Raw genomic sequence first — 48,009 nt, 5'->3', positions numbered from 1 at the left:
GGCGTCTGCCGGGGGGCGGTCTCGTCGCGGGCCGACGGCCGGTGGGGGCGGGCCGGGGGGGGGTCCCCCCCCCCCCCCCCCCCCCCCCCTCTCTCCCCCCCCCCCCCCCCCCCCCCCCCCCCCCCCCCCCCGAGCCGCGCTGCCCGGCGCTCAGAACCCGTGGCGGTTGCCGCCGTCGACCGGCAGCATGACGCCGGTCAGGTAGGAGGCGGCCGGGGACAGGAAGAACGCGGCGGCCCGGCCGAACTCGGCCGGCGTCCCGTACCGCCGCAACGGGATCTTCGACTCGTTGGCCACCCGGGTCGCCTGCGGATCGGCCGACATCGCGTCCAGCTCGCGCACGCGGTCCGTGTCGATGCGGGCCGGCAGCAGCCCGACGACGCGGATCCCGCGCGGCCCCAGCTCGTCGGCGAGGGACTTGGCGAACCCGGCGAGGCCCGGCCGCAGCCCGTTGGAGATGGTCAGCCCCGGGATCGGCTCGTGCACGGAGCCGGAGAGCACGAACCCGATGACTCCGCCCTCGCCGAGCTCCGCCGCCGCGGCCCGCGCGAGCCGCACCGCACCGAGGAACACCGACTCGAACGCGGACTGCCACTGCTCGTCGGTGTTGTCCGCGACGAAGCCGGGCGCGGGCCCGCCGACGCTGACGAGGATCCCGTCGAAGGCGCCGAACTGCTCCCGCGCGACGGCGATCACCCGCTCCGCGACCCGCGGATCGGCGTTGTCGACGGCGATCCCGAGCGCGTTCGGGCCGAGCTCGGCCGCCGCGTCCTTGGCCTTCTGCTCGTCGCGCCCGGTGATGACGACCTTCGCGCCGTCGGCGACGAGCTCACGCGCGGCGGCGTTGCCGAGGCCGCGGGTCGCCCCGGTGACTACGTAGACACGGTCCTTCAGTCCAAGATCCATGCCCCCTATCCTGCCTCTCCCGCGTCGCAGGTGCCGAACAGGGTCAGCGCGGTGGTCACGAGACCGATGTGGCTGAACGCCTGCGGGAAGTTGCCGAGCTGGTGCCCCGCCCGGGGGTCGTACTCCTCGGCGAGCAGCCCCACGTCGTTGCGGAGCGCCACGAGCCGTTCGAACAGCTCCCGCGCCTCCTTCGTGCGCCCCGTCATGTGCAGCGCGTCCGCCAGCCAGAACGAGCAGACGAGGAAGGCACCCTCGTCGCCCGGCAGGCCGTCGACGGTGCGTTCCGTGCTGTAGCGGCGCACGAAACCGTCCCGCGCCAACTCCTCGCGGACCGCGTCGACCGTGCCGATCACCCGCGGGTCGTCCGGCGGCAGGAAACCCACGCGCGGGATGAGCAGCGTCGCCGCGTCGAGCTCCGTGGAGCCGTAGTGCTGGGTGAAGGTGCCCCGCTCGGCGTCGTAGCCGCGCTCGCACACGTCCTGGTGGATGGTGTCGCGCAGCTTGCGCAGCCGTTCGAGGTCGCCGGGCAGGGACGGATCCTCCTCCATGGCGCGCACGGTGCGGTCGGCGGCGACCCAGGCCATGACCTTGGAGTGCACGAAGTGGCGGCGCGGACCGCGCACCTCCCACAGCCCCTCGTCGGGCTCGCGCCAGGCCTCGTGCAGGAAGTCCAGGAGCGACAGCTGCAACTGCCAGACGTGCGGTTTGTCGTGCAGCCCCGCGTTGCGGGCCAGCGCGAGCGAGTCGACGACCTCGCCGTACACATCGAGCTGCAACTGGTGCACGGCGTCGTTCCCGCTGCGTACGGGCCGGGAGCCACGGAAGCCGTCCAGCCAGGTCAGATCCTGCTCGGGCAGCCGGCGCTCGCCCGCCAGGCCGTACATGATCTGGAGCTTCGCCGGGTCGCCCGCCGCCGCGCGCACCAGCCAGTCGCGCCACGCCTCGGCCTCGTCCAGGTACCCGGCCGAGACCAGCGCGTTCAGAGTGAGCGTGGAGTCGCGCAGCCAGCAGTAGCGGTAGTCCCAGTTCCGTACGCCGCCGATCTCCTCCGGCAGCGAGGTGGTGGGCGCCGCGACCATGCCGCCGGTCGGCGCGAACGTGAGCGCCTTCAGCGTCAGCAGGGAGCGGAGCACGGCCTCCCGGTGCGGGCCGTCGTAGCGGCACCGGTCCGCCCACGCCTGCCAGTCCGCCAGGCTGTGCCGCAGCGACTCGTGCGGGTCGATGAGTTCGGGGCGCGGGTGGTGCGAGGGGTGCCAGGTCAGCACGAAGGCGACCGTCTGGCCCGCCTCCACGGTGAACTCCGAGTGGGTGCCGAAGGACTCGCCCCACGTGTGCACCTCGGGCTCGCTGCGCAGCCAGGCCGCGTCCGGCCCCGCCACGGCGACCCGGTGCCCGTCGCTGCGCCGCACCCACGGCACGACGTTGCCGTAGTCGAAGCGCAGGCGCAGGGTGCCGCGTACGGTGACGCGCCCGCTGAGCCCCTCGACGATCCGGACGAGATCGGGCGCCTCGTCGCGTTGCGGCATGAAGTCGGTGACCCGGACATGCCCCTCGTCGGTCTCCCACTCCGTGTCCAGGATCAGGGAGCCGGGCCGGTACGCGCGGCGCGTACAGTCGCCGGCGCCCTTGGGGGCGAGGCGCCAGTGGCCGTTCTCCTCGTCGCCGAGCAGCGCGGCGAAGCAGGCGGGGGAGTCGAAGCGGGGCAGGCAGAGCCAGTCGACAGAGCCGTCCCGGCCGACCAGGGCCGCGGTCTGTTCGTCGCCGATGAGGGCGTAGTCCTCGATTTGTGGGTGCACGCGGAGCGAGTTCCCGGCGCGCTGCCCCGGCAATCCAGCACGGGACCGGCCGAGTGAGCTAGGGCGTGTTTTGAAAGTCCTGCCTGCCCCGCGACGCCTGGCACGCACGCTCGCCGCGTTGCCGGAACGCCCGCATAGCTCCGCTATGAGGGCGCCCCGGCGCCTTGCGATCGCACGCACCAGACGCCGCGGGGCCCGCCCTTCGGGCGGACGACGGGACTTTCGAAACACGCCCTAGACCGCGGCGGGCGTGGTGTCCTCGGTGGTCCGCTCCGAGGCCGGCTTGTCGCGGCGGTCGCGCAGTTCGCGCCGGACCAGGACCACCCAGCCGACGGGCACGGCGGCGGCGAACAGCCACCACTGGATCGCGTACGCGTAGTTCAGCGCGGAGTCCTCCTTGCCGGGCCTGCCGATCAGCTCGGGGGTGTCGCCCTTCGGCTCGGGGGCGGTCTGCGCGATGTAGCCGCCGAGCACCTGGGCGTCGAGGCGCTTGGCCTGCTGTCCGCTGTTGACCAGCATGATCTGCCGGTCGGGCAGGCCCTTGAGGTTCTTGATGCCGCTCGCCGCGGTCGTCTCGTCGGGCATCAGACGCCCGGTGACGGTGGTCTCGCCGCGGGGCGGGACGGGGATCTTCGGGAAGGCGGACTGGCTCGGTCCGTTCGCCGGGATCCAGCCGCGGTTGACGAGCAGTACCTTGCCGTCCGCCAGCACGAACGGGGTCAGGACGTGATAGCCGACCTCGTCGTCGGAGTTGGTGCGGCGCCGCACGACGACCTCGCGGTCGGTGTCGAAGCGGCCCTTGGCCGACACGGCGTGGTAGCGCTCGCCGCTGGTGACCGTGTGCCCCGGCGAGGTCAGCTTCTCCACGGGCACAGGCTTCGCCGACAGCGCGTCCGTGACCAGCTGGTTGCGGGCGGCGCGCTCCTCGTAGCGGTGCATCTGCCAGATGCCCAGCCGGATCATCGTGGGGATGAGGACGAGGGCGACCAGGGTGAGGATCACCCACTGCCGGGTCAACAGGAAGCGGTACACCCCATGACCGTACAGCTCGGGCATGGGGTGATTTCAGGGGGGTGCGCCCGGTTGGGGCGGGCGGGCCGGGGAGCTGCTCAGACGTTGTCGACGATGCCCACCATCCCCTCCGCGCGGGAGCAGTGCGCCCCGCAGAACCAGTGGCCCTCGACCTCGACGCCCTGCCCGATGATGCGGCACCGGCAGTGCTCGCAGATCGGTGCCATGCGGTGGATGGCGCAGGAGAAACAGTCGAAGACGTGGACCGCTCCCTGGGCATGCACCTCGAAGGACATGCCGTAGTCGTTTCCGCAGACTTCACAACGTGCCATGCGCCACAGGGTGGGCTCCGGAGCGGCGCCGGGCGAGCGGGCGCGGGGCGAGTCGCCCCGTAATCACCCGTCTGTCGCGTCCACCGCCCCGAGCGCCCTACGCACTCTCGACCGTCTGCAACAACTGCCCGAACGCCGCCTCGTCCATGACCGGCGTCCCGAACTGCTTCGCCTTCACGACCTTCGACGTGTACGAGTCCGGGTCGTTGGTCACCAGCAGACTCGTCAGCCGGGACAGGCTCGTCGCGATGTGCAGCCCCGCCTCGACCGCCCGGTCCTCGAGCAGCTCCCGGTCGACCGAGGTGTCCCCGGAGAACGCGACCCGCATGCCCTGCTTGAGCGGTTTGCCCGGTTCGTAACGGCCGGGGTTCGGGTACGGGCACGCCGGCCGCTTCCGGGAGGGGCGCCAACTGGCCGCGCCCCCGCCCCGGTAGGAGGCCTCCGGCTGGCGCGGCACCGCCGGCTCCGACCACTCCGTGAGCGGGCGGCACTCCAGGAGCGGCAGCCGTACGTTCCCCGCGGCGGCGGCCCGCAGGCTCGGCAGGAACGCCTCCGCGAGCACGCGCGCGTCGTCCAGCGCGTGGTGCGCGCGCTCCTGGACCACGCCGAAGTGCGCGGCAAGCGACTCCAGCTTGTGGTTGGGCAGCGGCAGCCCCAGCTCCTTGGAGAGCGCGATGGTGCACAGCCGCTGCCGGACCGGGGCGGTGCGCCGGGCGCGCGCGTACTCACGGGCGATCATCGACCAGTCGAACACCGCGTTGTGCGCGACCAGGACGCGGCCGTCGAGGCGCGCGGCGAACTCCTCGGCGATGTCCGGGAAGAGCGGCGCGCCCGCCAGTACATCGGTCGTCAGACCGTGGATCCACACCGGCCCCGGATCGCGCTCCGGGTTGACCAGCGTGTACCAGTGGTCCTCGACCACGCCCTGCGCGTCGAGCCGGTAGACGGCGGCCGAGATTATCCGGTCGTCCCTGGAGAGACCGGTGGTCTCCACGTCGACGACCGCGTATCCCTCGGGGTACGCGGTCGGCCAGGGGGCTGCGGACGCAACGGTCGGGCGGTCTTCGAGCATGGTCCCTGAGGATACGGGCCCGGACTGACACTCCGGTCGCCGCCCGCCCCGTGCGACCGCACCCGGATCAAGTGCCCGGACCCATGAGGGAGTTCACCAGCGCGCGCACGGAGGTGGTGAACAGCCGCTCCGTGTCCACCGGCGTGGCGAGTGCCCGCGCGAGCGCCCGGTCGTCCTCGGCGGCCTCCTCCCGCGCGCCCCACAGCTCCTCCTCGCCGGGACGCTGCGCGGGGGCCCGCTCCCGGTTCCGCTCGACCAGCACGTGCCCGACGACCTGGAACTGCACCGCGCGCACGGCCTCGGCGGCGCGGGCCCCGCGCAGCCCCGCCGCGTGCACCTCGTGCACCAGAGCCCGTTGCGCGGGCAGGAACATCCGCTCGGTCAGCCCGCGCTCGTGGACCATCGCGACCAGGTGCGGATGGGCCCGCAACTGCCGGCGCAGCGTCCGCGCCACGGAGACGACGCGCTCCCGCGGGGTGGCCCCGCGCGGCCGGATCGCGCCGAGATCGGCGACCGTGCGCTCCACGAGGGCGTCGAGCAGCGACTCCCGGTTGCCGACGTGCCAGTAGATCGAGGTGACGGCCGTGCCCAGTTCGGCCGCGAGCTTACGCATGGTCAGCGCCTGCGGGCCGTGCTGCTTGACCAGGGCCGCGGCGACGGCGAGCACCTCGTCCCGGGTGAGCGGTGCGCGCGCCATGGGTCGCTCCTTCCGCCTGCTTCCCCGGACCGGCCGGTGCACGTGTCTTTACCCTTCATCGCCGTCGGTGTAACTGTGTTACAGACGCCACGCGAACGACCCCCGACACGTCACGGACGAAGGGCGGTACGACATGGCACGCGTACGGTACGGAGCGCGCACCGAGGCGGAGATCGCCGCGGCGCGCACCGCGAGCAGCAAGCTTCCCGACATCTGGTCCACCGGTGTGGTCGCCGTGTGGGAGTCCGACCCGGACACGGTCGCGGCGGTGCTGCCGCCGCCGCTGAAGCCCGCCGCGCGACCGCTGGTGCGGGTCAACATCAGCAGGGTCGAGCTGCCGGGCTACCCGCTGGGCGCCGGCTCGGTCGCGGTCGCCGCCGAGCACGGCGGGGTGGCGGGCTGGTATCCGCTCGTCATGCCGATGACGCACGAGCGGGCCCTGATCGGCGGCCGTGAGGTGTTCGGCGAGCCGAAGAAGCTCGGCGACGTCACGGTGGAGCGCGACGGGCTCGTGGTGCGGGCGGCGCTGGCCCGGCACGGCATCGAGTTCGTGGAGGTGCGGGGCGCCGTCAGCGGGAGCCTGCCCGTGCCGGAGCCGACGCGGAAGACGGACTTCTACTTCAAGTTCCTGCCCGCGGTGGACGGTTCGGGGTTCGACGCGGACCCGGTCCTCGTGCACTGCGTCCGCAACGAGAAGGTCAGGAAGCTGGAGCGGATCACCGGCGACGTGGTGCTGCGGGAGTCCATGTTCGACCCGGTCGCCGACCTTCCCGTCCGCAGGCTCGTGGAGATCACCATCGGCGAGAAGACCACCGACCAGAAGGGCCGGGTCGTCGAACGCGTCAGCGGCCAGGCCCTGCTGCCCTACATCCACCAGCGCTACGACGACCCGCAGCAGATCCTCGACGGCCCGCCCGCGGGGAGCGCCTGATGCGGCTGGAGGCGGGGCAGGTCGCCGTCGTCACGGGCGCGGCGAGCGGCATCGGGCTCGCCCTGGCACGTCGGTTCGCGGCGGACGGCCTGAAGGTCGTCCTCGCCGACGTGGAGAAGGGCGCCCTGGAGAGCGCGGCCGAGGAGCTGCGGGCGGACGGGGCGAGCGTGCACGCGCGCGTGGTCGACGTCGGGGAGCGCGAGCAGGTGGTGGCACTGGCCGAGGAGACGTACGCCACGTTCGGCGCCTGCCACGTGCTCTGCAACAACGCGGGCGTCGGATCGGGCGCGGAGGGCCGCATGTGGGAGCACGAACCCAACGACTGGAAGTGGGCGTTCGCCGTCAACGTGTGGGGCGTCTTCCACGGCATCCAGGCGTTCGTGCCGCGCATGCTCGCGAGCGGTGAGCCCGGGCACGTCGTCAACACGTCCTCCGGGGACGGCGGGATCGCCCCGCTGCCGACCGCGTCCGTGTACGCCGTCACGAAGGCGGCCGTCGTGACGATGACCGAGTCGCTGTACGCGCATCTGAAGGCGGAGCACGCGCGCGTGGGCGCGTCGGTTCTCTTCCCCGGACCCCACATGCTCCGTACGGGCCTGTGGGAATCGCACCGCAACCGGCCCGACCGGTACGCCAAGGAGCGGCCCCGCAAGACGCCCTACCGCAGCCTCGGCCAGTGGGAGGCCGCCATGAAGGAGGCCGGTCACGAGGTCGCCTTCACCCCCGTGGAGGAGGTGGCGGACCTCGTCGCCGAGGGCATCGCGGCGGACCGGTTCTGGCTGCTTCCCGACAGCGAGCACAGCGACCGGCAGATCCGGGCCAGGTCGCGGTCGATGCTGGACCGGACGAACCCGGCGTATCTGGAGAGCTTCATCCTCGACTGACTCCTTTGAGGAGGGACGCACGATGAGCAACCAGGATCCGTACCTGATCATCTCCTCCGACTGCCACGCCGGACTGCCCACCGAGGAGTACCGGCCCTACCTCGACAGCCGTTTCCACCGCGCCTTCGACGACTTCCTCGGCGAGCGGGACGCCCGCCGCGAGGAGGCCACCCGGCTCGGCATCCGCAACGACGCCTTCGCCGCCAAGTGGTTCGCCGACAACGAGGAGGGCCTGCGCGGCGGCTGGGACGCGGCGCAGCGCCTCAAGGAGCTCGACGGCGACGGGGTGGCCGCGGAGGTGGTCTTCCCCGACGCGGACGCCGTCGACAGCCGGACGGCCGCCCCCTTCGGCGTCGGGCTCGGCCTCTCCGGCGACCAGGATCCCGAGCTCGGCATGGCGGGCGCGCAGGCCCACAACCGCTGGCTCGCCGAGTTCGTCTCCCAGAACCCCGGGCGCCACTGCGGCGTCGCCCTGCTGCCCATCACCGCGGACCCCGGCAAGGTCGTCGCCGAGGTGCACCGCGCCAAGGAGTCGGGCCTCGGCGCCCTGATGATCCCGTCCATGTGGGTCGACAAGGACCCCTACCACGCGAGCCGCTACGACCCCGTGTGGGCGGCGGCCGCCGAGTGCGGGATGCCCGTCATGACGCACTCCGGGGCGGCGCCGCGCCACGAGTACGGCGACCATCTCGGCATCTACGTGAGCGAGGTGACCTGGTGGCCCGCGCGTCCCCTCTGGTTCCTGCTGTGGTCCGGTGTCTTCGAGCGGCACCCGGGGCTGCGGTTCGGCGTCGCCGAGTCGGGCTGCTGGTGGCTGCCCAACCTGCTGTGGTTCATGGACCGCCTCTACCTGGGCGCCCACGGCGGCAAGAAGCTCTCCCCGTTCGCCGAGCTGAAGCGCCCGCCGCACGAGTACCTCGACCGGCAGATCTTCGTCTGCGCCACCAACACCAAGCGCCGCGAACTGGCCCAGCGCTACGAGATCGGCGTCGACAACATCCTGTGGGGCAGCGACTTCCCGCACCCCGAGGGGACCTGGCCGGACACGCGCGCGTGGTTGCGCAGGACCTTCCACGACATCCCGGTCGACGAGAGCCGCCGGATGCTGGGCCTGGCCGCCGCCGAGGTCTTCGGCTTCGACACCGCCGCGCTGGCCCCGCTGGCGGCCCGGATCGGCCCGACCCCGGCCGATCTCGGCCAGGACACCGACCAGAGCGCCGTCGAGGCGTCCTGGGCGCGCTCGCGCGACGTGGGCCGGCACTGGCTGACCGACCACGACTTCCCGGCCCTGGGAGTGACCCCGTGACCCGCTCCCCGGACAGGTACACGGTCATCTCGGCGGACTGCCACGCGGGCGCCGACCTCCTCGACTACAGGCCGTACCTGGCGCGCGCGCACCACGACGCCTTCGACGCGTGGGCCGCCACCTACGTGAACCCCTACGCCGACCTGCTCGCCGACACCGCCGACCGCAACTGGAACTCCGGCCGGCGCATCGCCGAACTGGAGCGCGACGGCATCGTCGCCGAGGTCGTCTTCCCGAACACCATCCCGCCGTTCTTCCCGTCGGCGTCCCTGATGGCACCGGCGCCCACGCGCGCGGAGTTCACCCGGCGCTGGGCGGGCCTGCGCGCCCACAACCGGTGGCTCGCGGACTTCTGCGCCGCCGCGCCGGGCCGCAGGGCGGGCGTCTTCCAGATCCTCCTCAACGACGTCGAGGAGGCGGTGAAGGAGATCCACTGGGCGGCCGAAGCGGGCCTGAAAGGTGGCCTGTTGCTGCCCGGCACCCCGCCGGGCTCAGGGCTGCCCGAGCTGTACTCGGCGACGTACGACCCCATCTGGCGGGCCTGTGCCGAGCTCGGTGTGCCGGTCAACCACCACGCGGGCTCGGCATCCCCGCCGCTCGGCGAGGAACCGGCCGCGCGCGCCGTCTTCATGGTGGAGACGACCTGGTTCTCGCACCGCGCCCTGTGGCACCTGGTCTTCGGCGGCGCCTTCCGCAAGCACCCCGACCTGAGGCTCGTCCTCACCGAGCAGGGCTCCGGGTGGATCCCCGGCGTGCTTGACATGCTGGACTACTACCACGGGCGGCTCGTCGCGGCGGCGTCGAAGGCGAGCACGGCGGAGTCCAAGTTCGGTGCGGGGCTCGCCGATTCGATGGGCAAGGGCCCCTCCACCGTATGGCGGGAGAACTGCTACGTAGGCGCCAGTTTCATGCGCCCGCACGAGGTGCCGCTCCGCGACCGCATCGGCCTCGACAAGATCATGTGGGGCAGCGACTACCCGCACGACGAGGGCACGTACCCCTACACCCGCGAGGGCCTGCGCATCGCCTACGCGGGCCTGCCCCGCGAGGAGATCGCCGCGATGGTCGGCGGCAACGCCGCCCGCGTCTACGGCTTCGACCTCGCCCTGCTCGACCCGATCGCGGCCCGGGTGGGTCCCACGGCCGCCGAGATCGACGAGCCGCTCAAGGAGCCGCCGGCCGACGCGACGAGTCCGGTCTTCGCGAGGGGAGGGTCGGTCCGGGTCTGGTGATGCGTGCGGGGGCCCCGGCGGGATCCGGCTGCGTACCGGCGGTAATACTTGTCGGTAACAACCCCTAGCCGGGGCCCGCCACCTGCCCTTACGGTGCACGCATGTCGTCGCCGAACCTGCCCGATGTCGTGCTCTGGTCGATACCCGCCTTCGTGCTGCTCACCCTGGTCGAGATCGTGAGCGTGCGCATCCACCCCGACGAGGACGCCGCCGGGTACGAGACCAGGGACGCGGCGACCAGCATCACCATGGGCCTGGGAAGTCTCGTCCTCGACTTCCTCTGGAAGATCCCCATCGTCGCGATCTACACGGCCGTCCACGAACTGACCCCGCTGCGCGTGCCCGTGCTCTGGTGGACGGTCCCGTTGATGCTCCTCGGCCAGGACTTCTTCTACTACTGGTCGCACCGCGGGCACCACGTCATCCGCATCCTGTGGGCCTGCCACGTCGTGCACCACTCAAGCCGCAGGTTCAATCTGTCGACCGCGCTGCGCCAGCCCTGGACGAGCCTCACCGTATGGCCGTTCTACCTGCCGCTCATCGCGTGCGGCGTACACCCCGCGGCGCTCGCGTTCTGCTCGTCGGCCAACCTCGTCTACCAGTTCTGGATCCACACCGAACGCATCGACAAGATGTGGCGCCCCTTCGAGTACGTCTTCAACACGCCCTCCCACCACCGCGTCCACCACGCCTCCCAAGGCGGCTACCTGGACCGGAACTTCGGCGGCATCCTCATCATCTGGGACCGGCTCTTCGGGTCGTGGGTCGCGGAGGGCGACCGGCCGGTGTTCGGACTCACCAAGAACATCAGCACGTACAACCCGCTGCGCGTCGCCACCCACGAGTACGCGGCGATCGCCCGGGACCTCAGAGCGGCGGCCGACTGGCGCGAACGGGCCGGCCGGGTCTTCGGTGGCCCCGGCTGGCAGCCCCGGCCCGCCGAGGTGCGGGGCGCCCCGCGGAAGGTCCCCGAGGGCGCCGCGTGACCCTGCCCGCAGCGCTGCGCACCGGCTTCCTCGCCGTCTGCGCACTCGATCTCGGCGCACTCCTCGCCGGCTCGGGCGCCGCGCACACCGTCGCCAAACCGCTCCTCATGCCCCTGCTCGTGGCGTACGTCGTCGCGCGCGGCGGCCCCCGCCTGCTCCGCGCCGCCCTGCTGTGCGGATGGGGCGGCGACGTCCTGCTGCTGTTCGACGCGGACGCCGCGTTCCTCGCCGGGATGGGCTGCTTCGCCGCCGGGCACGTCTGCTACCTCGTGCTCTTCAAGCGGTACGGGACGCCACGCGCGCGGGGAGCCCTGCTCGGCGCGGCGTACGGCATCGCCCTCGTCACGACGGTCGCGGCGCTCCGGCCCGATCTGCCCGGGGACATGCGCGGGCCCGTCGCCGCCTACAGCGTGCTGCTCACCGCCATGGCGTACGGCGCCTCCCGGCTCGGCCCCGTCGCCGGCGTCGGCGGCGCGCTCTTCCTGCTGTCCGACTCGCTCATCGCCATGGGCGTCGCCGGCTGGCCCGCCCTGCCGCGCCCCGACTTCTGGATCATGCTCACCTACGTTGCGGCGCAGTACCTCCTGGTGCGGGGGGTGCTCGGGGAGCGGGCGGCGCCCGGTGCGGCGTACCGTGAAAGGAGCCCCGAGATCCGGCGCGCACCGCACTGACCTGCGCGCCGCCGACATCGCGACGACGACCACGAGCAGCACCTTCGCCAGCAGGGTGCGGTCGTAGGCCGTCGTCGTCAGCCGGTCGAGGACCGTGCTCGGCGGCGGCCTCGCGTGCGCCCCTCACCCACGGTCGGTCCATACCGGCTCGTCCGCGCCCCAGCGCCCCGGCGGCCGGGCCCAGTCGGTGGGCCCGCCGGTGAACGCCACGGGCGGCAGCGCGTACCGGAGCCGCCCCAGCGCACTGTCGGTCTCCGCCAGCCACGGGGCGGGCGCGGGCGGATCGCCGAAGGTCTCCGGCTCCCGGGGCACTTCGTTCACCAGCCACCCCGCCGTCCGCGCGAGCGCGAGGCTCAGCACCCGGGAACCGCCTTCCCGCGCCTGGTCGGTGAGCGCGCGCAGGACCCCCGCCGCGAGCAGGTACCCCGTGCCGTGGTCGAGCGCCTGCGCGGGCAGTGCGCCCGGCTCGGCCACCGAGCCCTCGATCGCCGCGATGCCGGTCGCCACCTGGACGAGGCTGTCGAAGCCGCGCCGCCCGCCCCAGGGTCCGTAGGCGCCCCACGCCGACAGCGACGCGACCACGAGCCCCGGACGCCGCTCGACGAGCGCCTCCGGCGTCAGCCCGAACCGGTCGAGCGCGCCCGGCCGGTACCCCGTGACCACCACGTCGGCGCCGGCCAGCAACTCCTCGAAGACCCGCCGGTCCGCGCCGCGCGCCAGGTCCAGCCGCGTCGAGCGCTTCCCGAAACCGGTGTCGGCGTGCGCGTCCGGGTCCTCGGGCAACTGCGGCGCGTCGATCCGCAGCACGTCCGCCCCGAGCAGGGCGAGCGTGCGCGTGGCGACCGGGCCCGCGATGACCCGGGTGAGATCGAGGACGCGCGGCGGGGCGGCGCCCCGCACGGCCCGCGGCGCGGCGTCGTCGAACCGTTCCCGGGTCAGCAGCGGGCGGGCCGCCACCGCGCCGCCCTGCGGATGGGCCGCCCACTGTTCGGGCGTGCGCAGCGCGACGGCCAGGCCCCCGGCCGCGTACACCGTCTCCTCGACCTCGTACGCCGAACGCTCCGCGAGCAGGTCCGCCACCTCCTCCACGGAGGCGTCCGCGCCCACGCCGAGGGCCGCGCGCAGCCGCGCCCGGTGGTGCGGGTAGTTGGCGTGCGTCCGAAGCCAGCCGTCCCGGGTACGCCAGAAACGCGACAGGGGGGCGAAGTTGACGGGCGCCCGGCCGTCGACGAGCAGGTGCCGCTCGCTGGTGAAGGCGGTCGCGAGCGCGCCGTCGTCGACCCGCACCTCGGCCACCGGCCGCCCCGCGCGCGTGGCGGCCAGTTCCGCACCCGCGAGCGCGCACGCGCCCACGCAGGCACGGGCCAGGCCGAGCACGGGAAGGCGCGCGGGCAGCGAGCCCGCGCGCGCGAGGTACGAGATGCGGGACAGCAGGGCGGGGTCGCCGCCGAGTGCGTCCCAGACGGCTGCGGTGCCGGGTTCATGGGTCATGCAGGCACTATGCCGGACGGGCGGCACGACATCGCGGGGAGGGGCCGCCGGCCCCTCCCCGCGATACGGCCGAGCAGCTAGCTACTTGGTGACGGCGTCCAGCGCGTCCGCCGTCCCCGCTCCGTAGAAGCTGTTCTTGTTCTTGCCACCCACACACACCGCGTCGACCGTGCCGTCGCCGTCGATGTCGTACGGGGTGGTGCACGGCGTCGCGTCAACCTCCTGGTAAAGGAGCGCCTTCACCCGCGCCGCCGACGCGTGCGGGTGCGTCGACTTGATGAGGGCGACGACGCCCGCGACGTGCGGCGACGCCATCGACGTACCCGCCTTGTAGCCGTACTTGCCGCCCGGCAGCGTCGACAGGATCAGTCCGCTGGTCGCCGGGGGAGCGGGCGTCTGGTACGCGGTGCTGTCACCGCCGGGGGCCGTGATGTCGACGACGTTCCTGCCCCAGTTCGAGTACGACGCCTTGATGCCCTTGGCGCCCGTGGCCGAGACGGTGACGACGCCGGGCAGCTGCGACGGGATGTCCAGGCAGTCCTTGGTCCTGACCGTCCGCGGCACCGGTGTCGTGTCGTCGGGCGAGGAGTCGTCGACGATCTCGTCCTGCGCGAGGTCCGTCTCCGCGTTGCCGGCCGCCGCGACGTTCACGGCGCCCTTGCGCTCCGCGTACCGCGAGGCCCGGGTGACCGCCGTGACGAGCGCCTTCTGGTCGGCGTCCGTCTTGCAGTTGAACAGCCACGGGTCCGTGTAGTAGCTGGAGTTGGTGACGTCGACGCCGTGATCGGCCGCCCACACGAAGCCGCAGACGACGGCCTCCGTGTAGTACATGCCGGTGGCCGGCTCGGCCACCTTCAGGCTCGCCACCTTCACGCCGGGCGCGACCCCGGTGATGCCGACGCCGTTCTTCGCGGCGGCGATGGTGCCCGCCACGTGCATGCCGTGGTCGGACTCACCGGCCACCGGCCGCCACGCGTTGTCCTTCTGGACCGGCACGCCGCCCAGGCAGCTGGCCGACGCCTTCCGGTCGAAGTTCGGCGCGATGTCCGGGTGGGTGTCGTCCACGCCGGAGTCGAGCACGCCGACCGTCACCCGGGAGCTGCCCAGCGACTTCTCGTGCGCCCGGTCCGCCTTGATGGCGGGCAGGTCCCACTGGAGCGGCTCCAGCGGATCCTGGGCCGAAGTCGCCCGCGCGGCGGCGCTCTTGGCCTCCTGGGCGGTCAGCACCTGCTCGGTGGCGAGGTCGTCGCTTGACTGTGCGGCCAGCGGCGCGGTGCGCGTCGCACCGGCCGACTCGACACCCCGCACGGACCGGACGGTCTTCGCGAAGTCCGGGTTCTTGGAGTGGACGACGAGGACGCCGATCTTGTCGTACGCGATGACGACGCTGCCGCCCGCCTTGCCGATCGCCTGCCGCACCCCGACCGAACCCCCGTGCCCGGAACGGACGTTGACGACGTAGCTGAGCTGGGGTCCGTCCGTGGCGACGGGCGCCCCGGCGGCCGCCGCGTTCGGCACGACGGCGAGCGCGGACGCCACGGCGAGACCCGCGGGCGCGGCCAGGGCGCGGATGAGACGCGTTCTCACGTGTGCGGCCCTCACTTCTTGACGGCCTTGAGGGCATCGGCGATGCCGTAGCCGTAGAAGCCGTTGCGCTGCTTGCCGCCCTCGCAGGTCGCGTCGACGACCCCGTCGCCGTCACCGTCGTACGAGGCCGGGCAGACCTCCTCGTCCGCCTGGGCCTTCATCAGCGCCTGCAACTGCGCCGGGGACGCCTTCGGGTGCGTCGACTTCAGCAGCGCCGCGACACCGGCCGCGTGCGGTGACGCCATCGACGTGCCCTGGAGCCAGCCGTACTCGCCGCCCGGCAGCGTGGAGAGGATGCGGCCGTTCTTCGACGGGGTGTCCGCCGGGATCTGGTACTTGTCACCGCCCGGCGCCGCGATGTCGATCACGCCGTTGCCGTAACTGGAGTAGTACGCCTTGGACTTGGTCACGCCGGTCGAGCTGACCGTGACGACGCCGGGCAGCTGCGTCGGGATGTCGAAGCAGGTGTGCGGGTCGATCGTGCGGTTCACCGGGGTCGAGTCGTCCGGGCTGGTGGTGTCCAGGATCGCGTCGGCGTCCAGGTCGTGGTTGGAGTTGCCCGCGGACGCGAAGCTCAGGGTGCCCTTCTTCTGGGCGTACAGCTGGGCCCGGTTCACCGCGTCGACGATCGCCCGCTGGTCGGGGTCGTCCACGCAGTTGTACATCCACGGGTCCACGTAGTAGCTGTTGTTGGTGACCTCGATGCCGTGGTCGGCGGCGAACACGAAGGCGCACACGACGCTCTCCGGGTAGAACAGCTCGCTGACCGGGTCGGCCACCTTGATGCCCGCGACCTTCACGCCCGGCGCGACGCCCGCGACGCCGATCCCGTTGCGCGCGGCGGCGATCTCACCGGCGACGTGCGTGCCGTGGTAGTGGTCCGGGTTCGCGGGCCGCCAGGCGCCCGGCGAGGTGTCCGCCTTGCCGCCGACACAACTCGCCGACTGGGAGGCGGAGAAGTTCGCGGCGAGATCGGGGTGGGTGTCGTCCACGCCGGTGTCGATGACGCCGACGGTGACCTTCCGGCTGCCCGGGTTGATCTGCGCGGCCTTGTCCGCGCCCATCGCCCGCAGATCCCACTGGTCGGCCTCCAGCGGCTCCTGCGCCGAAGTGGCCTGTGCCGCGGCGGCCTTGGCATCGGCCTTCGACAGCTTCTGCACGGCGCCCTCGTCGGTCGTGCCGGCGAGGCTGAGCGGGGAGGTGCGGGTCGCGCCCGCGGTGGCCACGCCCCGCGCCCTGCGTATCTGCTTGCCGAAGTCGGCGTTCGAGGAGTGGACGACGAAGACGCCGATCTTCCCGTACGTCTCGACTATGGAACCGCCGGCCGCCGATATCGCCTTCCGCACGGAGGCGAGGGTGCGTCCGTCCGTGCCGCGCGTATTCACCACATACGCGAGCGAGTCCGCTGAATCCGCAGCGTCCGCCGAAGTCGCCGTCACCGAGGGCGAGTCGGCGGACACGGCGGCCGCGGACGGCAGGAAGCCGAAGGAGGCCGTGAGCGCCATGCCGATCGGCAGAGCGAGGGCCAAGCGACGTCTGGCAGGCAGATGAGCCATGGGATCTCCACATCATCCGTCGTATTCGCTGAATACGGAAAAGCCCGAACACGGCGGTGCTCGGGCAGGTACATGACGCGTGGTGCGGTGTGAACGTATCTCTAGTCACCGCAGGTCAGCAACGAGTTCCGAAAGAAAGCAGGGGAGTTGAACCACGGCGTGCGTGCCCCCGTGCCGTTGTGCAAGGGGCACGTGCACGATCCGGCCCCCTGTTGGATCACGTCGGGGAGCCCTACGATCGCGACCCGGCTCAGGTGATCCACGTCACTGTGAGACCCCGTCCCCGACAGCACCCGCATCACAAGGAGACTCCGTGGCCACCGACGCACCACCACCCCAGAAGGGCAGCCCCGACCCCGGCCGGATCCTGCCCTCCACCGAGGAGTTCGTCGCGGCGCAGGAGAGCGCGGAGTTCGCCGAACTACGCAAAGCGCACCGCTCGTTCGCCTTCCCGCTCACCGTCGCCTTCATCGCCTGGTACCTGCTCTACGTCCTGCTCTCCAACTACGCGGGCGACTTCATGGGCCACAAGCTCTTCGGCAACATCAACGTCGCCCTGGTCCTCGGCCTCGCCCAGTTCCTCACCACGTTCCTCATCGCCTGGTGGTACTCGCGGTACTCCGCCGCGAAGCTCGACCCGAAGGCCGCAGCCATCAAGTCCCGTATGGAGGGCGGCGCATGAGCCCCGCACTGCACGTACTCGCCGCCGGAGAAGCGGGCGAGCACCGTCCGCTGATCATCAGCCTGTTCGCGGTGTTCGTCGCCGCGACCCTCGTCATCACCGTATGGGCGGGCCGGCAGACCAAGAGCGCCGCCGACTTCTACGCGGGCGGCCGCCAGTTCACCGCCTTCCAGAACGGCCTCGCCGTCTCCGGTGACTACATGTCCGCCGCGTCGTTCCTCGGCATCGCCGGCGCCATCGCCCTCTTCGGCTACGACGGCTTCCTCTACTCCATCGGCTTCCTGGTCGCCTGGCTGGTGGCGCTCCTCCTGGTCGCCGAACCGCTGCGCAACTCCGGCCGGTACACGATGGGCGACGTCCTCGCCTACCGCATGCGCCAGCGCCCCGTGCGCACGGCCGCGGGCACGTCCACGATCGTCGTCTCGATCTTCTACCTGCTCGCGCAGATGGCCGGCGCGGGCGTCCTCGTCTCGCTGCTGCTCGGCATCACCTCGGACGCGGGCAAGGTCGGCATCGTCGCCCTCGTCGGCGTCCTGATGATCGTGTACGTCACCATCGGCGGCATGAAGGGCACCACCTGGGTGCAGATGGTCAAGGCCGTGCTCCTGATCGCGGGCACGATCCTGCTGACCTTCCTGGTGCTGCTGAAGTTCGACTTCAACATCTCGGACCTGCTGGGCACCGCCGCCGACAACAGCGGCAAGGGCTCGGCGTTCCTGGAGCCCGGCCTCAAGTACGGCGCCACGGCCACCTCGAAGATCGACTTCATCTCGCTCGGCATCGCCCTCGTACTCGGCACCGCCGGCCTGCCGCACATCCTGATCCGCTTCTACACGGTGCCGACCGCCAAGGCCGCCCGCAAGTCCGTCAACTGGGCCATCGGCATCATCGGCGCCTTCTACCTGATGACGATCGCGCTCGGCTTCGGCGCCGCCGCCCTCATCAAGCCCGCCGAGATCATCGCCTCCAACCCGGCAGGCAACACGGCGGCCCCCCTGCTCGCCCTCCATCTGGGCGGCGTCGACTCCAACTGGGGCGCGATCCTGCTGGCGTCGATCTCCGCCGTCGCGTTCGCCACGATCCTCGCGGTCGTCGCGGGCCTCACCCTCGCCTCGTCGTCCTCGTTCGCGCACGACATCTACGCGAACGTCATCAAGAGGGGCAAGGCGAGCGAGAAGCAGGAGATGCAGGCCGCCCGCTGGGCCACCGTCTTCATCGGCATCATCTCGATCGGCCTGGGCGCCCTCGCCCGCGACCTCAACGTGGCGGGTCTCGTCGCCCTCGCGTTCGCCGTCGCCGCGTCCGCGAACCTGCCGACGATCCTCTACAGCCTCTTCTGGAAGCGGTTCAACACCAACGGGGCGCTGTGGTCGATCTACGGCGGCCTCTTCACCGCCGTCTTCCTCGTCCTGTTCTCCCCGGTCGTCTCCGGGAACCCGAAGACGTCCATGTTCAAGGGCGTCGACTTCCACTGGTTCCCGCTGGAGAACCCCGGCATCATCTCGATCCCGGTCGGCTTCCTGCTGGGCGTCGTCGGCACCTACGTGGCCAAGGAGAAGGCCGACAAGGGCAAGTACGCCGAACTGGAGGTCCGTTCCCTCACCGGCACCGGAGCCCACTGACCCCGCCCGCCTCGCGCCCCCGTCGTGGACCGCTGGTAGCTCTCTACGACGGGGGCGCGGCATGCTCGTGGGATCGCAGGCCTGCCTCTGTCGGACCCGTCACGTAGGCTCGGAGGCGTCAGGCAGGACACGTCTCAGGGAGGGGGCCCACGTGCTCATCGACACCTATGGCCGAGTCGCCACCGACCTGCGGGTCTCGTTGACCGACCGGTGCAATCTGCGCTGCACGTACTGCATGCCCGAAGAGGGCCTCCAGTGGCTGGCCAAGCCGGACCTGCTCACGGACGACGAGATCGTCCGCCTCGTCCGCATCGCCGTCACGCACCTGGGCATCACCGAGGTCCGCTTCACCGGCGGCGAGCCCCTGCTCCGCCCCGGCCTGGTGGGCATCGTCGAGCGGGTCGCCGCGCTGACCCCCCGCCCCAGGATGTCCCTGACGACCAACGGGATCGGCCTCAAGCGCACCGCGGCGGCCCTGAAGCAGGCGGGCCTGGACCGGGTCAACGTCTCGCTGGACACGCTGCGCGCCGACGTCTTCAAGACGCTGACCCGCCGCGACCGCCACAAGGACGTCATCGAGGGCCTCGCCGCCGCCCATGACGCGGGCCTCACCCCGGTGAAGATCAACTCGGTCCTGATGCCGGGGCTGAACGAGGACGAGGCCCCCGAGATGCTGGCCTGGGCGGTCGAGCACGGCTACGAGCTGCGCTTCATCGAGCAGATGCCGCTCGACGCCCAGCACGGCTGGAAGCGCGACGGCATGATCACCGCGGGCGACATCCTCGCCTCCCTGCGTACGCGCTTCGAGCTCACCGAGGAGGGCTCCGAGGAGCGGGGCTCCGCGCCGGCCGAGCGCTGGGTCGTCGACGGCGGCCCGCACCGGGTCGGCGTCATCGCCTCGGTGACCCGCCCGTTCTGCTCGGCCTGCGACCGCACCCGCCTCACCGCCGACGGCCAGGTCCGCACCTGCCTCTTCGCCACGGAGGAGACGGACCTGCGCGCGGCGCTCAGGGCGCAGGGCCCCGACGAGAAGGGCGACGAGGACATCGCCCGGCTGTGGAAGCTCGCCATGTGGGGCAAGAAGGCGGGCTCGGGCCTCGACGACCCGTCGTTCCTCCAGCCCGACCGCCCGATGTCGGCGATCGGCGGCTGACCCCGCACTCCCAGTGGTCACCGGGGGCGCCTCACTCCGTGCGGGCGTCCCACTCCTCCAGCGTCATGACGTCCTTCAGGAAACCGCGGACGCCGAGGAACTGGGCGAGGTGTTCACGGTGTTCCTCGCAGGCCAGCCACGTCTTGCGCCGCTCCGGCGTGTGGAGCTTCGGGTTGTTCCACGCGAGGACCCACGACGCGTCGGCGCGGCAGCCCTTGGCCGAGCACTGGGGGGTCGTGGGGGACGGTCCGGAGAGGTTCGCGAGGTTCACGCGTTCACCCTAGACGGCCCGGAAAACGCCGCTGGGAACGCCCCGGAAATGGCGACGCCGAGCAGCCACGGGGGGAGCTGCCCGGCGTCGGTCCGTCGCTCCGACGGGGGATGCGGAGCGCGTACGCAGTATGTCACGCGCGACCCGTTGCCCGGCACCTGAACTACATGATTGATCTGAGCTTTTCTTGAGCTTCGGACACCGTCCGGGCGGGGTCGCTCAGGGCGCCGGAGCCGGCGATGTCAGCCGCGCTCCTCCGGGACGGATTCCGCCCCGCCACCGGCCGCTGTCGGCGCGATCATGGGGCGGGTCGGGGCGGGCACGAAGGTCGAGGGCAGCCCCGGCGCGTTCTCCCGGCCCGCGTTGGCGAAGACCACGGCGACGTAGGGGAGCAGGGCTCCGAGCACGAGCGTCACGATGGCGACCGGCCGCTCGACGTTCCACAGGACCGCCGTGAGGATCACCGAGAGTGTGCGGACCGACATCGAGATGACGTACTTGCGCTGACGGCCGCGCACATCGTCCGCGAGCCCCTGCCGGGCCCCGGTGATCCGGAAGACCTGTGCTCCGCCGTTACTGCTGCGTTTCCGCATCACACTCCACCACCCGACCATTCGCCGGACTCTCCCCGGCCCGGACCGGCCTCCACCGTACGCCCGGGGTGCGTCGGCCACGAGACCGGGGGAGGCCCGGGCCGGGCGTGTGGCCTGCGTCGTACCGCGTATGGACCTGCCCGACATGCGCCGTACGGCGTACGGACAGAAACTGATCGAACGGTGCGCAGGCGCGTACTCGCACGCCGCATGAGGAGGCGACGGCATGAGCTGGTTGTGGGCAATCATCGTGGGACTCGTGCTCGGTCTGATCGCGAAGGCGATCCTGCCGGGCAAGCAGCAGATCCCGCTGTGGCTGACGGCGGTCTTCGGAATCCTCGGCAGCGTCCTGGGCAACTGGGCGGCCACGGGCCTCGGCGTCAACGACACCAAAGGCATCGACTGGATCCGGCACCTGCTTCAGCTGATCGGCGCCGTGGTGGTGGTCGGCGTCGGCGAAATGGTCTGGGTCTCCCTGCGCGGCAAGAAGCGCAGGGCATAGCGCAGGTCCAGAGCGCAGGGCGGTACCGAACCCCGAAAGGGGGCCGAATCCTTCGTGGCGAACGAAGGAACCGGCCCCCTTTCGGGCTTCACGCGTGGCCGTGCGGTCAGGCCGTGACCTCGACCGCGGCCAGATTCTTCTTGCCGCGCCGCAGCACCAGCCACCGCCCGTGCAGCAGCTGGTCGGCGCCCGGGACGAAGTCCTCGGCGGCGACCTTGACGTTGTTCACGTACGCGCCGCCCTCCTTCACGGTCCGGCGCGCGGCCGACTTGCTCGCGACGAGACCGACCTGGGCGAACAGGTCGACGACCGGGCCGAGCTCGGCGACCTCGGCCCGCGGCAGCTCGGAGAGCGCGGCGGCCAGCGTCGCCTCGTCGAGGTCCGCCAGGTCCCCGTCACCCTGCCCGAACAGCGCCTTCGACGCGGAGATCACCGCGGCCGTCTGCTCGGCGCCGTGCACCAGCGTCGTCAGCTCCTCGGCGAGCGCGCGCTGGGCGGCGCGGGCCTGCGGGCGCTCCTCGGTGAGCTTCTCCAGCTCCTCGATCTCCTCGCGGGACCTGAAGCTGAAGACGCGCAGGTAGTTGGCGATGTCCCGGTCGTCCGCGTTCAGCCAGAACTGGTAGAAGGCGTACGGCGACAGCATCTCCGGGTCCAGCCAGACGGTGCCGGACTCGGTCTTGCCGAACTTGGTGCCGTCGGCCTTGGTCAGCAGCGGAATGCCGAGGGCGTGCACCACGGCCTCCGGGTGGACCCGGTGGATCAGGTCGGTGCCGGAGGTGAGGTTGCCCCACTGGTCGGTGCCGCCGGTCTGCAGGACACACCCGTACTGCTCGTACAGCTTGAGGAAGTCCATCCCCTGCAGGATCTGGTAGCTGAACTCGGTGTAGCTGATGCCCGCGTCGGAGTTGAGCCGCCGCGAGACGGCCTCCTTCGCGATCATCTTGTTGACCCGGAAGTACTTGCCCATGTCGCGCAGGAACTCGATGGCGGACATCCCGGACGTCCAGTCCAGGTTGTTCACCATCACCGCGGCGTTCGGGCCCTCGAAGTCCAGCAGCGGCGCGATCTGCCCGCGCAGCCGCTCGACCCAGCCCGCGACGACCTCGGGCGAGTTCAGCGTGCGCTCGGAGTTCGGCTTCGGGTCACCGATCAGGCCGGTGGCACCGCCGACCAGGCCCAGCGGACGGTGGCCCGCCTGCTGGATGCGCCGCATCGTGAGGATCTGCACCAGGTTGCCCAGGTGCAGGCTGGGCGCGGTCGGATCGAAGCCGCAATAGAAGGTGACCGGACCGTCCGCGAATGCCTTGCGCAGCGCGTCCTCGTCGGTGGACAGGGCGATCAGCCCGCGCCACTTGAGTTCATCGACGATGTCGGTCACGGTTCTGTGTCTCCTCGAAAAGTGCTGGTGGGTCCCCGCCAGTCTATGGGCGAACCCGGGCGGGTCAGACGCCCTGACTGACCGAGCTCATGTTGAAGTCCGGTACGCGCAGTGCGGGCATTGCGGCCTTGGTGAACCAGTCGCCCCACTCCCTCGGCAGCGTCTTCTCCGTGCGCCCCGCCTCGGTGACCCGGCTCAGTACATCGACCGGTGACTCGTTGAACCGGAAGTTGTTCACCTCGCCCACGACCTCGCCGTTCTCCACGAGGTACACGCCGTCCCTGGTCAGCCCGGTCAGCAGCAGCGTGGCCGGGTCGACCTCGCGGATGTACCAGAGGCAGGTCAGCAGCAGCCCGCGCTCCGTGGCGGCGACCATCTCCTCCAGCGACGTGCCCGAACCGCCGTCGAGGACGAGGTTGTCGATGGCGGGCGCCACCGGCAGCCCGGTGAGCCCCGCGCTGTGCCGGGTCGTCGTCAGATGCCGGAGCTCGCCCCCCGAGATCCACTCGGTGGCGGCCAGCGGCAACCCGTTGTCGAAGACGGACGCGTCGTCCCCGGAGGCGTGGGCCAGCACGAACGGCGCGGACTCGAGCCCCGGCTCGTGCGGGTCGCTGCGCAGCGTCAGCGGCAGCTCGCTGAGCCGCTCGCCCACGCGCGTGCCGCCGCCGGGCCTGGAGAACACGGTCCTGCCCTCGGCCGCGTCCCGCGCCCCCGCCGACCACAGCAGATAGATCAGCAGGTCCGCCACGGCCGTCGGCGGCAGCAGCGTCTCGTACCGTCCCGCCGGCAGGTCGACGCGGCGCTCGGCCCAGCCGAGCCGCGTCGCCAGATCCGCGTCGAGCGCCGCCGGGTCGACGTCCTTGAAGTCCCGCGTGGAGCGGCCCGCCCAGGCCGAACGCCGCCGGTCGGGCGACTTGGCGTTCAGCTCCAGCGTCCCGTCGGGCTGGTCATGGCGGAGCCGCAGCCCCGTCGACGTACCGAGGTAGCTGGACGTCAGCTCATGGCTGGCGAAGCCGTACAGCTCGCGCCCGCCGGCCCTGGCCCGCGCGAAGGCCTCGCCCAGCGCGGGCGCGAACTCCGCGAACACGGCCGACGAGGTCTCGGCGGGCGCCTCCGTGAACCCGGGGGAGGACGCCACGCCCCCGACGAGCGGCTGCGCGTCCTCGGCAGGACCGGCCTTCGCTGCGGCCTCCTCCGCGGCCCGCACCAGCGGTTCGAGGTCGGCGGCGGTGACCGCCGACCGGGAGACGACACCCGTGGCCGTGCCCTCCTGGCCGTCGACCGTCGCTATGACGGTCAGCCGCCGCCCGCGCGTGACCCCGTTCGTCGTCAGCGCGTTGCCCGCCCAGCGCAGATTGGCGGTGGACGTCTCGTCGGCGATGACGACACAGCCGTCGGACCGGGACAGTTCGAGGGCGCGCTCGACGATCTCGTACGGCTTGCTGCTGCGGCCGCTCATCGACCCGCCTCCTGCGTCGTGTTCAGAATGTTGACGCCCTTGAAGAGGGCCGAGGGGCAGCCGTGCGAGACCGCCGCGACCTGGCCCGGCTGGGCCTTGCCGCAGTTGAAGGCGCCGCCGAGGACATAGGTCTGCGGGCCGCCGACCGCCGCCATCGAGCCCCAGAAGTCGGTCGTCGTGGCCTGGTAGGCGAAGTCCCGCACCTGCCCGGCGAGCCGCCCGCCCCGGATCTCGTACGCCCGTTGCGCCGTGAACTGGAAGTTGTACCGCTGCATGTCGATGGACCACGACCGGTCGCCGACCAGGTAGATCCCGCGGTCGACGCCCGCGATCAGGTCCTCCGTCGCCAGGCCGCCCGGATCGGGTTGCAGCGAGACGTTCGCCATCCGCTGCACCGGAACGTGCCCGGGGGAGTCGGCGTACGCACAGCCGTTGGACCGCTCGAATCCGGTCAACTTCGCTATCCTGCGGTCGAGTTGGTAGCCGACCAGCGTCCCGTCCCGCACCAGGTCCCAGGACTGCCCGGCCACGCCCTCGTCGTCGTACCCGATGGTGGCGAGCCCGTGCTCGGCGGTGCGGTCACCGGTGACGTTCATGATCTCGGAGCCGTACTTCAACTTCCCGAGCTGGTCGAACGTGGCGAAGGACGTGCCCGCGTACGCCGCCTCGTAGCCGAGCGCGCGGTCCAGTTCGGTGGCGTGCCCGATGGACTCGTGAATGGTCAGCCACAGATTGGACGGGTCGACGACCAGGTCGTAGGAGCCCGCCCGCACACTCGGCGCCCGCATCTTCTCCGCCAGCAGCCCGGGGATCTCGGCCAGCTCCCGGTCCCAGTCCCAGCCGGTGCCCGTCAGGTACTCCCAGCCCCGGCCGGCCGGCGGCGCGAGCGTGCGCATCGAGTCGAACTCGCCGCTCGAATCGTCCACGGCGACCGCGGTGAGCTGCGGATGCAGCCGCACACGCTGCTGGGTCGTCACGGTCCCCGCCGTGTCGGCGTAGAACTTGTTCTCGTGGACGCACAGCAGCGAGGCGTCCACATGGCTGACCCCGTCGGCCGCCAGCAGCCGCGCGCTCCGGTCGGCGAGCAGCGCCACCCGCTCCTCCTCCGGCACGGAGAAGGGATCGATCTCGTACGAGGAGATCCAGGTCCGGTCCGCGTGCACCGGCTCGTCCGCCAGCTCGACCAGTTCGTCCGACCCCGCGGCCCTGATGACCTGCGCGCTCAGCTTCGCCATCGCCACGGCCTGGGACGCCACCTTCGCCGCGGCGTCCATGGACAGGTCGACGCCGGACGCGAAGCCCCAGGTGCCGCCGTGCACCACCCGCACCGCGTACCCGAGGTCCGTGGTGTCCGAGGACCCGGCGGGCCTGGCGTCCCGCAGCCGCACCGCCCCGTTGCGTACGCGCTCCAGGCGGAAGTCCGCGTGCTGCGCGCCCAGGGCCCGCGCGCGGGCGAGAGCCGCGTCGGCGAGAGCCCGCAGGGGGAGCGCCGTGAAGGCTTCATCGATCGTATGAGGCACGAATGTCTCCCTGTCGTCCACGTCGTCGACCCGATCATGTCGTGCGACACGTCTCGCGGCCAGAGCTTTCTGTAGGGACTCGACAGTCAGTCGGGTACGTCACTGTCGGTGGGCGATTCTCCGTACGAAGGGTCGTACCGATAGGTTTTCGAAGTACCACACCGCTATCGAAAGGGTGATCCGTTGAGCCGCTCGGTTCTCGTCACCGGAGGAAACCGGGGCATCGGCCTCGCCATCGCCCGCGTATTCGCGGAGGCCGGCGACAAGGTCGCGATCACGTACCGCTCGGGTGACCCGGCTGAGCTGGAGAAGCAGGGCTTCCTGGCCGTCAAGTGCGACATCACCGACACGGAGCAGGTGGAGCAGGCCTACAAGGAGATCGAGGAGAAGCACGGTCCCGTCGAGGTCCTGATCGCCAACGCGGGCGTCACCAAGGACCAGCTCCTCATGCGCATGTCCGAGGAGGACTTCACGTCCGTCCTCGACACCAACCTCACCGGCACCTTCCGGGTCGTCAAGCGCGCCAACCGCGGCATGCTGCGCGCCAAGAAGGGCCGCGTCGTGCTGATCTCCTCCGTCGTCGGCCTGCTCGGCTCGGCGGGGCAGGCGAACTACGCCGCCTCCAAGGCGGGCCTGGTCGGCTTCGCGCGCTCCCTCGCCCGTGAGCTGGGGTCGCGGAACATCACCTTCAACGTCGTCGCCCCCGGTTTTGTCGACACCGACATGACCCAGGCGCTCACGGACGAGCAGCGCGCGAACATCGTGGCGCAGGTGCCGCTCGGCCGGTACGCGCAGGTCGAGGAGATCGCCTCCGCGGTCAGGTTCCTCGCCTCCGACGACGCTTCGTACATCACTGGTGCCGTCATTCCCGTTGACGGCGGACTGGGAATGGGTCACTGAGCACGATGACGAACACGACTGGAATCCTCGAGGGCAAGAAGATCCTCATCACCGGTGTGCTGATGGAGTCCTCCATCGCCTTCCACACCGCGAAGCTCGCCCAGGAGCAGGGCGCCGAGATCATCCTGACGGCGTGGCCGCGGCCGACGCTGACGGAGCGCATCGCGAAGAAGCTGCCCCGGCCCGAGAAGGTCAAGGTCCTGGAGCTGGACGTCTCCAACGACGAGCACCTCGCGCGCCTGGAGGGCCAGGTCCGCGAGCAGCTGGGCGACCGCCTCGACGGCGTCGTGCACTCCATCGGCTTCGCGCCGCAGGACGCGCTCGGCGGCAACTTCCTCAACACGCCGTTCGAGTCCGTGGCCACCGCCATGCACGTCTCCGCCTTCTCCCTGAAGTCGCTGACGATGGCGGTGCTGCCGCTGATGAGCGAGGGCGGCTCCGTCGTCGGCCTCACCTTCGACGCGCAGTACGCCTGGCCGCAGTACGACTGGATGGGCCCGGCCAAGGCCGCCCTGGAGGCCACCAGCCGTTACATGGCGCGTGACCTGGGCAAGCAGAACATCCGCTGCAACCTGATCTCGGCCGGCCCGATCGGCTCCATGGCCGCGAAGTCGATCCCCGGCTTCACCGAACTGGCCGCGGTCTGGGACGGCCGCTCCCCGCTGGAGTGGAACCTCGCGGACCCCGAGCCCGCGGGCAGGGGCATCGTCGCCCTGCTGTCGGACTGGTTCCCCAAGACGACGGGCGAGATCATCCACGTGGACGGCGGCCTGCACGCCGTCGGCGCCTAGGAGCAGGCGGGACCCTCGACGGGTCCCCCGTTCGGCTCACCGGCCGGGCAGCCACGAGGGACCTCCGCGCACGCTGGGTGCGAGGAGGTCCCTTCCGTGCGTCTGTCCCGCCGCGTAGCCCCCGCCCTCACCGCCCTCGCCCTGCTCGCCACGCTGCCCTACGACGCGGCTTCCGACCCCGCCGGGAACCGCGGCCACGCGCGCGTGGCCGACAAGGAACGCGATCCCTTCGGCGCCGGGTGCCGCGTCCGCGTCGAGGCCGGGACGCGGGCGACCGCCACCTGCCACAACCCGTACCCGGGTGTCGACGAGATCGCCCTGCACATCGAGTGCGACCCGTGGTGGGACATCGACACCGACACGGCCCCGACCGAGATCGGCCCCGCCGAGACCGTGCGCCTGAACGGACGGTGCTGGAAGAACGTGCGGACCGCCTGGGTCACGCATCGCAGGGCGGCGTGAGCCGCCCCGGGCGGCACAGGAACGGATAGGACGCGGCCTCGGCCGCGGCGGCCTCCGCGTCGCCCTCCCGGATCGCGTCGACCAGCCGCGTGTGGTCCATGTGGTTCTCGGCGCTGAGCCGCTCGCCCACGTCCTCGCGCAGCCAGTCCCGCAGGACCTCGCCCAGGTCCGCGTACATCGCCGTCATCACGTCGTTGTGGGACGCGGCCACGACCGCCATGTGGAACGTCGCGTCCGCCGTCACGAACGCCTCCGTGTCGCCCGACTCCCACGCCTCCTCACGGCGTACGTGCAGGGCGTCGAGCTGCTTCACATCGCGCTCGGTGCGCCGCTCGGCGGCCAGCCTCGCCGCGCTCGACTCCAGCGTGGAGCGCAGCTCGGCGATGTGCCGCGGATCGGCGTCGGCGAACCGCCGCTGCATCACCCCGGCCAGCTCGCTGGTCGCCGCGACGTACGTGCCCGAGCCCTGCCGGATGTCGAGCAGCCCGTTGTGCGCGAGGGCGCGCACGGCCTCCCGCACCGTGTTCCGGGCGACACCGAGCTGCTCGACGAGCTCGGGCTCCGTGGGGATGCGCGAGCCCACCGGCCATTCGCCCGAGGAGATCTGGGCGCGCAGGGCGGAGATGACCTGCTCGGACAGGGCCGAGCGCCGGGGAGAGGTCAGTGGCATCGACATTCCTTGGTCCTGGCGCGTACCTGACGCGAATCAACTGGACAGCCAATCATCCCATGATTCTAAGATGGGTCCCATGGCTAGTGAGGAAACACCGACCCCGACGATGGCACCGCCGAGCGCCGAGACCCCGATATCCACCGGAAAAAGTGCCGCCCCGCGCGCGTGGGCCGTACGCCTGGTGACCGTCGGCATCGTCCTCGCCGCCCTGAACCTGCGGCCCGCGATCACCAGCCTCGGCGCCCTCCTCGAAGAGGTCCGCGACGGGCTCGGCATGAGCGGCAGCCTCGCCGGACTGCTCACCTCCGTACCCCCGCTGTGCTTCGCGGTCTTCGGCGTGATGGCGCCCCGGCTCGCCCGGCGCTTCGGCGCGAGCGCCGTCGTCTGCGCCGGCATGGCCGCCATCGCCGCGGGCCTGATCATCCGCCCGTACACCGGCGGCACCGTCGGCTTCCTCGTCGCCAGCGCCCTCGCCCTCATGGGCATCGCCGTCAGCAACGTGCTGATGCCGGTCATCGTCAAGCGCTGGTTCCCCGACCGCGTCGGCTCCATGACCGGCCTGTACTCGATGGCCCTCGCGCTCGGTACCTCCCTGGCCGCCGCCGCGACCGTCCCCATGACCGGCGCCCTCGGCGACAACTGGCAGACCGGGCTCGCCGTCTGGGCCGCGCTCGCCGTCGCCGCGGTCCTCCCCTGGATCCCGCTCGCCCGCCTACGGGACGGGGCCGCCCCCGCGGAACCCGGCCGGTCGGCCACTGCCCCCGCCGACGGGCTGCGCGTCACCCGTAGCCGCACCGCTTGGGCGCTCGCCGTCTTCTTCGGACTCCAGGCCACGGCCGCGTACATCACGATGGGATGGATGGCGCAGATCTTCCGCGACGCCGGGGTCTCCGCGTCGACCGCCGGTGTGCTGCTCGCCGTCACCATGGCGATGGGCGTCCCGCTCGCCTTCGTCATCCCCCGCGTCGCCGCCCGGTTGCCCAGCCAGGGCCCGATCGTGGTCATCCTCGGCCTCTGCGGCCTCGCCGGTTACGCGGGCCTGTACTTCGCTCCCTCCTCCGGCGCGTGGGCCTGGGCGGTCCTGCTCGGCATCTCCAACTGCGCCTTCCCGCTGGCCCTGACCATGGTCGGGATGCGCGCCCGCACCGGCGCCGGCGTCGCCAAGCTGTCCGCGTTCGCCCAGTCCACCGGCTACCTCATCTCGATCCCCGGGCCGCTGCTCGTCGGCGTCCTCTACCAGCACAGCGGTGGCTGGGGCGTGCCGATCGCGCTCATGGCCGCGCTGATGGTGCCGCAGATCGTGGTGGGCGTCCTCGCGGGCCGCAACCGCACCATCGAGGACGAGGCCGCCGCACCCGCCCCGGCGTCCTGAGCACCGGGGACAGGTGCGACACTTGGCGCATGTCGCCTGTGCTCGAGCCGAACCCCCAGAACGGCCAGAAGAAGCTCCTGCTCGTGCTCGGCGCGATGCTGGCCATCACCGTGATCGTGGCCGTCATCGCGACGATCGCCTCCCCCTGACACCCCCTCGACGCCCCGCCCCCGGGGCGGAGGTGGGGTTAACACCACCATCCCCTAGGGGGCCAGTGTCAGGGTGAAGTGGGTGGATCACCGGATGGGGCGGCAGCCGCCGGATCCGTACCTTCGAAGTGTCGCCGGGAACATCGGCGTACCGGACGAGGACGACGGACCACGGAGGAAGCCATGTCGGCCCCCACGCACCCCCGGACCCACCCGGCAGTCACGGGCGGCGCCTCCATCCGACTGCCCTGGTGGGCCCTCGTGCTGCCGGCCGTCGCCTTCGTGGCGCTCCTCCTGCTGCTCCTCGACCCCGCCGACGCCCACGCCGCGGCGGGTGACCCGACCCTCGCCCACGTCGCGGCGCGCATCAAGGAACTGGTCCTCGGCTAGACCCCTCCCGCCCCCGTTCACCCGTGCCGGTCGGGCCCGTCAACTCCCTGCGCCCCGTGCCCGGTTTCATGCGAAGCTGGGATGTATGAGCGTCGCAGAACCCCGCAGGATTGTTCTTTTCCGGCATGCCAAGGCCGACTGGCCCGAGATGTCCGATCACGAGCGTCCGCTCGCCGAGCGCGGGCGCAAGGACGCCCCGATCGCGGGCCGCAAGCTCGCCGACTCCGGCATCGCCCTCGACCTGGCCCTCTGCTCGACGGCCGTGCGCACCCGTGAGACGTGGAAGCTGGCCGTCTCCGAACTGCCGGAGCGGCCCAGGACCGTCTACGAGGAGCGGATCTACGAGGCGTCCCCCGGCGAGCTGATCGCCGTGCTGAACGAGACGCCGGACGACGTCAGGAACGCCGTACTGATCGGCCACAACCCGGGCGTACAAGGGCTCACCGAAGTACTGACAGGATCGGCCGAGCCGGCCGCGGCCGAGCGGCTGAGCCGGACCGGGTTCTCCACCGCGGCCTTCGCCGTGCTCTCCTTCACCGGCCCCTGGAAGTCGCTGGAGCCGGGCGCGGCCGAGCTGCTGGACTACTGGTCGCCGAACGCCTGACGGCGCCGCGTACGCACCTACGCGAAAGGGCCCGGCACCGTCCACCGGTACCGGGCCCTTCCCCGTGGTTCAGGACTCCTGGGCGTCCGCCGCCTCGACCTCTTCGCGCGTGATGCCCAGCAGATACAGGACCGTGTCGAGGAAGGGCACGTTCACCGCGGTGTGCGCCGCCTCGCGGACCACCGGCTTGGCGTTGAAGGCGACCCCAAGACCCGCCGCGTTCAGCATGTCCAGGTCGTTGGCGCCGTCGCCGATCGCCACGGTCTGCGCCAGCGGAACCCCCGCCTCCGCGGCGAACCGCCGCAGCAGCCGCGCCTTGCCCGCGCGGTCCACGATCTCGCCGGTGACCTTGCCGGTCAGCTTGCCGTCGACGATCTCCAGGGTGTTGGCCTGCGCGAAGTCGAGCCCGAGCCGCTCGCGCAGATCGTCCGTCACCTGCGTGAAGCCGCCCGAGACGACGCCCACCTGGTAGCCGAGCCGCTTGAGCGTACGGATCAGCGTGCGGGCGCCCGGCGTGAGCCGCACCTCGCTCCTGACCTTCTCCACCACCGACGCGTCGAGCCCCGCGAGCAGCGCCACGCGCGCGTGCAGCGACTGCTCGAAGTCCAGCTCACCGCGCATGGCCGCCGCCGTCACCTCGGCGACCTCGTCCTCACAGTCCGCGTGCGCCGCGAACAGCTCGATCACCTCGTCCTGGATGAGCGTCGAGTCGACGTCCATCACGACGAGCCGCTGCGCGCGCCGGTGCAGCCCGGCCGCGACGACGGCGATGTCCACACCCAGCTGCGCGGCCTCGGTGGCGAGCGCGGTGCGCAGCGTCTCCGTCTCGGCGCCGGAGACCGCGAACTCGACGGCGGTGACGGGGTACTTGGCCAGGCGGAAGACGCGGTCGATGTTGCCGCCGGTCCCGGTGATGGCCGCGGCGATCGCGGCGGTCGACTCGGCGGTGAGCGGGTTTCCGAGCACGGTCGCCAGCGACCGGCCCACACCGCGCGGCCGGTTGTCGCCGGTGCCCGAGATGATCTCGGCCTGCATCCGGATGGACTCCGCCCAGCTGTGGACGGTGGCCCGCAGGTCGCCCTCCAGACCGGGCGAGGGCTGGGTGACCAGGGCGCACAGGACCATACGGCCGCGGGTGACGACCTGCTCGATGTCGACGACGTCGACGGAGTAGGCGGCGAGGGTGTCGAAAAGCCCGGCGGTGATGCCGGGCCTGTCCTTGCCGAAGATCTTGACCAGAAGGGTCGGGACGTCGGCCGGCTCGGGCTCGTGTCCGTCGACGTTCGGGGCGTCAGCGGGGTGCTGGGGCTGCGGAGCGCTCATGATGCCCCTACGTTATCGGGCTTGTGTGCGGGTGCGCGGCCCCGGTCCGCGTACCGGACAGGGGCCGCGCCGACCGACCCGAACCGCCTTGGTTCAGCGCCCGTCCCGGTTCCCACGGCGCCGGTCCCGTGCCCGCCCGGGGGCAGGCGGCGGTGGCGGTGGCGGGGGCGGCGGCTCGGGGTGCAGCGGACCCGCGACCGTGGGGGCACCGCTCGTGGTGTCGTGGTGGGGCCGCTCGGCGCCCGGGTCCTGACCACGGGCCCCGGGGCCGCGCGCGTCCCGGCCGTACGCGTTCCCGCCGTACGGTTCGGTGCCGTACGGCCGCAGATACGGGTTCGTGTCGGCGTTCGACGGCCGGTACGGGCTGCTCGTCCGGTACGGGCCGGCCGTCGCGGCTGACGGCTCCCGCGCCGCCGCGGCCCCGCCCGAGCCGGCGGCCAGAGGGGCGACCCGCCCGCCCGCGGTCCCGCTCGCGCGCGCGAGGAGCGCCCCGAGCGCCCCGGCCCCCGCGCCCCACGCGGCGCCCAGGAGCAGCGCCGTCCCCGGACTCCCGTGCACCTCGATGCCCGCGCCGAACCCGTCGAAGCCGAGTACCGACAGGGACGCGTCCGCCGAGACGTCCGTCAGCCACACCAGGAGCGGCAGCGCAAGCGCGGTCACGACGCCGAGCCGCAGCGCGCAGCGCCCCGCGAACGCCGCCGCGCCCTGCCCCTGGGCCCACGGTGTCCGCACCGCCGTCAGCACCCCGGCGAACAGCATCAGCAGGGCCATCGCGATACCCAACAGCCATACCCTGCTGTCGAGTTCGGCCAGCCGCCCCAGCGTCAGAGACTGGTCGGACGAGCCCGTGAGCAGATCGTCCAGCGGGTCGGGGAGCACCTTCGTGAGGGCACCCGTCGCCCTGCCGTCCCAGGGCACGAAGAGGCCGAGCGGCACCCCGAGCCAGGCCCCGTTGGGCGCGCCGAGCAGCGCGGCGCCCGCGATCCGCTTCGGGTGGTCGTCGCCGATCATCGCGTACACCGCCGCGGCCAGGCCCGCGAGGACCGCCACCAGCAGTACGGTCACGAGCGCCGACGCGGCCGGCCGCACCACCCGGTGCACCGGAGCGAGGGCGCGCGGCAGGGGAGTGCGCCGCGACGCGAGCAGCGCGATCAGCAGCACCCCGATCGCGAAGGCCGCGCCGCCGAGCAGCGTGGCGCCCGTCTGCACCGTGAAGCCGACGGACGCCTTCGCGTCCGCGAGGTCGCCGAGCCGGTCGGGGAGCAGCCCCCCGATGCCACCCGGGAGCTTGTCCTCTATGCCGTCCGGCAGGCCCCCGGCGCCCGGTATGTCGTTCAGTCCCAGCTGCGAACCGTCAATCGTGATGATGTCGTGACCCGCCCACGCGAGCCCGCCCAGCAGCGCCACGAACAGCGTCACCACGGCTCCCGCGCGCGCGACCAGTTCACCGGGGCCGATCTCAAGTCCCCGCGCACGCAAGGAGCGTAGAAAGAACCAGCTCATCAGAAGCGCGCCCACCAGGCCCACGCCGAGTGGCGCGACATCGATGGCGGTGTTCGCCTGCGCGCCGTCCAGACCGAACGCCGACACGTCGCCGGAAGGCGTCACGCGCCCGCCGACGCCCAGCGCCACCACGGCCGCGGTCATCGGCCCGAGCGACCCTGCAGAATCCGCCCGCAACAGATGCAGTCCGAGCGCCGCGACCCCCGCCATCCCGATGAAAGCCCAGCTCACCGCGGCGATGGCCGAAAGCAGCACATCGCCGACGGGCATCCCGTCCCGCCGGGTCGCGCCATGGCCGGTCTCCATCAGGACCCCCCGATCCGTACCGCCTCGCCCCTGATATCCCATTTGCGCATGATCCGTAGGGAGTTGTGGGTGCTTACCACTCTCCGGGCCTCTATCTGCCACGTCAACGGCGCGGGCGCCGGAGCGGCCCGAGAGTCTTCACAACCTCCGACGCAAGGCCCGACTTTCGGTCACGGGGCGTTCCTGAAATAGTTCCTGACGATGTTCGACATCCCTAGACTCCCCATGACGGGGCACAACTTCGGGGGACAACTCAGTGGGGCATGGAGTGCCTGAACTCGTATTGGAACTGAACGGCAGGACCTGGACGCTCGACCCGTCCAGGCCGTACACCCTCGGACGTGATCCGGGGGGAGACGTCGTGCTCGACGACGCCAGGGTCTCCTGGCGCCACGCCACGATCAGCTGGGGCGGCCGTAGCTGGGTCATCGAGGACCACGGCTCGACCAACGGCACCTTCGTCCAGGGCCGGCGGATCCACCAGATGGAGATCGGCCCCGGCTCGTCGGTGCACCTGGGCAACTCGACCGACGGCCCGCGCGTGAACGTGCAGGGCAGCACCCAGGCCGCCGCCGTGGCCTCACCGCACCAGGCCCAGCAGCAGGCCGCGGGGCTGGCGAAACAGCCCGCGCAGCAGCCCCCGCAGCAGCATCCGCAGGGCGGTGCGCCCGGCTGGCAGCAGCAGGCGCCACAGCAGCCCCTGATGCCGCAGCAGCAGCAACCGCAGCAGGCGTGGCCGCAGCAACAGCAGCCGCAGCGGATGCCGAACCAGCAGGGGCCCGGTGGCGTCGCGGGGGCTCCGCCGGTCTACGGAGACCGCAGCCCGACCACGTTCCACCAGTTCTCGCTCGGCCGCGTCATGCGCATCGGCCGCGCCCTGGAGAACGAGCTGGTCGTCTCGGACCTCCAGGTCTCGCGCCTGCACGCCGAGTTCCACGCGACGCCCGACGGCCGCTTCGAGATCCGCGACCTCGGCTCGCACAACGGCACGTACGTCAACGGCCAGCCGATCACCAAGGGCGGCTCGGCCCTGCTCGGCCCGAACGACATCGTCGGCGTCGGCCACTCCACGTTCCGCCTCGTCGGCGACCGCCTCGAGGAGTTCGTCGACACCGGCGAAGTCTCCTTCTCCGCACGGCACTTGACGGTCACCGTCGACGGCGGGAAGCAGATCCTCAAGGACGTCTCGTTCGGCGTCCCCGAGAAGTCGCTGATCGCCGTCATCGGCCCCTCGGGCTCCGGCAAGTCGACGCTCCTGAAGGCACTCACGGGCTACCGCCCCGCCAACCAGGGTGACGTCCTCTACGATAACCGGAACCTGTACAAGCAGTTCGCCGAGCTGCGCCAGCGCATCGGTCTGGTCCCGCAGGACGACATCCTGCACAAGGAGCTGACCGTCAAGAAGGCGCTCAAGTACGCCGCCAAACTCCGCTTCCCCGCGGACACCAGCGTGCAGGAGCGCCAGCAGCGCATCGACGAGGTGCTGCGTGAGCTGAAGCTCGACATCCACAAGGAGAAGAAGGTCACCTCCCTCTCCGGTGGCCAGCGCAAGCGCGTCTCCGTCGCCCTGGAACTGCTGACCAAGCCGTCGCTGATCTTCCTGGACGAGCCGACCTCCGGCCTCGACCCGGGCATGGACCGCGACGTCATGCAGCTCCTGCGCGGTCTCGCCGACGACGGCCGTACGGTCCTCGTCGTCACCCACTCCGTCGCCGAGCTCGCGATCTGCGACAAGCTGCTCGTGATGGCGCCGGGCGGTTCGGTGGCGTACTTCGGCCCGCCGGAGGAAGCCCTCAACTTCTTCGGCTACGAGACCTGGGCCGACGTCTTCTCGGCGTTCGAGAACTACCGCGACTACGACTGGGCGGGCCGCTGGAAGGGCTCGCAGCACTACCAGATGTACGCGGCGGACATCGACGCCGTAGCCGCACAGTCGATACAGATGCCACCCCCCGCCGCGATCAAGCCACCCAAACCGCAGCCATGGGCCGCCCAGCTCATCACCCTGATCCGCCGCTATGTGTCGGTGATCGCCTCCGACAAGGGGTTCATGGGGCTCATGGTGATCCTGCCCGCGGTCCTGGGCATCGTCTCCGTGGTCATCCCGGCCGACTTCGGCCTGGCCCCGCCCAAACCGCCGTCCAAGTTCAACGGTGACGCGGGCACGATCATGCTGATCATCGCGGTCGGCATGTGCTTCTCGGCCGCGGCCAACTCGGTCCGTGAACTGATCAAGGAGCGGGTCATCTACGAACGGGAGCGCGCCACCGGCCTCTCCCGCTCCGCGTACCTGATGTCCAAGGTCATCGTCCTCGGCGTCATCACGGCCATCCAGGGCGTCATCATCTGCGCCATCGGCTTCGTCCCGCGCGATCTTCCGGCGGAGGGCCTGCTGATGCCGCCGGCCATCGAGCTCTGCATCTCGATCATCGCGCTCGGCTTCACGTCGATGATGTTCGGCCTGGTCATCTCCTCGCTGGTGAAGACCTCCGAGAAGACGATGCCGCTGCTCGTCATGTTCGCCATCGTGCAGGTCGTCTTCACCGGCGTCCTCTTCCAGATCTACGGATCGATCGGCCTGGAGCAGTTCGCCTGGCTGATGCCGTCGCGCTGGGCGATCGGCGCCGCCGGGGCCACGCTCGACCTGTCCCACCTGATGCCGCCGTGGGACCCGCAGAAGCCGAACGACCTCGACCCGCTGTGGGAGCACTCGGTCGGACAGTGGAGCGTCAACCTCGCCATCCTGATCGCGCTCGGCGTGATCTGCGGCGTCGTGGTCGCCCGCCTGCTGCGCCGCCACGAGCCCGAGGTCATGCGCAAGTAGCGGAAAGCGGACGAGCGGCAGGCCGGCACGTCCGTACGCCAGTGAAGGGCGGCACCCTTGTGGGGGTGCCGCCCTTCACTGGCATGGGGGTTCAGCGAGTTCCGGACCCAGAGGTCCCGTCAATGCGTCTCAGTACGCGCTGTCCACGTTGTCGATCGAGCCGTACACGTTGGCCGCGTAGTTGGCGGCGGCCGTGATGTTGGCGACGGGGTCGTAGATGTTCGACGAGGTGCCGTCCACGTGGTACGCGTCGAACGTCGGCTGGATGACCTGGAGCAGGCCGATCGACGGGGTGCCGTTCTGGGCGTTGATGTCCCAGCCGTTCATGGCGTTCGGGTTGCCCGTCGACTCACGCATGATGTTGCGGTACAGACCGTCGTAGGAGCCCGGGATGCCCTTGGCCTTCATGATGTCGAGGGACTGCTTGATCCAGCCGTCCAGGTTGTTGGCGTAGACCGGCGTACGGGCGGCGGCGCGGGAGGCGGCCTCCTGGGCCTCGCGCTCCTTCTTCGCCTGGGCGTCGGCGTCGGCCTTCGCCTTCGCCGCCGCGTCGGCCTTCGCCTTGGCATCGGCGTCGGCCTTCTTCTTCGCGTCGGCCTCCTGCTGGGCCTTGATCTTCGCGGCGGCCTGCTTGGCCTTCTCCGACGCGCTGGCCTGCTGGTCGGTGACGCTGGCCTGCACGTCCTTGATCTGCTGCGAACCGGCGTTCGTCGTGAAGGCGACGGGAGCGGCGGAGACCGTCTCGCTCTGGGCCTGGGCCTGCGTGTCCTGGCCAGGGACCAGCGTCACCGCGAGAGCCGCGGCACCGAGAGCGGCGACACCGGCCATCGAGGCCTTGTGGACGCGGGTCAGCTGACTATGGCCGGGGAAGCTGTACTTGGACATGGGAGACGGGGACCTCTCGAAGAACGGGAGCCGCTCGCCGACCGGACCGGACGGGCTGTGTTTGGGACACGAACGCCGTGGGTAGAACCGGTCGGCGTTGAGCGACGGAGGCCATTCTTAGCGGCCGCAAAATTCCGTGGCAAAGGTGTGACGTACGAAGCCGGGTAGTGGATCCGCGGCGCGGAAAAGGGGCCGACAGTCGACGCGCGACTCCCAGCCCCCACCCAGCCTCAGTACTTACCTCCCGGGTCTGCCCACTAGGGCCCTTCGTACGTGACGTGCACCCTATGCGCGGCGTCACACCGCGGCAGAGCCGTTCTCACACTTGGTTGCCACTGCAACGCACAGCGTGAGCCCCCTCCTCCGGAAGGATGAGGGGGACGTCGCGCCCGCGGGCCGCAACGCCCAAGGTCCTTCGCCCTACGCCCACAGCCCTAGACGGCAGCGGTCCCGAGGCGGATACGCACCGTCACACCCCGCCGGTACGGTGAGGCCATGAGTCACGGTCCACGGACGGGACTGGCCGCGGTGAGCGCCGCGTTGCTGGCCATGAGCAGGCATCTGGAGGTGCGCGACGTCCTCAAGACGATCGTCGCCTCGGCGCGCGAACTGCTCGACGCCGAGTACGCGGCGCTCGGGGTCCCCGACGACCACGGCGGCTTCGCCCAGTTCGTCGTCGACGGCGTCAGCGAGGCGCAGTGGAAGGCCATCGGCCCCCTGCCGCGCCAGCACGGCATCCTCGCCGCGATGCTGCGCGAGGCGCGCACGGAGCGCCTCGCCGACGTCCGCGAGGACCCCCGCTTCGAGGGCTGGCCGTCCGCCCACCCCGACATGTCCGACTTCCTGGGCCTGCCCATCAAGGACGGCGACGAGACGATCGGCGCGCTCTTCCTGGCGAACAAGAGGTGCCCCAAGCCACAAGGAGGCTGCGGCTTCACCCAGGAGGACGAGGAACTGCTCCAGATCCTCGCCCAGCACGCCGCGATCGCCCTGACCAACGCCCGGCTCTACGAGCGCAGCCGCGAACTCACCATCGCCGAGGAGCGCTCCCGGCTCGCCCACGAACTGCACGACGCCGTCAGCCAGAAGCTGTTCTCGCTGCGACTGACCGCCCAGGCCGCGGCCAAGCTGGTGGACCGCGACCCCGCGCGCGCCAAGGACGAGTTGCACCACGTCGTGGGGCTCGCCGCCGAGGCCGCCGACGAACTGCGCGCGGCCGTCGTCGAGTTGCGCCCCGCGGCCCTCGACGAGGACGGCCTGGTCGCCACGCTCCGTACGCACATCCAGGTCCTCGACCGCGCCCACACGGCCCACGTCACCTTCGCCACCGGCGGCATCAGAGCCCTGCCCGCCGCACAGGAGGAGGCGATGCTGCGCGTCGCCCAGGAAGCGCTGCACAACGCGTTGCGCCACTCCGGTGCGGAGCGGGTCCGGGTGACGGTCGACAAGCGGGGCCCCGGTGCCGCGCTCCGCGTCGCCGACGACGGCACCGGCTTCGACCCGAAGGCGGTCCGCAGGGCGGGGCGCCACCTCGGCCTGGTCTCCATGCGCGACCGGACGAGCGGCGTCGGCGGCCGGCTCACGGTGGAATCCGAGCCCGGCAAGGGCACCACGATCGACATGGAGGTCCCCGGTGGCTGATCCGATCAAGGTACTTCTGGTCGACGACCACCAGGTCGTCCGCCGGGGCCTGCGTACGTTCCTGGAGGTCCAGGACGACATCGAGGTCGTCGGCGAGGCGGCGGACGGGGCCGAAGGCGTCGCGCGCGCCGAGGAGTTGCACCCCGACGTCGTCCTGATGGACGTCAAGATGCCGGGCATGGACGGCGTCGAGGCGCTGCGAAAGCTCCGCGAACTGGCCAACCCCGCGCGGGTGTTGATCGTGACCAGCTTCACCGAGCAGCGCACCGTGGTGCCGGCCCTGCGCGCCGGCGCCGCCGGTTACGTCTACAAGGACGTCGACCCCGACGCACTGGCCGGCGCCATCCGCTCCGTCCACGCCGGGCACATCCTGCTCCAGCCCGAGGTGGCGGGCGCCCTCCTCTCCCAGGAGGTGGCGAACGGCGGGCAGGGGAGGGGCGGTTCACTCACCGAGCGGGAGCGCGAGGTCCTCGGCCTGATCGCCGACGGCCGGTCGAACCGGGAGATCGCCCGCGCCCTCGTCCTCTCCGAGAAGACCGTGAAGACCCATGTGTCGAACATCCTGATGAAGCTCGACCTGGCGGACCGCACCCAGGCCGCCCTGTGGGCCGTACGGCACGGCGCCGCGGGCTGACGGGCCCGCTCCGGCGCACCACCGGGGCCCGAGGGGCGCGGTTCCCCTCCGGTGAGAGATTCATACTGTCGTGTATTTGTCCCCCGAACGGCGCATCCTGGCGGGCCGCGCCGCGTTCTCCAATGCGTGCTGCGGCGGCTGGCCGCGGCAATCGCAAGGAGGATTTCCAAGTGAAGAACCTGAAGAAGGCCGCGGCTGTCACCCTCGTCGCCGGTGGCCTGGTCGCCGCCGGCGCCGGTCTCGCCTCCGCCACTGACGGTGCGCACGCGGACGGCAAGGCCGTTCACTCGCCGGGCGTCGGCTCGGGCAACCTGGTCCAGGCCCCCATCCACATCCCGGTGAACGCGGTCGGCAACAGCGTGAACGTCATCGGTGTGCTGAACCCGGCCTTCGGCAACGTCGGCCTCAACCGCTGACCTGAGCCCAGGGTCCCCAGGACCCCCGGCCTCCCGGGCGCGCCCCGGGAGGCCGTCGCGCTCGCACCGGTTCTTTGATCCGATCGGGCGTATCGCGGCACGGCCCCGTTCCTCCCGGTCGCCCGAGCCGTTGCTCACCGTGCGGCTCGCCATTGGGGCCGAAACGCACCATCTGGAGGAACACTTCTCATGAACATCGCCAAGAAGGCCGCTCTGGCCGTCGCCGTCGCCGGTATCGCCGCGGGCGCCTCGGCGGGTGCCGCCGTCGCCGACGCCGGTGCCGAGGGCGCGGCCGTCGGCTCCCCGGGCGTCGTTTCGGGCAACCAGGTCCAGGTGCCGGTCCACATCCCGGTCAACGTCACGGGCGACTCGATCAACGTCATCGGCGTGCTGAACCCCGCCTTCGGCAACACCGCGGCGAACGACTGACGGTCGCGGCCCAGCAGCAACACCGGAGCCCCGCGGACAACGATCCGCGGGGCTCCGACGCGTCACCGGCCCGGCCCACGACGTCACCGGCCCGGCCCGGCCCGGGAGCCGACGACCGGCCCGGCCGAACTACGAGACGGCGACCGGCCCGGCCCAGCTCGTGACATAGCGACCGGCCCGGCCTGCTGGACGGCGACCGACCAGGCCCAGCTCGTGACGTAGCGACCGGCCAAGCCCGCGAGCCGACGACCGGCCAGGCCCGCTGGACGGCGACCGGCCCGGTCAGGCCCAGCTCGCGACGCGACGCGGCGACCGACCCGCGACCCCGCCCCGGCCACGAGGGGCAGCCGCCCCACCACGCACGGCAGCCGAGCCTCACTCGGCCTCACCCCCGCAACTGCTCCTCCACGAACGCGTTGTACGCGGCCACCTGGGCCCGCCGGGCCGTCCGCTCCACCGGCCTGAGCGCCACCGCCCGGGCCCCCATCTCCGAAGCGCTCACGGCCCCGCCGTGCCCGCTCTCGTACGCCACATCGATCAGCACACCCACGCGCTGCGCCAGCTCCAGCACCCGTACGGCCCGCGGCGGATACCCGGGTGCCAACGCCTCCCGGCCCCGCTCGGCGCGGGCCCGGTACGCGTCGACGGCGGCCTCCGCCATCGGCCCCGACCCGGCCACATCCAGCCGCGTCAGCACCTGCGTGGCCTCCCGCAACGCCTCCGCGAGCTCCCGCTCGGCCTCACCGAGCGAGGGCACGTCAGCGGGCGGCGCCTCCCGCACGGGCAGGCAGTGCCACACCACCTGGACATGGACATCGCCGTCCGGCCCGGCCTCGTACACCTCCGGGATCAGCCCGAGCGCGGCCCCGACACAGACGACCGCCTCCTCGGCGTCGACGGCCCGCGCGTTGAACTCCGGCGGCCCGCTCAGCCCCAGCGGATGCCCCGGCGCGGGCAGCGCGACCCGCAGCCCGCCGGCCCCGAGTGCGCGCAGCCGCCCGAGGGCCAGCGTCAGCCCGACCGGGCCCGCCTCCCCGGGGATCCCCTCGACGCGGTGCACCGCGTCCTCACCGACGATCGCGAGTACCGCGTCATCGGGTGCGACCAATCCGGCCAAAAGGGCATTCCCCCATGCCGCGAGCCGTCCAGAGCGTGGTTCCGAGAGCATGCGCTCCACCATAGAAGCCCAGGACGACGCCAAAACCCCGGCCGATGGAATGGACCACCGGACCAGTGGCGTAGGTTTTCCCCCGGGGGCTGCGTCCAGTGCCGAACAAGCCGAACCTCTACGGACGCACGCGAGACGGCCAAGACTGCAATGGGAGACAACGCGCTCATGAGCGATGTGCTGGAGCTGGAGGACGTATCCGTGGTCCGCGAGGGCCGGGCTCTGGTGGACCAGGTCTCCTGGTCGGTGAAGGAGGGCGAGCGCTGGGTCATCCTCGGACCCAACGGCGCGGGCAAGACCACCCTCCTGAACATCGCCTCGAGCTACCTCTTCCCGAGCAGCGGCGCCGCCACCGTCCTCGGCGAGACCCTCGGCAAGCCCGGCACGGACGTCTTCGACCTGCGCCCACGCATCGGCATCGCCGGCATCGGCCTCGCCGAGAAGCTGCCGAAGCGCCAGACCGTCCTGCAGACCGTGCTCACCGCCGCGTACGGCATGACGGCCGGCTGGCAGGAGAAGTACGAGGACATCGACGAGCAGCGCGCCCGCGCCTTCCTCGACCGCCTCGGCATGAGCGAGTACCTGGACCGCAGGTTCGGCACGCTCTCCGAGGGCGAGCGCAAGCGCACCCTGATCGCCCGCGCCCTGATGACCGACCCCGAGCTGCTCCTCCTGGACGAGCCCGCCGCCGGTCTCGACCTGGGCGGCCGCGAGGACCTCGTACGCCGCCTCGGTCGCCTCGCCCGCGACCCGATCGCCCCCTCGATGATCATGGTCACGCACCACGTCGAGGAGATCGCCCCGGGCTTCACGCACGTCCTGATGATCCGCCAGGGCCAGGTCCTCGCCGCGGGCCCCCTGGAGCTGGAGCTCACCTCCCGCAACCTCTCCCGCTGCTTCGGCCTCCCGCTGATCGTCGAGCAGCGCGGCGACCGCTGGACGGCCACCGGCCTCCCCCTGAGCTGACGCTTCCGTCCGGCTGTGCGGGCCGATCGCCCTCTGTCCGCACAGCCGTCCGCGGATCTACCATGACCAGGTGGCAGACATTGACGCATGGGTGTGGTGGCTGATCGGGGCCGCCGCGCTCGGAATCCCGCTCGTCATCACGGCCATGCCCGAGCTGGGCATGCTCGCCGTGGGCGCCGTCGCCGGCGCCGTGACGGCAGGGCTCGGTGGCGGAGTCATCCTCCAGGTCCTGGTCTTCGCCGTCGTCTCCTGCGCGCTGATCGTGGTCGTACGCCCCATCGCCGCACGTCACCGCGGTCAACGGCCGGAACTGGCCACCGGAATCGAAGCCCTGAAGGGCAGACAGGCCGTCGTGGTCGAGCGTGTCGACGCGGGCGGCGGGCGGATCAAGCTCAGCGGTGAGATCTGGTCGGCCCGCACCCTCGACGGTGACGCGGCGTACGAACCGGGCCGCCAGGTCGACGTCGTCGACATCGAGGGAGCCACCGCGATCGTCATCTGAGCCCACGGGTGACCTGAACCAGCCCCGCTACATGGGTGGTTCTGACAGACTCGACCAGCAAGATCCCAAGATCCTCCCGCGCGACGGCGCAGGAGGACAACGGCACGAAGGGCACAGGAGACGCGATGTCAGCGATCATCATCGTCCTGATCATTCTGGTGGTGTTGGTCTTCATCGCCCTGATCAAGACCATCCAGGTCATCCCGCAGGCGAGCGCGGCCATCGTGGAGCGCTTCGGCCGTTACACCCGCACCCTGAACGCGGGCCTGAACATCGTCGTCCCCTTCATCGACTCCATCCGCAACCGCATCGACCTGCGCGAGCAGGTCGTGCCGTTCCCGCCGCAGCCGGTGATCACCCAGGACAACCTGGTCGTCAACATCGACACCGTCATCTACTACCAGGTGACGGACGCCAGGGCCGCCACCTACGAGGTGGCCAGTTACATCCAGGCCATCGAGCAGCTCACGGTGACGACCCTGCGCAACATCATCGGTGGCATGGACCTGGAGCGGACCCTGACCTCCCGCGAGGAGATCAACGCGGCACTGCGCGGCGTCCTCGACGAGGCCACCGGCAAGTGGGGCATCCGCGTCAACCGCGTCGAGCTGAAGGCGATCGAGCCGCCCACCTCCATCCAGGACTCGATGGAGAAGCAGATGCGCGCCGACCGTGACAAGCGCGCCGCGATCCTCACCGCCGAAGGTATCCGCCAGTCGCAGATCCTCACGGCCGAGGGTGAGAAGCAGTCCGCGATCCTGCGGGCCGAGGGTGAGGCCAAGGCCGCGGCCCTGCGCGCGGAGGGCGAGGCGCAAGCCATCCGTACGGTCTTCGAGTCCATCCACGCCGGTGACGCGGACCAGAAACTCCTCGCCTACCAGTACCTCCAGATGCTCCCGAAGATCGCCGAGGGAGACGCCAACAAGCTCTGGATCGTCCCCAGCGAGATCGGCGACGCCCTCAAGGGACTGAGCGGCGCCATGGGCAACTTCGGCCCGATGGCCGGCGGCCCCGCTCCGTCCGCGCCGTCGAAGGAGCGCCGGGAGCAGCCCCCCATCGACTGAGCACGGCACAGCACAGCGGCACAGCACAGCGGCACAGCACAGCGGAACGGGCCGCCGACCTCGCGAGGTCGGCGGCCCGTCGTGTCCGGTCTCCCGGCCTACGCCGCCATCTTCTGCTGCCCCAGCCACCCCGGCAGCGCCGCCCGCCCGTCGGTGCCGAGCGACAGCAGCATCGCGTCGGCCGGCGTCGGCTCGAACGGCTGCCTGAGCAGCGGCATCCCGGCCTGCTCCGGTGTCCGGTCGGCCTTGCGGTGATTGTCCTCGGCGCAGGACGCCACCGTGTTCAGCCACGCGTCCGCGCCACCCTGCGACCGCGGCACCACATGGTCCACGGTCGTCGCCCGCCGCCCGCAGTACGCGCACCGGTGCTGGTCCCGTACGAGCACGCCCCGCCTGGACCACGGCGCCCGTCTTCGGAACGGCACCCTGACGTATCTGCAGAGCCTGATCACCCGTGGCACGGGTATGTCGAGCGCCGCTCCGCGCATCCGCAGCTCGGGGTGGGCCTGCTCGACGACGGCCTTGTCCTGCAACACCAGCACGACGGCTCGGTTCAGTGTCACTGTCGAGAGCGGCTCGAAGCTCGCGTTCAGCACCAACGTGTCCCGCACCCTGCCCACCTCCCGTACGCAACGGATCACCCCTCGGCGTCCGTGCGTCAACTCTGGCCGCGCCCGCCGAGATGGACAACGCAATAAAAAATGCCTGCCTCTGATCACTTCCAGGACCAGAGGCAGGCAAACGTTCCGTGAACGCTAACTCTCCGCGGGAGCCGCGTACTCGGCGACGACCTGCGCCCGCGCGAGGGTGTGGAACCGCAGGTTGAAGCCGACGACGGCGGGCGAGGCGTCGGAATCGATCCCGAGCTTCTCCTGATCCACCGCGTACACGGTGAAGACGTATCGGTGCGCGGGATCGCCGGGCGGCGGGGCGGCGCCCCCGAACTCCTTCGTCCCGTAGTCGTTGCGCACCTGCACGGCGCCGTCGGGAAGCCCCTCGAACTTGCCGCTGCCCGCACCCGCGGGCAGCTCGGTCACCGAGACGGGGACGTCGAACAGGGACCAGTGCCAGAACCCGCTGCCCGTCGGCGCGTCCGGGTCGAAGCACGACACGGCGAAGCTCTTGGTCTCCGCGGGGAAACCCTCCCACCGCAGCTGCGGCGAGGTGTTGCCGCCCGCCTGGACCTGAGCGTCGTCGAGCACCCCACCGGGCTTGAAGTCCTCGCTCACGACGGTGAACGACGGCACCTGCGGATGAAAGTCATGCGGCAACGGCGCCCGCTCGGGCTGCTCGGTCACGACGACACCTCCTGGATCAAGGTTCTGCGGACTCACGGGTTCCACGGACTGACAGGTTCTACGGACTGTGAGTCCACGCACTGACGAGTTCTACAGACCCACGGGTTCTACACAGTCCGGTCCTGAAACCCTAGAACCAGTTCTTCCGACTGCCGACCTCCGACAGCCACTGGTGCAGGTACGCGGACCAGTCGGTGCCCTGGAAGTCGTTGTGCCCGACGACGAACGAGCGGAACGTGTCGCTGCCCTCGCTGAACAGGCCCGGCTTCTTGTCCATCTCCAGTACGACGTCCATCTCCCGGTCGTCGGCCACGAAGCTCAGCTCCACCTGGTTGAGCCCCCGGTACTGCTGCGGCGGGAAGAACTCGATCTCCTGGTAGAACGGCAGCTTCTGTCGCGTGCCCCGGATGTGCCCGCGCTCCATGTCCGCGCTCTTGAAGCGGAACCCGAGGCCGATGAAGGCGTCCAGGAGCGCCTGCTGCGACGGCAGCGGGTGCACGCTGATGGGGTCCAGGTCCCCGGAGTCCACGGCCCGGGCGATCTCGAGCTCGGTGGTCACCCCGATGTTCATCCCGCGCAGCGGCTGCCCGTCGATCGTCGTGACCGGCGTCTCCCAGGGGATCTCGAGGCCGAAGGGCACGGCGTGCACCGCGTTCGCCTTCAGCTCGAAGGCGCCGCCGAGCCGCACCTTGGTGAACTCGATGTCCTGCTTGGTCTCCTGGTCGCCGCCCTCGACCTCGACCCGCGCCTGCAGACCGACGGAGAGACCCTCGATCTCCTGGTCGACGGATCCGCCCTGGATCCGGACCTCGCCCTGGACGACGCCACCGGGCACGACATTGGCCTCGGTCAGCACCGTCTCGACGGACGCCCCGCCCGCACCCAGACTCGCCAGCAGTCGCTTGAAGCCCATGACTCGATCTCCTCCATAGGTGAACCGTGATCCCGCGATGACCGGACCCGCCGACCTGACGCGCCGGTCCCGCTGTCTACAAACGCGGTACACCGGCGTCCGGTTCCGCACGGGCTCAGCCGGCCCGTTCCGTTACCCTCGGACGGCATGATCGCGGCCCCTGACCGTACGCCCCTGACCCGCACGTTCTTCGACCGGCCAGTCCTGGACGTCGCCCCCGACCTGCTGGGACGCACCCTCGTGCACCACACGGCCGACGGCCCCATCGAGCTCCGCCTCACGGAGGTCGAGGCCTACGACGGTGCGAACGACCCCGGCTCCCACGCCTATAGAGGACAGACCGCCCGCAACAGCGTGATGTTCGGCCCGCCCGGACACGTGTACGTCTACTTCACGTACGGCATGTGGCACTGCATGAACCTGGTCTGCGGCCCACCGGGGACCGCGAGCGGTGTCCTCCTGCGTGCGGGCGAGATCACCGAAGGCGCCGAGTTCGCCCGCAAACGTCGACTATCGGCCCGTAAGGACAAGGAACTGGCCAAAGGCCCGGCCCGACTGGCCACGGCCCTGGGAGTGGACCGCGCCCTCGACGGCACGGACGCCTGCGCCTCGGGCGACTCACCGGTGGAGGTCCTGCACGGCACGCCGGTCCCCGCTGACCAGGTACTCAGCGGCCCTCGCACCGGAGTCGCCGGCGAGGGCGGGGTCCACCCGTGGCGCTTCTGGATCGCCGACGACCCGACGGTGAGCCCGTACCGGGCCCACACTCCCCGCCGACGCCGAACTTGACGCGGACTTGAGCGTTCCGTAATGTGGCCCGAGCCGCTTGACCCGGGTATGGCAGTCAGCCAGCAACGGGAAGCGGCCAAACCACTACTCTACGATCTCCCTCAGCGGGGGCCTTTTCGTCGTGCTCGCATGTCGAAATTCGAACCCGCGGAACTCGATTATGAGTTGACGAGGAAATCGTCTAACGTAGTGAACACGCCGAAAGGCAAAGGCCCCCAACGGCCACCGGAAATGAATTCCGAACCGGAAACGGAACGGAAAACGGATCTGGTAGGGTTGGAAACACGAAGGGAAGCGCCCGGAGGAAAGCCCGAGAGGGTGAGTACAAAGGAAGCGTCCGTTCCTTGAGAACTCAACAGCGTGCCAAAA

At 71.2% G+C, this 48,009-nt stretch carries 49 protein-coding genes; 26 read left to right on the top strand and 23 right to left on the bottom strand.

Annotation, left to right across the window (positions count from 1 at the left end; all coding sequences use genetic code 11):
• Positions 1-150: 150 nt before the first annotated feature.
• From ACZ45E_RS37745 to ACZ45E_RS37720, 6 genes are all read right to left on the bottom strand, one after another.
• Positions 151-906: an SDR family oxidoreductase gene (locus ACZ45E_RS37745; RefSeq protein WP_468230467.1), complete on the bottom strand. Its 756-nt coding sequence runs from the start codon at positions 904-906 to the stop codon at positions 151-153.
• A gap of 5 nt (positions 907-911) precedes the next feature.
• On the bottom strand, positions 912-2,702 hold the full coding sequence (locus ACZ45E_RS37740) for a glycoside hydrolase family 15 protein (protein ID WP_468230465.1): 1,791 nt from the start codon (positions 2,700-2,702) through the stop codon (positions 912-914).
• 234 nt (positions 2,703-2,936) lie between these two features.
• Positions 2,937-3,734, bottom strand: coding sequence for an SURF1 family cytochrome oxidase biogenesis protein (locus ACZ45E_RS37735; protein WP_468230470.1), 798 nt, complete (start codon positions 3,732-3,734; stop codon positions 2,937-2,939).
• 77 nt (positions 3,735-3,811) lie between these two features.
• Entirely contained in the window at positions 3,812-4,045 is a 234-nt protein-coding gene (locus ACZ45E_RS37730) for a hypothetical protein (protein ID WP_324772345.1), read from the bottom strand.
• Between the two features lie 97 nt (positions 4,046-4,142).
• The gene (locus ACZ45E_RS37725) at positions 4,143-5,117 is read right to left on the bottom strand and encodes a DEDDh family exonuclease (protein WP_468230463.1); all 975 of its coding nucleotides are present in this window, start codon (positions 5,115-5,117) and stop codon (positions 4,143-4,145) included.
• 67 nt (positions 5,118-5,184) lie between these two features.
• Positions 5,185-5,814, bottom strand: coding sequence for a TetR/AcrR family transcriptional regulator (locus tag ACZ45E_RS37720; protein WP_468230460.1), 630 nt, complete (start codon positions 5,812-5,814; stop codon positions 5,185-5,187).
• Positions 5,815-5,947: 133 nt separating this feature from the next.
• Between ACZ45E_RS37720 and ACZ45E_RS37715 the strand changes: the two genes are divergently transcribed.
• From ACZ45E_RS37715 to ACZ45E_RS37690, 6 genes are all read left to right on the top strand, one after another.
• Positions 5,948-6,745 carry an acetoacetate decarboxylase family protein gene (locus tag ACZ45E_RS37715; protein ID WP_468230458.1) on the top strand — a complete coding sequence of 266 codons (798 nt, stop codon included), beginning with the start codon at positions 5,948-5,950 and terminating at the stop codon, positions 6,743-6,745.
• Complete coding sequence (locus tag ACZ45E_RS37710; protein ID WP_468230455.1) at positions 6,745-7,629, top strand: SDR family NAD(P)-dependent oxidoreductase; 885 nt, start codon at positions 6,745-6,747, stop codon at positions 7,627-7,629. The genes ACZ45E_RS37715 and ACZ45E_RS37710 overlap by 1 nt, the downstream gene beginning before the upstream one ends.
• Positions 7,630-7,651: 22 nt before the next feature.
• Positions 7,652-8,935 carry an amidohydrolase family protein gene (locus tag ACZ45E_RS37705; protein WP_468230453.1) on the top strand — a complete coding sequence of 428 codons (1,284 nt, stop codon included), beginning with the start codon at positions 7,652-7,654 and terminating at the stop codon, positions 8,933-8,935.
• Positions 8,932-10,167, top strand: a complete 1,236-nt coding sequence (locus ACZ45E_RS37700; protein WP_468230450.1) for an amidohydrolase family protein — start codon at positions 8,932-8,934, stop codon at positions 10,165-10,167. The genes ACZ45E_RS37705 and ACZ45E_RS37700 overlap by 4 nt, the downstream gene beginning before the upstream one ends.
• Positions 10,168-10,268: 101 nt before the next feature.
• On the top strand, positions 10,269-11,153 hold the full coding sequence (locus tag ACZ45E_RS37695; RefSeq protein ID WP_468230448.1) for a sterol desaturase family protein: 885 nt from the start codon (positions 10,269-10,271) through the stop codon (positions 11,151-11,153).
• Complete coding sequence (locus ACZ45E_RS37690; protein ID WP_468230445.1) at positions 11,150-11,824, top strand: lysoplasmalogenase; 675 nt, start codon at positions 11,150-11,152, stop codon at positions 11,822-11,824. The genes ACZ45E_RS37695 and ACZ45E_RS37690 overlap by 4 nt, the downstream gene beginning before the upstream one ends.
• A 123-nt stretch (positions 11,825-11,947) precedes the next feature.
• On the opposite strand, the gene ACZ45E_RS37685 is transcribed toward ACZ45E_RS37690, so the two are convergent.
• The 3 genes from ACZ45E_RS37685 to ACZ45E_RS37675 all read right to left on the bottom strand — a co-directional run bounded on the left by ACZ45E_RS37685 (position 11,948) and on the right by ACZ45E_RS37675 (position 16,458).
• Positions 11,948-13,315 (bottom strand): CoA transferase, encoded by a 1,368-nt coding sequence (locus ACZ45E_RS37685; protein WP_468230442.1) that lies wholly within the window; start codon positions 13,313-13,315, stop codon positions 11,948-11,950.
• An 81-nt stretch (positions 13,316-13,396) separates the two neighbouring features.
• The gene (locus tag ACZ45E_RS37680) at positions 13,397-14,917 is read right to left on the bottom strand and encodes a S8 family serine peptidase (protein ID WP_468230439.1); all 1,521 of its coding nucleotides are present in this window, start codon (positions 14,915-14,917) and stop codon (positions 13,397-13,399) included.
• Positions 14,914-16,458 carry a S8 family serine peptidase gene (locus tag ACZ45E_RS37675; RefSeq protein ID WP_468230436.1) on the bottom strand — a complete coding sequence of 515 codons (1,545 nt, stop codon included), beginning with the start codon at positions 16,456-16,458 and terminating at the stop codon, positions 14,914-14,916. The genes ACZ45E_RS37680 and ACZ45E_RS37675 overlap by 4 nt, the downstream gene beginning before the upstream one ends.
• A 313-nt stretch (positions 16,459-16,771) precedes the next feature.
• Between ACZ45E_RS37675 and ACZ45E_RS37670 the strand changes: the two genes are divergently transcribed.
• The 3 genes from ACZ45E_RS37670 to moaA all read left to right on the top strand — a co-directional run bounded on the left by ACZ45E_RS37670 (position 16,772) and on the right by moaA (position 19,915).
• The gene (locus tag ACZ45E_RS37670) at positions 16,772-17,140 is read left to right on the top strand and encodes a DUF485 domain-containing protein (RefSeq protein WP_468230434.1); all 369 of its coding nucleotides are present in this window, start codon (positions 16,772-16,774) and stop codon (positions 17,138-17,140) included.
• Positions 17,137-18,762: a solute symporter family protein gene (locus ACZ45E_RS37665; protein WP_468230432.1), complete on the top strand. Its 1,626-nt coding sequence runs from the start codon at positions 17,137-17,139 to the stop codon at positions 18,760-18,762. Before ACZ45E_RS37670 ends, ACZ45E_RS37665 begins: the two co-directional genes overlap by 4 nt.
• A gap of 151 nt (positions 18,763-18,913) precedes the next feature.
• Positions 18,914-19,915, top strand: coding sequence for a GTP 3',8-cyclase MoaA (gene moaA, locus ACZ45E_RS37660; protein WP_468230429.1), 1,002 nt, complete (start codon positions 18,914-18,916; stop codon positions 19,913-19,915).
• A gap of 31 nt (positions 19,916-19,946) precedes the next feature.
• Here moaA and ACZ45E_RS37655 read toward each other — a convergent pair whose 3' ends face one another.
• A complete protein-coding gene (locus ACZ45E_RS37655; protein WP_468230427.1) occupies positions 19,947-20,186 on the bottom strand; it encodes a hypothetical protein in 240 nt (79 codons plus the stop codon).
• Between the two features lie 242 nt (positions 20,187-20,428).
• Positions 20,429-20,779, bottom strand: coding sequence for a DUF3099 domain-containing protein (locus tag ACZ45E_RS37650; protein WP_468230424.1), 351 nt, complete (start codon positions 20,777-20,779; stop codon positions 20,429-20,431).
• Between the two features lie 226 nt (positions 20,780-21,005).
• Here ACZ45E_RS37650 and ACZ45E_RS37645 point away from each other — a divergent pair, with 226 nt between their 5' ends.
• Complete coding sequence (locus ACZ45E_RS37645) at positions 21,006-21,281, top strand: GlsB/YeaQ/YmgE family stress response membrane protein (protein ID WP_468230421.1); 276 nt, start codon at positions 21,006-21,008, stop codon at positions 21,279-21,281.
• 106 nt (positions 21,282-21,387) lie between these two features.
• Here ACZ45E_RS37645 and tyrS read toward each other — a convergent pair whose 3' ends face one another.
• The 3 genes from tyrS to ACZ45E_RS37630 all read right to left on the bottom strand — a co-directional run bounded on the left by tyrS (position 21,388) and on the right by ACZ45E_RS37630 (position 25,638).
• Positions 21,388-22,659, bottom strand: coding sequence for a tyrosine--tRNA ligase (gene tyrS, locus ACZ45E_RS37640; RefSeq protein WP_468230417.1), 1,272 nt, complete (start codon positions 22,657-22,659; stop codon positions 21,388-21,390).
• 64 nt (positions 22,660-22,723) lie between these two features.
• Complete coding sequence (locus tag ACZ45E_RS37635) at positions 22,724-24,118, bottom strand: metallopeptidase TldD-related protein (protein WP_468230414.1); 1,395 nt, start codon at positions 24,116-24,118, stop codon at positions 22,724-22,726.
• A complete protein-coding gene (locus ACZ45E_RS37630) occupies positions 24,115-25,638 on the bottom strand; it encodes a TldD/PmbA family protein (protein ID WP_468230412.1) in 1,524 nt (507 codons plus the stop codon). The genes ACZ45E_RS37635 and ACZ45E_RS37630 overlap by 4 nt, the downstream gene beginning before the upstream one ends.
• A 183-nt stretch (positions 25,639-25,821) precedes the next feature.
• On the opposite strand from ACZ45E_RS37630, the gene fabG reads away from it, so the two are divergent.
• The 3 genes from fabG to ACZ45E_RS37615 all read left to right on the top strand — a co-directional run bounded on the left by fabG (position 25,822) and on the right by ACZ45E_RS37615 (position 27,791).
• On the top strand, positions 25,822-26,538 hold the full coding sequence (gene fabG, locus ACZ45E_RS37625; protein WP_468230410.1) for a 3-oxoacyl-[acyl-carrier-protein] reductase: 717 nt from the start codon (positions 25,822-25,824) through the stop codon (positions 26,536-26,538).
• A gap of 5 nt (positions 26,539-26,543) precedes the next feature.
• On the top strand, positions 26,544-27,329 hold the full coding sequence (gene fabI / locus ACZ45E_RS37620) for an enoyl-ACP reductase FabI (protein ID WP_468230407.1): 786 nt from the start codon (positions 26,544-26,546) through the stop codon (positions 27,327-27,329).
• Positions 27,330-27,425: 96 nt separating this feature from the next.
• Entirely contained in the window at positions 27,426-27,791 is a 366-nt protein-coding gene (locus ACZ45E_RS37615) for a hypothetical protein (RefSeq protein WP_468230404.1), read from the top strand.
• On the opposite strand, the gene ACZ45E_RS37610 is transcribed toward ACZ45E_RS37615, so the two are convergent.
• Complete coding sequence (locus ACZ45E_RS37610) at positions 27,769-28,461, bottom strand: FadR/GntR family transcriptional regulator (protein WP_468230401.1); 693 nt, start codon at positions 28,459-28,461, stop codon at positions 27,769-27,771. The two genes, ACZ45E_RS37615 and ACZ45E_RS37610, sit on opposite strands and share 23 nt — an antisense overlap.
• Before the next feature lie 79 nt (positions 28,462-28,540).
• Between ACZ45E_RS37610 and ACZ45E_RS37605 the strand changes: the two genes are divergently transcribed.
• The 4 genes from ACZ45E_RS37605 (at position 28,541) to ACZ45E_RS37590 (ending at position 30,979) form a co-directional block, all read left to right on the top strand.
• Entirely contained in the window at positions 28,541-29,836 is a 1,296-nt protein-coding gene (locus ACZ45E_RS37605; protein ID WP_468230398.1) for a CynX/NimT family MFS transporter, read from the top strand.
• Between the two features lie 29 nt (positions 29,837-29,865).
• A complete protein-coding gene (locus ACZ45E_RS37600; RefSeq protein WP_468230395.1) occupies positions 29,866-29,985 on the top strand; it encodes an SGM_5486 family transporter-associated protein in 120 nt (39 codons plus the stop codon).
• A gap of 183 nt (positions 29,986-30,168) precedes the next feature.
• Entirely contained in the window at positions 30,169-30,375 is a 207-nt protein-coding gene (locus ACZ45E_RS37595; RefSeq protein ID WP_468230392.1) for a hypothetical protein, read from the top strand.
• An 85-nt stretch (positions 30,376-30,460) separates the two neighbouring features.
• A complete protein-coding gene (locus tag ACZ45E_RS37590) occupies positions 30,461-30,979 on the top strand; it encodes a SixA phosphatase family protein (RefSeq protein ID WP_468230390.1) in 519 nt (172 codons plus the stop codon).
• A 69-nt stretch (positions 30,980-31,048) separates the two neighbouring features.
• Here the strand turns inward: ACZ45E_RS37590 and serB are convergent, their stop codons facing one another.
• Both serB and ACZ45E_RS37580 read right to left on the bottom strand, forming a co-directional pair.
• On the bottom strand, positions 31,049-32,302 hold the full coding sequence (gene serB / locus ACZ45E_RS37585; protein ID WP_468230387.1) for a phosphoserine phosphatase SerB: 1,254 nt from the start codon (positions 32,300-32,302) through the stop codon (positions 31,049-31,051).
• Between the two features lie 93 nt (positions 32,303-32,395).
• Positions 32,396-34,111: a streptophobe family protein gene (locus ACZ45E_RS37580; protein ID WP_468230384.1), complete on the bottom strand. Its 1,716-nt coding sequence runs from the start codon at positions 34,109-34,111 to the stop codon at positions 32,396-32,398.
• 268 nt (positions 34,112-34,379) lie between these two features.
• Here ACZ45E_RS37580 and ACZ45E_RS37575 point away from each other — a divergent pair, with 268 nt between their 5' ends.
• Positions 34,380-36,935, top strand: coding sequence for an ABC transporter ATP-binding protein/permease (locus tag ACZ45E_RS37575; protein ID WP_468230381.1), 2,556 nt, complete (start codon positions 34,380-34,382; stop codon positions 36,933-36,935).
• Between the two features lie 129 nt (positions 36,936-37,064).
• Here ACZ45E_RS37575 and ACZ45E_RS37570 read toward each other — a convergent pair whose 3' ends face one another.
• Positions 37,065-37,820 carry a transglycosylase SLT domain-containing protein gene (locus ACZ45E_RS37570; RefSeq protein WP_468230378.1) on the bottom strand — a complete coding sequence of 252 codons (756 nt, stop codon included), beginning with the start codon at positions 37,818-37,820 and terminating at the stop codon, positions 37,065-37,067.
• A 495-nt stretch (positions 37,821-38,315) separates the two neighbouring features.
• Between ACZ45E_RS37570 and ACZ45E_RS37565 the strand changes: the two genes are divergently transcribed.
• From ACZ45E_RS37565 to ACZ45E_RS37550, 4 genes are all read left to right on the top strand, one after another.
• On the top strand, positions 38,316-39,461 hold the full coding sequence (locus ACZ45E_RS37565; protein ID WP_468230375.1) for a GAF domain-containing sensor histidine kinase: 1,146 nt from the start codon (positions 38,316-38,318) through the stop codon (positions 39,459-39,461).
• Positions 39,454-40,095: a response regulator gene (locus ACZ45E_RS37560; RefSeq protein WP_468230372.1), complete on the top strand. Its 642-nt coding sequence runs from the start codon at positions 39,454-39,456 to the stop codon at positions 40,093-40,095. Before ACZ45E_RS37565 ends, ACZ45E_RS37560 begins: the two co-directional genes overlap by 8 nt.
• Positions 40,096-40,265: 170 nt before the next feature.
• Positions 40,266-40,511 (top strand): chaplin ChpE, encoded by a 246-nt coding sequence (chpE, locus tag ACZ45E_RS37555; protein ID WP_468230370.1) that lies wholly within the window; start codon positions 40,266-40,268, stop codon positions 40,509-40,511.
• A 189-nt stretch (positions 40,512-40,700) separates the two neighbouring features.
• Positions 40,701-40,940 (top strand): chaplin, encoded by a 240-nt coding sequence (locus ACZ45E_RS37550; protein ID WP_468230367.1) that lies wholly within the window; start codon positions 40,701-40,703, stop codon positions 40,938-40,940.
• 385 nt (positions 40,941-41,325) lie between these two features.
• Here ACZ45E_RS37550 and ACZ45E_RS37545 read toward each other — a convergent pair whose 3' ends face one another.
• A complete protein-coding gene (locus ACZ45E_RS37545) occupies positions 41,326-42,108 on the bottom strand; it encodes a hypothetical protein (protein WP_468230363.1) in 783 nt (260 codons plus the stop codon).
• Positions 42,109-42,276: 168 nt separating this feature from the next.
• On the opposite strand from ACZ45E_RS37545, the gene ACZ45E_RS37540 reads away from it, so the two are divergent.
• The 3 genes from ACZ45E_RS37540 (at position 42,277) to ACZ45E_RS37530 (ending at position 44,640) form a co-directional block, all read left to right on the top strand.
• Positions 42,277-43,074 carry an ABC transporter ATP-binding protein gene (locus ACZ45E_RS37540; RefSeq protein ID WP_468230360.1) on the top strand — a complete coding sequence of 266 codons (798 nt, stop codon included), beginning with the start codon at positions 42,277-42,279 and terminating at the stop codon, positions 43,072-43,074.
• Between the two features lie 70 nt (positions 43,075-43,144).
• Positions 43,145-43,576, top strand: coding sequence for an NfeD family protein (locus ACZ45E_RS37535; protein ID WP_468230357.1), 432 nt, complete (start codon positions 43,145-43,147; stop codon positions 43,574-43,576).
• Positions 43,577-43,701: 125 nt separating this feature from the next.
• Complete coding sequence (locus tag ACZ45E_RS37530) at positions 43,702-44,640, top strand: SPFH domain-containing protein (RefSeq protein WP_468230354.1); 939 nt, start codon at positions 43,702-43,704, stop codon at positions 44,638-44,640.
• Positions 44,641-44,738: 98 nt separating this feature from the next.
• Here ACZ45E_RS37530 and ACZ45E_RS37525 read toward each other — a convergent pair whose 3' ends face one another.
• From ACZ45E_RS37525 to ACZ45E_RS37515, 3 genes are all read right to left on the bottom strand, one after another.
• Positions 44,739-45,251 (bottom strand): HNH endonuclease, encoded by a 513-nt coding sequence (locus tag ACZ45E_RS37525; RefSeq protein ID WP_468230351.1) that lies wholly within the window; start codon positions 45,249-45,251, stop codon positions 44,739-44,741.
• 144 nt (positions 45,252-45,395) lie between these two features.
• Positions 45,396-45,938, bottom strand: coding sequence for a YbhB/YbcL family Raf kinase inhibitor-like protein (locus ACZ45E_RS37520; RefSeq protein ID WP_468230349.1), 543 nt, complete (start codon positions 45,936-45,938; stop codon positions 45,396-45,398).
• Positions 45,939-46,068: 130 nt separating this feature from the next.
• Positions 46,069-46,851, bottom strand: a complete 783-nt coding sequence (locus ACZ45E_RS37515) for a sporulation protein (RefSeq protein ID WP_468230346.1) — start codon at positions 46,849-46,851, stop codon at positions 46,069-46,071.
• A 147-nt stretch (positions 46,852-46,998) separates the two neighbouring features.
• Here ACZ45E_RS37515 and ACZ45E_RS37510 point away from each other — a divergent pair, with 147 nt between their 5' ends.
• Entirely contained in the window at positions 46,999-47,640 is a 642-nt protein-coding gene (locus tag ACZ45E_RS37510) for a DNA-3-methyladenine glycosylase (RefSeq protein WP_468230344.1), read from the top strand.
• 158 nt (positions 47,641-47,798) lie between these two features.
• Here the strand turns inward: ACZ45E_RS37510 and ACZ45E_RS37505 are convergent.
• The coding region (locus tag ACZ45E_RS37505; RefSeq protein ID WP_468230341.1) for a hypothetical protein at positions 47,799-48,009 on the bottom strand (211 nt) is incomplete at its 5' end.

Source organism: Streptomyces sp. NPDC030991, assembly GCF_055571235.1.
The sequence above is the reverse complement of the archived record's forward strand: the minus strand, read 5'-3'. Positions and strand labels throughout refer to the sequence as shown.

Excerpts from the sequence above, each read along its gene's own strand:
- ACZ45E_RS37745 (WP_468230467.1), bottom strand. The coding sequence starts at position 906 with ATGGATCTTGGACTGAAGGACCGTGTCTACGTAGTCACCGGGGCGACC.
- ACZ45E_RS37730 (WP_324772345.1), bottom strand. The coding sequence starts at position 4,045 with ATGGCACGTTGTGAAGTCTGCGGAAACGACTACGGCATGTCCTTCGAG.
- ACZ45E_RS37725 (WP_468230463.1), bottom strand. The coding sequence starts at position 5,117 with ATGCTCGAAGACCGCCCGACCGTTGCGTCCGCAGCCCCCTGGCCGACC.
- ACZ45E_RS37720 (WP_468230460.1), bottom strand. The coding sequence starts at position 5,814 with ATGGCGCGCGCACCGCTCACCCGGGACGAGGTGCTCGCCGTCGCCGCG.
- ACZ45E_RS37715 (WP_468230458.1), top strand. The coding sequence starts at position 5,948 with ATGGCACGCGTACGGTACGGAGCGCGCACCGAGGCGGAGATCGCCGCG.
- ACZ45E_RS37710 (WP_468230455.1), top strand. The coding sequence starts at position 6,745 with ATGCGGCTGGAGGCGGGGCAGGTCGCCGTCGTCACGGGCGCGGCGAGC.
- ACZ45E_RS37705 (WP_468230453.1), top strand. The coding sequence starts at position 7,652 with ATGAGCAACCAGGATCCGTACCTGATCATCTCCTCCGACTGCCACGCC.
- ACZ45E_RS37695 (WP_468230448.1), top strand. The coding sequence starts at position 10,269 with ATGTCGTCGCCGAACCTGCCCGATGTCGTGCTCTGGTCGATACCCGCC.
- ACZ45E_RS37685 (WP_468230442.1), bottom strand. The coding sequence starts at position 13,315 with ATGACCCATGAACCCGGCACCGCAGCCGTCTGGGACGCACTCGGCGGC.
- ACZ45E_RS37675 (WP_468230436.1), bottom strand. The coding sequence starts at position 16,458 with ATGGCTCATCTGCCTGCCAGACGTCGCTTGGCCCTCGCTCTGCCGATC.
- ACZ45E_RS37665 (WP_468230432.1), top strand. The coding sequence starts at position 17,137 with ATGAGCCCCGCACTGCACGTACTCGCCGCCGGAGAAGCGGGCGAGCAC.
- ACZ45E_RS37650 (WP_468230424.1), bottom strand. The coding sequence starts at position 20,779 with ATGCGGAAACGCAGCAGTAACGGCGGAGCACAGGTCTTCCGGATCACC.
- ACZ45E_RS37645 (WP_468230421.1), top strand. The coding sequence starts at position 21,006 with ATGAGCTGGTTGTGGGCAATCATCGTGGGACTCGTGCTCGGTCTGATC.
- ACZ45E_RS37635 (WP_468230414.1), bottom strand. The coding sequence starts at position 24,118 with ATGAGCGGCCGCAGCAGCAAGCCGTACGAGATCGTCGAGCGCGCCCTC.
- fabI (WP_468230407.1), top strand. The coding sequence starts at position 26,544 with ATGACGAACACGACTGGAATCCTCGAGGGCAAGAAGATCCTCATCACC.
- ACZ45E_RS37610 (WP_468230401.1), bottom strand. The coding sequence starts at position 28,461 with ATGCCACTGACCTCTCCCCGGCGCTCGGCCCTGTCCGAGCAGGTCATC.
- ACZ45E_RS37605 (WP_468230398.1), top strand. The coding sequence starts at position 28,541 with ATGGCTAGTGAGGAAACACCGACCCCGACGATGGCACCGCCGAGCGCC.
- ACZ45E_RS37600 (WP_468230395.1), top strand. The coding sequence starts at position 29,866 with ATGTCGCCTGTGCTCGAGCCGAACCCCCAGAACGGCCAGAAGAAGCTC.
- ACZ45E_RS37595 (WP_468230392.1), top strand. The coding sequence starts at position 30,169 with ATGTCGGCCCCCACGCACCCCCGGACCCACCCGGCAGTCACGGGCGGC.
- ACZ45E_RS37590 (WP_468230390.1), top strand. The coding sequence starts at position 30,461 with ATGAGCGTCGCAGAACCCCGCAGGATTGTTCTTTTCCGGCATGCCAAG.
- serB (WP_468230387.1), bottom strand. The coding sequence starts at position 32,302 with ATGAGCGCTCCGCAGCCCCAGCACCCCGCTGACGCCCCGAACGTCGAC.
- ACZ45E_RS37580 (WP_468230384.1), bottom strand. The coding sequence starts at position 34,111 with ATGGAGACCGGCCATGGCGCGACCCGGCGGGACGGGATGCCCGTCGGC.
- ACZ45E_RS37570 (WP_468230378.1), bottom strand. The coding sequence starts at position 37,820 with ATGTCCAAGTACAGCTTCCCCGGCCATAGTCAGCTGACCCGCGTCCAC.
- ACZ45E_RS37565 (WP_468230375.1), top strand. The coding sequence starts at position 38,316 with ATGAGTCACGGTCCACGGACGGGACTGGCCGCGGTGAGCGCCGCGTTG.
- ACZ45E_RS37550 (WP_468230367.1), top strand. The coding sequence starts at position 40,701 with ATGAACATCGCCAAGAAGGCCGCTCTGGCCGTCGCCGTCGCCGGTATC.
- ACZ45E_RS37545 (WP_468230363.1), bottom strand. The coding sequence starts at position 42,108 with ATGCTCTCGGAACCACGCTCTGGACGGCTCGCGGCATGGGGGAATGCC.
- ACZ45E_RS37540 (WP_468230360.1), top strand. The coding sequence starts at position 42,277 with ATGAGCGATGTGCTGGAGCTGGAGGACGTATCCGTGGTCCGCGAGGGC.
- ACZ45E_RS37530 (WP_468230354.1), top strand. The coding sequence starts at position 43,702 with ATGTCAGCGATCATCATCGTCCTGATCATTCTGGTGGTGTTGGTCTTC.
- ACZ45E_RS37515 (WP_468230346.1), bottom strand. The coding sequence starts at position 46,851 with ATGGGCTTCAAGCGACTGCTGGCGAGTCTGGGTGCGGGCGGGGCGTCC.
- ACZ45E_RS37510 (WP_468230344.1), top strand. The coding sequence starts at position 46,999 with ATGATCGCGGCCCCTGACCGTACGCCCCTGACCCGCACGTTCTTCGAC.